A 46768-nucleotide genomic window follows, 5' to 3' on the forward strand; every position below is an offset into this window, starting at 1 on the left:
ACGCCCTGGACGCCTACACCCAGACCAAGAACGTCTTCATCTCCACGGAGGAGTGAGCAGCATGACCAAGCGACTCGACGGCCGGGTGGCCGGGCCCTCCCCGCGGGGAGGGCGACACCGCCGGCACGTCCGGAGCGCCCGGGCGCCTTCACACCGGCCCCCGTCACCCCCGACCGCCGTCACCCCCGGCTCGGGGCGGCGCAGGCCAGCGCGGCGCGCAGCTCGGCGGCCGGATCCCCCCCGTGGTACGGGCGTTCGCTCGCCTCGATGTGGTCCAGGAACTCCTGGTACCGCACCGCGTAGGACAGGTGGTAGAGCGGCTCGACCAGCTCCAGCGCCCGCTCCGGCCGCACCCCCGGGACGTGCTCCCGCCAGGCCCGCCCCCACACCCCGGCGAACTGCTCCCAACGCTCCGGCACCAGGTAGGCGCGCGGGCGCAGGCCGTCCAGGGCGGGGTGGCCGAGGCAGGAGTCGGCGAAGTCGACCACGACCGCGTGCTCGCCGTCCGAGCGCCAGTTGCCGGGGTGGAAGTCCCCGTGCACCAAGGTCTCGGGGAATCCGCAGTGCGCCAACTCGTCCAGCCGTCCGGGCAGTTCCTCGACGAGCCGGCGCACGGCGGCCAGCTCCCCGGGCGTCAGGTCGGTGACGCCGGGGAGGCGTTCCAGCAGCGCCCCGGCCTGGTCGAGGAGGGTGTGCGGGGTTCGGTCGCGCAGCCCGGCCGAGGCGACCCGGCCGTCGGCGGCCAGCGCCGCCTGGGCGGCGACCAGCCGGGGCACCACGTCGGCGACGGTGTCGGCGGACGGGCCCCAGCAGTCCTCGCCCGGCACGTGGTCCAGCAGCAGCCGGCCCGCCGCCGCGTCGGCGGCCAGCACCGGCGGGACGAGCGACGGGTCGACGCCGCCGAGCAGCGCGATCACCTCGCCCTCGTGGGCGTTGAAGGCGGGCGTCGTGGTCTTCAGCCAGGCGTCGCCGCGGGTGGTCGGGATCCGGAACAGGGCTGACAGGTTCCAGGTGCGGATCTGCCGGGCGGGCCCGGTCGCCGGGCGCCCTGCCAGGGCGAGCCGGTCCCGCGCCCAGTCCAGGGCGTCCCGCAGCCCGGCCGGGGTCGCCCAGGCCGCCCGCCGCTCGGCGGGGCCCAGCAGGGCGGCGGTGCGCTCCTCCGGGGGCCGGGCGGCGAGCCCGGCCGGCCGTGCCAGCGCCTCGGCGTGGTAGTCCACCCGGCCGCCGTGCCCGCCGTTCGCGCTCCGCCCCTCGACCAGCCGGGTCACCAGCACCGGCACCCCCGCCAGTTCCGACGCCCGCTCCACCACCGGGGCCACGGACGACCACCACCCGCCCTCGGCCTCGAACGGGCCGAGCGGCCCGAAGTACTCGCCCTCGTGGGTGAGGTGGACGGTGACGGTGCGTTCGGCGGCTCGCTGCATCCGGGCAGCCTCGCCCACCTGACGTGCCCTTCGCGAGCGAATTTCCCGCCGGAGCGTCAGTGCCCGCCGGGTACGGAGTAGCGCAGCCGGGCCGCGTCCCCGTCGATGAGCAGGCAGGTGCCGCCGCGCCCCGTCCCGGGCCCTACGGGATGGGCACCGCCGCGCCGGACACCCGGATCCGCCGGTCCTCCGCCCGCAGTTCGACCCGCAGCACGCCCGGGCGGCCCAGGTCCTCGCCCTGGTGGAGGGTGAGCACCGCCGGGGCCGTCACCGCACCCTGCTCGCGCAGGTAGGCACCGAAGGCGGCCGCGGCGGCGCCGGTCGCCGGGTCCTCGACGACACCGCCGACCGGGAAGGGGTCGCGGACGTGGAACACCTCGGCGGCCTCCCGCCAGACGAGCTGGAGGGTGGTCAGGTCGCGGGCGCGCATGTGGTCGGCGAGCCCGTCGAAGTCGTAGTCGAGGCGGGCCAGCCGGTCCCGGCTGGCCGCGGCCAGGACGAGGTGGCGGGCGCCGGCGTAGGCGACGCGGGGCGGCAGCTGCGGGTCGAGGTCGGTACGGGCCCAGCCGAGCAGCGCGAGCGCCTCGTCGACGTCGGCCTCGGACACCTCCTCCACCCGGGGCTCGACGCTGGTCAGGGTCGCGCGCAGCACGCCGTCCGCGCCCCGGTCGACCTCGACGGGCACCTCGCCCGCCGCCGTGCCGAACACGAACCGCCCGGGGCCGGTGCGCTCGGCGAGGGCGACGGCCGCGGCGACCGTGGCGTGGCCGCAGAACGGCACCTCGGCGAGCGGGCTGAAGTACCGGACGCGGTAGGCGCCCCCGGCCGCGCCGGCGGTCAGGAAGGCCGTCTCGGAGTAGCCGAGCCCGGCGGCGACGGCGAGCATCCGGTGGTCGGTCAGCCCCTCGGCGTCGAGGACCACCCCCGCCGGGTTGCCGCCCTCGGGGCGGGTGGTGAAGGCGGCGTAGCGCAGGATGGCGGGCGTGGCGTCGTCGGTCATGCCCGGACGAACGTGTTGCGCCGCGCCGCTGTTCCCGCCGCCCCCACGGCGGCCCACCCCCGGCGGGCCGAGTGCCGCCGCCTGCACCACCCGCCCCCGGCGGGCCCGGTGCCATCGCCCGCACCACCCGCCCCCGGCGGGCCGGGTGCCACCGCCCGCACCGCTCGCCGCCGCGGGCCCGGTCACCGCAGCACCGCCTCCAGGAAGTCGGAGCCGAGCCGGGCGCTGCCGGAGAGGTCGAGCTGGTAGAGCATGTACCGCCCGCGCCGCTGGGTGGTGAGCAGGCCGGCCTTGCGCAGCACGGCCAGGTGGCGGGAGACCTCGGGGGCGCTGAGCTGCCAGGCCGCGGCGAGTTCGCCGGTGGTGTGCGGGCCGCGGGCCATGGTGCGGGCGAGGCGCAGCCGGACGGGGTGGGCGAGGGCCTCCAGCCGCTGCTGGACGAGGGCGAGCGAGACGGGCTCGGGGACGCCGGCCTCGGCGACGGGGTACTGCAGGACGGGCCGCCAGCCGGGGGCGTGCACGACGAGCAGGTGGGGGCGCCCGAAGGCGGTGGGGATGAAGGTGACCCCGCTGCTGTCGGTGCCGCTGGTGGCGTTGTCCTGGAGCTTGTCGATGACGATCCGCCGCCGCCCGTCCCCGCCCTGTTCGAGGGTGACGGAGGGTGAGACGTCGGCCAGGGCCTCGGCGGCGCCGCGGCGGGCGAGCAGGTCGATCTTGCGGCGGGCGTCGGCGGCGAGGTCGGGCAGGACGCGCCGCCAGGCGTCGGCGAAGAAGGCGGCCTCGCAGTCCTCCAGCATCCGCCGGACGAGCGCCCGCACGGCGGGCGGGTCGGCGAGCAGCCGGTCGGCGAAGGCGGCCTGCCGGGGGCCGCGGGCGAGGGCGAGCTCGCGGGCGCGCTCGTTGGCGGCCGGGTCGGTGAGCGGGGAGGCCATCCGGTGGGTGAGCCGGGAGGAGCCGCAGGTGGTGATCAGCGCCGCGGCGACGTACTGCTCGTCCTCGATCCGGTCGACGGCGTCGAGTTCGGCGGCGAGGGTGGCGCCGGGCAGGCCGGGGACGAGGAAGTCGGCGCGGGAGGAGCGCCAGAGGAAGTCGGCCTCCAGCAGCCGTTCGGACAGCTCGGGCGGGACGGTCGCGGCGGTGGAGGCGGCCCAGCCGTGCAGTTCGGGGTGGTGCGCGGGCTCGGCGAGGACGTGCAGCATGGCGTTCAGCTCGCCCAGCGGCGACGGGGTGAAGAGCAGCCGCTCCTCGGGCAGGCCGGTGATGTCGATGGTCACGCTCATGCGCCGGCCCCGCCCCGCCCGACCCGGCCACCGACCCTGGCATCGACCCGGCCACCGGCCCGCGCCGGCCCTCCGCCGTTCCGTCCGGTGCGGTCGGCCTCCGGTGTGCGCGTTCCGCCGGTCCGTTCGCTTCGCTCTGTCACGGTCGAGATCCTGCCACCCGCCGGGACCGGCCTCCGCGTCGATTGACGGGAACCGTCAATCCGCGTGCCCGCACGGCCCGGCGGGGCGGACGGTACCGGTCATGAGCCTGATCCAGGAGAAGTCCGTCCATGACCACGCCGCCGTCCGCACCGCGGAGCCGCCCGCCCCGCCGGTGGGTGCCGGCCGCCGGGGCCCGTCCGCGCTGCTGGGCCTGCTGACCGCCGCGGGCGGCCCCCGGTACGCGGCCGCCCTGCTGGTGGACGCGGTGGGCACCGGCCTGCTGCGCCCGTTCCTGCTGCTGTACGGGATCGGGGTGCTGCGGCTGGGCGCGGGCGCGGCGGGGCTGGCGATGTCGGCCGGGATGGTCGCGGGCCTGCTGGTGGTGCCGCTGACCGGCCGGTGGATCGACCGCGGCGCCCGCACCCTGCCGGCCGCGGCGACGCTCGCGGTGCGGGCGGTCGGTGCGCTGACCCTGCTGGTCGCGGACGGCCTGCCGGGGTTCACGGCGGCGGCGGTGCTGATCGGGGTGGGCAGCCAGTCCTGGCCGACCACGCACGCGGCGGTGGTGAGCACGCTGACCGCGGGGCGGCTGCGGGACGCCGCGCTGGCCGCGGGGCGGTCGCTGCGCAACGCGGGCCTGGGCACGGGGGCGCTGCTGGCCACGCTGGTGGTGACGGGCGGGGCCGGGGCGATCCGGGCGCTGGCCGGGGTGACGGGCGCGGCCTGCCTGGGTGCGGCCGTCCTGGTGCTGTCGCTGCGGGTGCGGGCGCCGCAGGCGGTGGCGGCCGGTGCGGCGGAGCCGCGGGCGGACGCCGGGTCGCTGCGGCGGATCACCGTGCTGAGCGTGGCCAACCTGCCGTTCGCGTTCTGCTTCGACGTGCTGGAGGTGGCGCTGCCGGCGCTGCTGGTGCTGCACCTGCAGGCCTCGCCGGCCTGGTCCTCGGGGGTGTTCGTGGGCAACACGGTGCTGGTGATCACCCTGCAGCTGGCGCTGGTCCTGCGGCTGGCGGACCGCTCGCGCAGGGCCGTGCTGGCCGCCTCGGGGGTGGCGCTGGCGCTGTCCTACCTGGGCTACTGGGCGGTCGGCTCGCTGGGCGGCACGGCGGGGGCGGCGGGCATCGCGGCGGTCTCGGTGCTGTTCACGCTCGGCGAGATCCTCTACACCGGCTCGGGCACCGCGCTGGTGACGGCGACGGCCCCGCCGCACCTGCTGGGGCGGGCGCTGGCGCGCTGGGAGCTGTCCACGGGGGTGGGCCGGGCGGCGGCGCCGGCGGTGCTGACGGCGCTGCTGGCGGCCGGTCCGGGGGTGCTGTGGCCGGTGCTGGCGGTGGCCACCCTGCTGGGGGTGGCGGGGGTGCTGCGGCTCGCCCCCGCGGAGTGAGCGGGCCGGCCGCCGCCACTCCCGCCCGGCCGGCCGGGGGCGTGCACGGCGAGCAGGTGGGGGCGTCCGACTCCGGATGCGGACGGCGCGCCCAGCACCGATGCTGGCCGCGAGGCGTGCCCGGCCCGAGGAAGGATGCCCCCCGCATGAGCGCACTCGACTTCGAGATCATCGACAGCCCCGACAGCTCGCTCAACAAGACCTCCGTGCTGGTCACCGGGCCGCGGGACGCCCTGCTGGTGGACGCCGGGTTCACGCGCTCCGACGGCCGGCGCCTGGTCGAGCGGATCCGCGCCACCGGCAGGCGGCTGACCACCGTCTTCGTCAGCCACGGCGACCCGGACTTCTACTTCGGCGCCCAGGAGGTCCAGGACGCCTTCCCGCAGGCCGCCTTCCTCGCCACCGCCACGACCGTCGAGCACATCCAGGAGACCTACGAGGACAAGCTGAGGGCCTGGGCCCACCTCGGCCCCGAGCTGGCGACCCGGCTGGTCCGGCCCGAGGTGCTGCACGGGGACGAACTCGTCTTCGAGGGGCACCGGTTCGAACTGCGCGGCGCCGACTTCCACCTGCCCGACCGGCACTACCTCTGGCAGCACCACCACCAGGCGGTGCTCGGCGGCGTGCTGCTCTTCGAGGGCCTGCACGTGTGGACCGCCGACACCCCGACGTCCTCCCAACGGGCCGCCTGGATCGACCTGTTGGACGGCATGGAGGCGCTGCAGCCGCAGTTCGTGGCGGCCGGCCACCGGACCGCGGGCGCGCCCGCCGACCAGAGCGCGATCCGGCACACCCGGGACTACCTGCGGGCCTTCGAGACCGAGATCGGCCGCTCCCCCGACGCGGCCGCCGCGCGGAGCGCGCTGGAGGGCCGCTTCCCCGGGCTGGGGCTGCGGATCGCGGTCGACCTCGGGACGAAGGTCGCCAAGGGCGAGCTGGCCTGGGGCTGATCGACGATGATCGAGATCCCGCGGGACACCGCCTCCTTCGCCGAGTCCGGCGCCCCGGCCGACGTGGTCCGCCGGCAGTACCTGGCCTCGGCCCGCGGCGACCTGGCCGCGCTGCGCGCCACCCTCGCCGACGACGTGGAGTGGACCGAGATGGCCGGCTTCCCGCTGGCCGGCACCTACCGGACGCCGAAGGGCGTCACCGCCAACGTCATGGAGCGCCTGGCCGCCGAGTGGGAGAACTGGACGGCGCACGACGACGCCTACGTGGTCGACGGCGAGGACGTGGTGGTGCTGGGCCGCTACACGGCCGTGCACAGGGCCACCGGAAGGCCGCTCGCGGTGCGGACCGCCCACCGCTTCACCGTCCGCGGCGGCCGGATCGTCCGCTTCGAGCAGTTCACCGACACCGCGCTGGTCAGGGACGCCATGACGCCGTGACCGGGCGCTCCCGCGGCCCGTCCCCCCGCCCGGCCCCGTTCACCCGAACGGGGGAGCACGGCGCGGCGCGCCCGCCGCGCCCTCGACAGGCCACCCGGACGGCGGCAGGCTGGCGGCTGATTTCCGGCGGAGAGCGAGGAGTTCAGCATGGGCACGGGAACCGCGGGGACGGCCGGGGGCGGCGGGCGCGAGCTGCCGATCGTGATCGTCGGGGCGTCCCTCGGCGGCGCGAAGGCCGCCGAGGCGCTGCGCGAGGCCGGCTACGACGGCGGCATCGTCCTGATCGGCGAGGAGCACGAGCGCCCGTACGAGCGGCCGCCGCTGTCGAAGGGCTACCTGCTCGGCAAGACGCCCCGGGAGAAGATCCACGTCCACCCGCCGCAGTGGTACGCCGAGCACGACGTCACGCTGCGGCTGGGCACGGCCGTCGCGGCGATCGACCCGGCCGCGCACACCGTGACGCTCGCCGACGACGGCCGGATCGGCTACCACAAGCTGCTGCTCACCACCGGCTCGGTGCCGCGCCGGCTGCCGGTCCCGGGCGCGGACCAGGACGGCGTGCTCTACCTGCGCCGGGTCGAGGACAGCGACCGGATCAGGGCGGCGCTGCGGCCGGGCGCCCGGCTGGTGGTGATCGGCGCGGGCTGGATCGGTCTGGAGGTGGCGGCCGCGGGCCGGGCGGCGGGCGCCGAGGTGACGGTGCTGGAGGCGGCCGAACTGCCGCTGCTGCGGGTGCTCGGCCGGGAGGTCGCCCAGGTCTTCGCCGACCTGCACCGCGACCACGGCGTGGACCTGCGGTTCGGCGCGCAGGTCACCGAACTGACCGGCAGCGGCGGCACGGTGGACGGCGTCCGGCTCGGCGACGGCAGTACGGTGGCGGCCGACGCGGTGGTCGTCGGCATCGGCATCAGCCCGGCGACCGGCCTGGCCGAGGCGGCCGGCCTGGAGGTCGACAACGGCGTCAAGACCGACCAGCACCTGCGCACCTCGGCTCCGGACGTCCACGCGGCCGGCGACGTCGCCAACGCCTTCCACCCCCTGTTCAACCGGCACATCCGCGTCGAGCACTGGGCGAACGCCGTCAACCAGCCGCAGACCGCCGCCCGCGCGATGCTCGGGCAGCCGGACGCGGTGTACGACCGGGTGCCGTACTTCTTCACCGACCAGTACGACCTGGGCATGGAGTACGTCGGCTACGTCGAGCCCGGCGGCTACGACCGGGTGGTCTTCCGCGGCGACCCGGCCACCCGGGAGTTCCTCGCCTTCTGGCTCAAGGACGGCCGCGTCCTCGCCGGCATGAACGTCAACGTCTGGGACGTCACCGACCCGGTCCGCGAACTCGTCCGCTCCGGGCGCACGGTGGACCCGAAGGCCCTGGCCGACCCGGGCGCCCCGCTCGGGGAGCTCTGAGGCGGCGGCCGCCTGCGCGGGTCAGCCGACCGGGACGCCGGGGTTCACCAGGCCCCGGCCCCCGGTGACGGTGTTGCCGGGGCCGATGGTCACCGGGCAGGCGGCGGAGTAGTCGGTGACGTCGATCGCGTAGCGGTCCGGGCCGGTGGCGCCCGTGAGGTCGGAGCGGTTCCCCCGGAACACCGTGCCGCAGCCCCAGCCGGGCTGGACGCTGTGGGTCTGGTAGCCGTCGTCGGTGGTGCGCACGCCGGTGTTGTTCTCGACGACGTAGCCGTTGCCCTTCACGTCGACCCAGGAGTCGTCGTAGTTGCGCCCGGTGAGGCCGTCGCCGTCGAAGGTGTTGCCGGAGACCAGGCCTCCGGTGGTGCCCTCCTTGAGGTCGACGTTCTCGGCGCCGATGTTCGGGCCGAAGGTGTTGCCGGTGATCCGCACCCGGTCGCTGTGGTCGGAGAGCGTGTTGGCGGTGCCGACGTAGACGCCCTCGCCCAGGCCGTCCCGGTCGAGGCCGGTGTCGTGGATCCGCGAGTCGCGCAGCGTGCCGTCGCTGCTGGAGTTGCGGAAGTGCACGCCCTCCATCGTGGTGTGGTGCACCGTCACGCCGTCGAGGACGACGTGGGTCGCGGCGTCGACCATGATGCCCTTCTGGGCGCCGGTGACGGTCAGGCCCTGGACGGTCCAGTAGCTCGCGCCGTCCAGGTGGAGGCCGTAGCCGCCGCCGGTCGGGGTGGTGAGGACGGCCGCGGCCGAGCCGGTGAGGGTGATCCGGGCCGCCGCGGTGCCCGGGGCGGCGGCCCGGAAGGTGCCGCGGTAGGTGCCGTCGGCGAGCCGGATGGTCCGGCCCGGCACCGCGGCCGCGAGCGCGGCCTGGAGTTGCTTGGCGGTGCTCACCGTGACGACGGTGCCGCCCGGCGCGGCGGTGTCCACGGCCCACCCGGGCCCCGCGGCGGTGGCCGGGGGCACGCAGGCCAGGGTGAGGGCGGTCAGCACGGCGAGGGCGGGGAGGCGGGAGGTCACGGGCGGCGCTCCTTGCGGTGGGGGCGAACTGGCCGCCGCTCACCATGGACTGGACCAATCCGGAGCGTCAAGAGGGCCCTGCGCCCGTCCGCCGAGCCGAGCCGCCCGCCGGGCCCGCCGTGCGGAGGGCGGGCCCGGCGGCACCGCCCGTCAGGTGACGACGGTGGTGGCGGCCGTGGCCGCGGTCACCACGGCGATGGCCGCGACGGCCGCCTGCATGTTGCGGATCGCCTGGCCGACGGAGTCCCCCGCCCAGTCGCCCGCGGCGATCTCCGCGAAGCGCGGCTCGACCCGCTTGCGGGGCAGGTCCGGGAAGGCCAGGCCGTGCAGCCGGGCCGAGTGCAGCAGGGCTATCAGGGTCGCGGTGCGCACGTCCGGCGTCACGTGGTGGCGGATCACGTCGGCCAGTCGCGCCCGCAGTTCGCGCTCGACGGAGCCGTCCGCCTCCGGGTAGCGGCGGACCGGGAAGAGGCCGAGGACGCGGTGGCGCTCCTCGACGACCAGGCCGCGCTCGCACAGCCGCTGCACGGTGGCCCGGACCGCCGTCAGGTGGTCCTTGGTCAGCCAGTCCGTCGCCTTCGCCTTGCCGGGGGCCTTGCGCCCGACCCATTCGGCGAGCCGCTCCAGGCGCTCGTCGAGCAGCGGTTCGCCGGTCGGGGTGGGGTCGGTGACGGTGATCCGGCCCTCCTCCACGGCGATCCTCCCGGCCAGTGCGAGATCGGCCAGGAGGCCGCCCGCCACCGCCCATCCGGCGCTCGAACCGTCCTTCGCCACACCGGACTCGTCGTCCAGCGAGAGCAGCATCAGCTCCTCGGCGAGGGTGACGTGCATGTGCTATTCCTTTCCCTGTACGGACCGGCCACCCCCCAGCGCCTCGACCAGTCGCCGCGCCCGGGTGTCCTCGGCCAGCAACGCCCGTACCAGCGCATTCGTTCCCCGGCCGCGCCCGGCCTCGGAGAGGTACGCCTCGACGGACCTCGGGTCGGCCGCGAGCGGCACCTGTCCGGCCGTCAGGGCGGCGTGCACCCGGGCGTAGTCGACGCCGAGCCCGGCCACCGCCGCGCCGTCGTCGGCGGGCTGCGGGGCCGCCAGTTCCGGTTGCCGGCGGGTGACCTCATGGACCGCCAGGAGCGCGAGCAGGACGTGCTCGGTGCCCGGTGCGCGGCGCCCGAGGCGCTCGGCCTGTGCGTCGGCCTCCGCCCGGAGGAGCCCGGCCGGAGCCGCCGCGCCCGGCGCACCGGGCGTCAGCAGCCGCCGCCAGCGCGGGACGGGGTGCGCCGCGCGGGCGAGGAGGGCGTCCCGGGTCGGGCGCAGCAGGGGGTCGAGGCCGGTGGCGGGGCCGGGCGCGGCGCCCGGGCCCGGCGGCACGGCGCGCGGCTCGGCGGCGTCCAGGCGTTCCAGCACCGCCCGCGGCGCGGCGCCGACCGCGTGCAGCAGTTCGGTGGCGCGGGTGGCCCGGCCGTCGGCGAGCAGGGCGCGCAGCAAGTGTTCCGCGGTGAACTTGCGGGCACCGTCCAGTCTGGCCCGTTCCATGGCGCCGGCCAGGGCGCGGGCGGCGGCGCCGCTGAGCAGGTCCCCGCGTTCGCCGGTGGCGCCGAGGACCTCCCGGGCGGGCACGCTGGCCCCCGCGTCGTCGCCCTCGGCCCAGCCGGCCGCGCCCCGGCGCGCGCGCAGGGCCGCGAGCAGCACCGGGGTGTCCGCTCCGGCGGCGGCCAGGGCCTCGCCGGCCGGGCCCTTCGCCGCGGCGACGGCGGCCAGCAGGTGTTCCGTCCCCAGCCGCGTCCCCTGCGCGCCGCGCGCGTCCCGGGCCGCGCCCAGGACGCCGAGCGTGCGCCAGTCCGGTTCCAGCGTCGTCTCCATCGCCCCTCCCACCACAATCCTTTGCCGGAACCATACTTCCACTTTGCGATGGCTTTACACGTGGTTCCCGGATCCGGGCTGCGGTGGTACGGCGGCACCATGGTGGGACGGTCGGCAGAACGGCCGGCGGTACCGGCGGACGCGCCGTCAGGACGGCGGCGCGGTCTCCCGGTCCGCGACGCCGACCGGGACGTCCGGGCGGCGGAACCAGGACCCCTGGACGGCCCACTGCACCAGCATCAGCACCGCGCCCAGCAGCAGCGCGCCCAGCCCGATCACGGTGACCCCGCCGACCCTCCCGATGACCGGCAGGTCGATCGAGGTCGCGCCGTAGTCCGGGTCGGCGTACACGTCGAAGGCGCCGTAGGCGAAGAAGTACAGCAGCATCAGGCCGCCCGCGAACGGCAGGACGCCCTTGAACACGAAGTCCCGGACGCTGCGGGTGAGCACCCGGCGGTAGTACCAGACGCAGGCGAAGCCGGTCAGCCCGTAGTAGAAGGCGATGCCGAGGCCGACCGAGGCGATCGAGTCGGCCAGCACGTTGTCGCTGATCACGGTGAGCAGCACGTAGAAGGCGATCGAGACCAGGCCCATCGCGACCGTCGACCAGGTCGGGGTCAGGTGCCGCGGGTGCACCTTGGCGAAGCCGGTCGGGATGGCCTTGTGACTGGCCATCGAGAAGGTGGTGCGGGCGGTGGGCAGGATCGTGGTCTGGGTGGAGGCGGCGGCCGAGGTCAGCACCATCAGGATGAGCAGCCGGCTGAGCACCGCTCCGAAGCCGGTGGTGCCGAACACGGCGTCGCCCAGGCCGGAGAGCACGTCCCCCGAGTGGTCCGGGTTGCCGAGCCCGATGCCGTCCGTCCCGACCCCGGCGAAGGACTGCGCGGCCGTGGACACCAGGGCGTAGATGAGCAGCAGCAGCACGGTGGAGATGACCGCCGCCCGGCCCGGCGTCCGCTTCGAGTCCGCGGTCTCCTCGTTGACGGAGACGGCGGTGTCCCAGCCCCAGTAGATGAAGACCGCGGCCAGCATGCCCGCGGTGAACGCCGAGGTCGACGGGATGTTGAACGGGTTGAACCAGGAGGCGGCCACCGGGATGGCCGTCGCGGGCGCGCCCGAGCCGTACGACTTGACGAGCGCCGTCACCGAGAAGACCACCAGCATGACCACCTCGACGGCCAGCAGCCAGCGCTGCAGGGCGGCCGACAGTTCGATGCCGATGTAGCAGATCGCCGTCATCACCACGATCCACAGCACCCCGGCCGCGGTCGTCCACACCTTGCTGTCCGCGAACGAGTCGAGGCCGATCAGCCGGAAGCCGTACACCCCGGCGATCTGGGCCAGGTTGGCCATCACGATGATGTCGGCGACGACGATCCCCCAGCCGCCCATCCACCCGGTGCGCGGGCCGAAGGCGCGGGCGGCCCAGGTGAAGGTGGTGCCGCAGTCCGGGTCGGTCGCGTTGAGTTCCTTGTAGGCGTACGCGATCAGCAGCATCGGGACGAACGCCAGGATGGTGATGATCGGCGCCTGGAGCCCCACACCGACCACGATGATGCCCAGCGTGGCGGCCAGGCTGTAGGCGGGAGCGGTCGAGGCGAGACCGATGCACACCGAGGACAACAGGCCCAGGGCGCCGGTCTTCAGCCCCTTCTCGCCCGCACCGGAGCCGGTGGGAACGCCGGTTGGGGGGCTGGTCGGGGAGACCGACACGGATCCCACCCCCTTGTGTACGCAGCGGGGGCCACGAGGGCCGATCTGGCCGTCTCAGCGTAACCCCGGTGCCGCGCGACGGCCGGGCGAGTACGCCGACCGGGCGGGAGCCCCGGCCGGGCGCGGCCGGGCGGGCGCCGTGACCGGCGGCGGACCGCCCGGGCCGGGCGTCGGCGCGCTCAGCCCCTCGGGCCGAGGAGCCCGGGCACCGGGCCGACCGGCAGGTGCCACCGGGTGCGCCGGTGCAGGGCCTCCAGGTCGTGCAGCAGCCCGGGCACCGGGGCGGCCAGCACCGGGCAGCCGGCCCGGCCCGCGCAGTACGCGGCGACCGGACGCCGGAAGCCCCGCCGCAGCAACCCCCCGCTGCGGCCGAGGACCAGCAGGTCGGCCGGCCGGTCGGCAGCCGCGACCAGGGCGGGCCCGGGCTCGCCGCGGAACACCGTCGGGTGCAGCGGCACGCCCGGGTCGGCCCCGCCGAACGCGGCGTCCAGGGCGTCCCGCAGCCGCTGCCCGGCGGCCTCGCGCGCCGCCGAGAGCAGCGGCGGGCACGGCGAGCGCCGGTAGCCGTACTCGCCGCCCGGCGGCTCCCAGGCCAGCACCGGCACCAGCACGGCGCCCCGGCGGCGGGCCTCGGCCACGCCGAGGTGCAGGGCGGCCAGGCTGCCCGGCGAGCCGCTCACCCCGACCACCACCCTGCCCGTGCCGCCGTCCTGGTGCCGCCCGTCGCCGTCCATGGTCCCGTCCTCGCTCGTCGCGTCCCGGTGCCGCCCTGCCGGGCCCGGTGTGCCGGCCTCCAGCCAACCGCGCCCGGGCCCGCCGCCGGCCGGCCCTGACGGACTCCTGACGCCCGGGGGCCCGTTCCGAACGCGTTCCGTACGCCGGCCGTCCACCGGCGGCCGGGCCGCTCCGCGCGCGGCCCGCCCCACACCGTCCGACCTGCGGCCTTGTGGAAAACGACAAGCGGGCTCCGGATTCCGGACGTGACAGTTCGTCCGGATCGCCCTTGTTCCGCCCGGCCCGCGCGGCGAAGGATTGCCAGGCCGTCCGGAGGGACCGACTCCGGGCGGATCCCTGCACCAGAAGGCCTCCCTCATGCCGAACACCGTGCCGCAGACCGCCCACGATCAGGGCGCCCGGGCCGGGCACTCCGGACTCGTCGAGCAGCACGGGGTGGACACCATCCCCCACGCCGAGCGGACCAGCACCCCCCGCGACGTGGCCAGCATCCTCATCGGCTCCAACCTCGCGTTCGGCGTCGTCGTCTTCGGCTGGCTGCCGGTCTCCTTCGGGCTGTCCTTCTGGAGCAGCATCGCCGCCCTGCTGGTCGGCACCGTCGCCGGGATCGCCCTGACCGCACCGCTGGCCCTGGTCTCGCTGCGCACCGCGACCAACCTGTCCACCAGCTCCGGCGCGTTCTTCGGCGTGCGGGGCCGGCTGATCGGCTCGGTGGTCGGGCTGCTGCTGTCCCTCGGCTACACGGCGCTGTCGCTCTGGGTGGGCGGCGACGTGGTGGTGGGCGCGCTCAACCGGATGCTCGGTCTGCCCGCGGACGGCGTGGCGTACGTGGCGACGTACACCGTGCTGGCCGTGCTGAGCGCCACCGCCGCCGTCTTCGGCTACCGGCTGCTGCTGAAGCTGGAGCGGGTGCTGATGTGGGCCATGGGCGCACTGCTGCTGGCCGGGCTGTTCGCCTTCGCCCCGCACTTCGACGGCTCCGCGCACGGCGCCTACCTGCTCGGCGGGTTCTGGCCGACCTGGCTGCTGGCGGTGGTCGCGGCCGGGCTGAGCGGCCCGATCGCCTTCATCACCCTGCTCGGCGACTACACCCGGTACGTCTCCCCCGCCCGGCACTCCGGGCGCAAGGTGCTCCGGTCGACCTGCCTGGGGCTGTTCCTGGGCCTGCTGATCCCCCAGGTGTTCGGCACCTTCACCGCGGTGGCCACCGGCGCCGGCAACGACTACGTGCACGGCCTGATCGCCGGCGCACCGGCCTGGTTCCTGCTGCCGCTGCTGCTCAACGGCCTGCTGGGCAGTGCCGGCAACACCGGCCTGATGCTCTACAGCATGGGCCTGGACCTGGACGCCATCCTGCCGCGCGCCACCCGGCTGCAGGCCACCTACGTGGTGGCGGCCCTGGCGGCGGTGCTGGTCTTCCTCGGCCACTTCGTCTGGAACGCCCAGGACGCCGTCACCTCGTTCGTGCTGGTGCTGACGGCGATCGGCACCCCGTGGGCGGTGATCACCCTGATCGGTCACCGGCGGTTCCGCGGGGACTACGACCGGCACTCGCTGCAGGTGCTCAACCAGCGCACCCGGGGCGGCGTCTACTGGTACCGCGCGGGCTGGAACGTCCCGGCGACGACCGCCTGGGCGGCCGGCAGCGTGCTGGGGCTGGCCGCCGTGGACACCCCGGCCTACCGGGGGCCGCTGCTGTCGCTGACCGGCGGGATCGACCTCAGCTTCCTGTTCTCGGGGGCGCTGGCCGCCGCGCTGTACCTGCTGCTCTCCCGCGGGGCACGCGGCCGGGCGCCGAAGCGCTCCGCCGCGGAGCCGGTGCCGGTGCCGGGCGACCGGCGCGGCGCCGCGGTCCGGGACCCTGCGGTCTGAGGCTCCGCGGCGGGGCCCGCAGGACGGGCCCGGCGGAGGCGCCCGGCGGACGGGCCCGGCGGAGGGGCCCGACCCCGTCCGCGATGATCGACGACAATCGAATGGTGCTATCGTCATTGGCACCATGTTGCTGAAGCTCGACACCGGCGACGCCCGCCCCCTGCACGAGCAGGTGGCGGGCGCCATCCGTCGAGCCGTCGCCGAGGGCGAGTGCGCCCCCGGGGACAGGCTGCCACCCGCCCGGGACCTGTCCCGGGCGCTCGGGGTGAACACCAACACCGTCCTGCGCGGGCTGCGCACGCTGCGGGACGAGGGCGTGCTGGAGTTCCGGCGGGGCCGCGGCATCACCGTCGCGGCGGACGCCGACACCCGCTCCGAACTGGTCGAGCGGGTCCGCCGGCTGGTCGCCGACGCGGCCCGGGCGGGCTACAGCGGCAACGATCTCGTGGACATGATCAGGGGGATGTCGTGACGGACGGGGAACCGATACCCGAGGAGCGCGGGGCACCGCACCGGGGCGCGGTCTGGGGAGCGGCGGCCTGGTCGGCCGGCGTGCTGGTGCTGCTGGTCGCCCTGCCGTGGGCGGCCCGGCACCGGCTGCCCGACCCGCTCGCCACCCACTGGGGCGGCCACGACCCGGACGGCTCGATGACGGCGACCGGGGCCGCACTGTTCCCGGCCGGGACATGGCTGGTGCTGGTGCTGGCCACCGCCGCCCTGCACCGCTTCGGGCGCCGGGCGGCCACCGGCCGGGCGCGCGGCGCCACCGGGGCCGCGCTGGCCGCCGGCGGCGTGCTGCTGACGGGGGCCCAGGCCTCCATCGTGCACGCCAACCTTGACCACGCCCGCTGGCAGGACGCCGATCCGGTCGGCACCGCGGTGGCGGCGGTCGTCGCGGCGAGCGCGCTCGCCGGCCTGCTCACCTGGCTGGCCGCCCGTCCGCGCGGCGCCACCCCGGCCGGGCCGCGCCCGACGCCCGGGGCCCCGGTGATGGCCGTCCCACCGGGCGAGCAGGTGGTCTGGCTCTCCCGGGTCGTCAACCCGTGGCTGCAGCTGACGGCCGCCGTGCTGGGCGTCTGCGCGATGGGCGGGCTGCTCGCGCCGGCCAGCGGGCTGATCGCGCTCAACTGGTCGCTGGTCGTCCCCTTCGCCTCCACCTCGGTGATCGTCCTCGCCTGCTCCTCGGTCCGGGCCCGGGTGACCGCCCGCGGGCTGCACCTCGGCTTCGGCCCGTTCGGCTGGCCCGCCCGGCGCTGGTCCCCCGCCGACCTCGAGTCGGCCCGCGCCGAGCAGCGCGGCCCCGCCCAGGCCGGCGGCTGGGGCTACCGGATCAACGGCCTGGGCACCACCGTGATGCTGCGGCGCGGGACGTGCCTGGTCGTCCGCAACCGGCGCGGCGCCGAGTTCGCGGTCAGCCTCGACGACGCCGAACGCGGCGCGGCCCTGCTCAACTCCCTGATCGCCCGGTCCGACCGGACGGCCGTGACGCACGGAGACGATCACCGATGACCGATTCCCACGCCGACCTCGGCGCCCTCGCCGCCCTCACCGAGCTCACCGTCGCCGTGGACTACGGCCGCGCCCACACCACCTTCCTGGTGCACGCGGACGGCTCCCGCGCGCCGGTGGCCCGGATGCACAAGGACGCGGCCTACGACCACAGCGCCGCCTACCGGGTGTTCGGCGGGCCCCGGCTCGACCAGCTGCTCGGCCACGTCGACAACTTCTCCGCGGCCGCCGCCGACCGTTCCCCGATCGGCCGGGTCGACCACCGCTCCCGGTCCTGGCGGCCCGACCTGTGGACCTTCGAACAGCACGGCCTGGCCGCCCTGGAGGGCGAGCCGGTCGGCCTCGCCAACCGGGCCCGCCGCAGCCTGCCGCTGCTCGACCGCGGCGTGGTCGACACCGCCCTGGCCTTCCGGATGCACTACCGCTCCGCGGAGTCGGCGGGCTTCGAACTCACCCGCCACGCGGGCGTCCGGGCCACCTACGGCGTCCGGATCCACGACCCGCGGATCTCCCGCCTCCTCGTGCTGGCCTGCGTCGCCCACTTCAACACCTACAGCACCGCCGACCCCCGCAAGGCCGTGGTGGACCTCACCGCCAACCCGCTCAAGGCCTGACGGAGCGCCACACCGCGGGGCCGGGCGGCCGGAAACCGCCCGGCCCCGCGGTGTGGCGCGGGGTAGTTGAGCGGGTACACCAGGTGACAGCGGCTCTCGGAAGCAAGGAGGCGGCCGTGACCCATGACTGGCGTGCGGAGAGAACCCTTCGACAGGACTCGCTCGACACCCGGAACGGCAGGGGCACCCAGGACGAACGGACGGTCGGCTCGCTGCGCCTCGGCGTCGGCCTGATCGGCGTGCTGCTGCCACCGGCCCTGCCCGCGGGCAACTGGCTGTTCGCCGAACTGACGGGGCGCAGCACGGCCGGCTTCTGGCCGGTGTCGATGAGCGGCTCGTACTACACCAGCACCCGCAACCTCTTCGTCGGCGGCCTGTGCGCACTCGGAGTGTTCCTGATCTGCTACCGCTTCGACCGGCGGGACGACCGCTGGAGCACCGCGGCCGGCGTGTTCGCCCTCGGGGTCGCGCTGTGCCCCACCACCCCGGACCACCCGACCGCCTTCCAGACCACGGTCGGCGTGCTGCACCTCGTCTTCGCGGGGCTGCTGTTCGCCATGTTGGCGATGTTCTGCCTCTTCTCCTTCCGCAACCCCCGCTCCAGCCAGGCGTCCTGGGTCGGTGCGGGCTACCTGGCGGCCGGGGTGGTGATCCCGGTCGCGCTGCTGTGCTCCGTCGTCGCGGCGGTGACGGGCTTCGGCGACGACTGGTCCGTCCGGCCGGTCTACCTGTGCGAGTGGCTCGCAACCTGGGCCTTCGGTGCCGCCTGGATCGGCGCGGCGCTCGAACTCGCCTCGGCCGGCGGCGCGTTCACCCGCGCGACGGCGCTGCCCCGGCAGTCCTCCGCCGCCGCGGACGGCGCGGAGCCCCAACCCCGGTAGGCCGGTGGGCCGGTGGGCCGGTGGGCCGGCGGCCCGGGGGCGTCACGAGCCGGCCCCGTGCCCCCGGCCGTCGGGCGTCCCCTGAGCCGACGGCCGAGGGATCGTCATCTCGTCGTACCGGAGCACCGTTACCATGCGCACCATGGTCCGCCACCGCGGCGGCCGGTGACGGAGCACCAGTCAACGGGAGGACGAGCATGTCGAACGAGGTCCGGGCGCAGCGCGGCGCGCAGCAGGAATACCCGTCGGTGGACCTGCGGATGGACGTCCCGCACTCGGCCCGGGTCTACGACTACCTCATCGGCGGCAAGACCAACTTCGAGGCGGACCGGGTGGCCGCGCACGCCTCGGTGGAGGCCTGGCCGGCCCTGCCGGTCTCCATGCGCACCACCCGCGACTTCATGCAGCGGGCGGTGCGCCGGCTCGCCGAGGAGCACGGCATCCGCCAGTTCCTCGACATCGGCACCGGCATCCCCACCTCCCCCAACGTGCACGAGATCGCCCAGGCCGTCGCCCCGGACGCGCGGGTCGCGTACGTCGACAACGACCCGATCGTGCTCACCCACGCGAGGGCCCTGATGTCCAGCACCGCGGAGGGCCGCACCTGCTACGTGGACGCCGACTTCCGCGACCCGGCGTCGATCCTCGACGACCCGCGGCTGCGCGAGGTCCTCGACCTGTCCCGGCCGGTGGCGCTCTCGCTGGTCGCCATCGTGCACTTCGTGCTGGACGCCGACGACCCGCAGGGCATCGTGCGCCGCTTCATGGACGCCCTGGCCCCCGGCAGCATGCTGGTGCTGACCGTCTTCACCGGCGACACCGACCCGGTCGGCGTGGGCGGCGTCGGCCGGGAGTACAACGCGCGCGGCATTCCGCTGCAGATCCGCGACAAGGCCGAGACGGAGGCCTTCTTCGACGGCTACGAGCTGCTCGAACCCGGGGTCGCCCTGGTCCACCGCTGGCACCCGGACCCGGACGCCGAGCCCGTCCGCGACCAGGACATCGCGATGTACGCGGGCGTGGCGGTCAAGCGCTGAGCCCCCGGGCCGCCGTCACCCCGGGACGGACACCAGGCCCGCCTCGTAGGCGAGGATGACCAGCTGCACCCGGTCGCGGGCGTCCAGCTTGGCCAGCAGCCGGCTCATGTAGGTCTTCACCGTGGCCGTGCTGAGGACCAGTTCGGCGGCGATCTCCGGGTTGGACAGGCCCCGGCCGACCAGGGTGAGGATCTCCCGCTCCCGGCCGGTGATCGCCTCCAGCCGCCGGGCCGCCACGGCCGACACGCCCGCCACGCCCGCCGCAGCCGGACCGGAGGCGCCGGCTGCCGCGGCGGGATCCGGGGCCCGGCTCGCGAAGGAGGAGATCAGCCGGCGGGTGACGCTCGGCGCGATCAGGGCGTCCCCGGCGGCCACCACCCGGACGGCGGCGAGGATGTCGTCCAGCGCCATGTCCTTCACCAGGAAGCCGGACGCCCCGGCGCGCAGCGCCCCGTACACGTGGTCGTCGTCGTCGAAGGTGGTCAGCACCAGCACCCGGCCGGGCCCGCCGCCGGCCGTCACCCGGCGGGTGGCCTCGATGCCGTCCATGCCGGGCATCCGCAGGTCCATCACCACCACGTCCGGGCGCAGTTCGGCGGCCAGCCGGACGGCCTCCGCGCCGGTGCCGGCCTCGCCGACCACCTCGACGTCGGCGGTCTCCGCGATGACCATCTCCAGCGCGGCCCGCACCAGCGGCTGGTCGTCGACCAGCAGGACCCGGATCATCCGTCCACCCCCACCGGGATCGGCAGCCGCGCGGCGACCCGGAAGCCGCCCCCGGAGAGCGGGCCGGCGGTGAACTCGCCGTGCAGCAGGGCGACCCGCTCACGCAGCCCGGCCAGACCGAAGCCGGCACCCCGGTCGGCGCCGCCGCCCCGGCCCCGGCCCCGGTCGGTGATCTCCACGGACACCTCGCCCGCCGTCCTGCGGTCGACGGAGACCACGCAGTCGCGGACGTCCGCGTGCCGCAGCACGTTGGTCACCGACTCCTGGATGATCCGGTAGGCCGAGAGGTCGATCTCCGGCGGCAGCGGCCCCTGCTCACCCCGGCGCCGGACCTCCACCCGGACACCGGCCGCGGTGGTCGCCCCGGCCAGCCGGTCGAGGTCGGCCAGGCCCTGCGGCAGCACGTCCGGGGCTCCGCCGTCCGCCTGCCGCAGGGCGACGAGCATCCGGCGCAGCCCCGCCAGGGTCTCCCGGCCGGCGGCCTCGATCTCGCCCAGCGCCTGCCGGGCCCGCTCCGGCCGGCTGTCGATGACCCGGCGGGCGGCGCCCGCCTGCAGGGCGACGATGCCGATGGTGTGCGCGACGGTGTCGTGCATCTCGCGGGCGATCCGCAGCCGCTCGGCGGTGACCGCCTCGGCGGCCGCCCGGGCGCTCAACGCCCGGGCGTGTTCCCGGCCCTGCCGCAGCGAGCGGCCGACGAGCCAGGCCAGTAGGGCGAGCAGGGCGGCGCCGTCCGCGGAGCCGAGGTGGGTCCCGGTGAAGATGCCCACGGTGGCGCCGTTCACCAGGCCGATGTGCAGCACCAGGAAGGCCGCCACCAGCGCGAACGCGGCGCGGGAGCTGCGGCGCGGCCGGGTCGCGGTGATCACGCCGAGCGCCGTGTAGACGGCCAGCAGTGCGGCCGGGGGCACCTGGGTGTTCGCGGCCCAGCCGTCGGTCTCGGTGTAGGCGGCGACGAGCAGCAGCGCGACCGAGAGCACCGGCAGCCGGCGCACCAGCGCGGCGCCGGTGAAGGCCACCGCGGTGTCGGCCAGGGTGAAGGCCAGCCCGCCGTGCGCGGCGGCGCCGCCGTGGTAGCGGGCGGAGCCGCCGAGCAGGACGGCCGGGTAGGCCGCGGCCACGCACCAGGCGAGCCCGACCCAGGCCTCGGGCGGGATGCGCCGGAGCAGCGGCGGAGCGGGTGAAGGGAGCATCCGAAGATCGTATCGACGAGCTGAGGAGCCGTCATCGGACCGTGGTCGTAAGGCCTGGGAGGACACCCGCCGCCGCCCGGTGTCCTCCCAGGACGGATGCGGCGGCCCGGCCCGCCCGGGCACCGTGGACCCCATGATCGAAGTCACCGGGTTGACCAAGCGCTACGGCGCCACCACCGCCGTCGACCGCCTCTCCTTCACCGTCCGCCCCGGCCGCGTCACCGGCTTCCTCGGCCCGAACGGAGCCGGCAAGTCCACCACCCTGCGGATGGTGCTCGGCCTCCAGGAACCCACCGGCGGCACCGCCACCGTCGGGGGGCGCCCCTTCCGCTCCCGGCCGCGCGGACTGCGCCACGTAGGCGCGCTGCTCGACGCGGGCGACGTCCACGGCGGGCGCACCGGCCGCTCCCACCTGCGGGCGCTGGCCCGCGGCAACGCCGTCCCGTTCGACCGGGTCGAGCGGGTGCTCGCCGAGGTCGGGCTCGGCACGGCCGCCGGGCGCCGGATCGGCGGGTACTCGCTCGGCATGCGACAACGGCTCGGCATCGCCGCCGCCCTGCTCGGCGACCCGCCGGTGCTGCTCTTCGACGAACCGCTCAACGGCCTGGACCCGGAGGGCGTGCGCTGGGTCCGCGGCCTGTTCCGGCGGCTGGCCGCCGAGGGGCGGACGGTCTTCGTCTCCAGCCACATGATGGCCGAGATGGAGCACACCGCCGACCACCTGGTGGTGATCGGCCGCGGCCGGCTGATCGCCGACGAGGGCCTCGGCGAGTTCGCGGCCCGGGCCGGCCGGGCCGGCGTCACCGTCCGGACGGCCGAACCCGGCCGGCTGGCCGCCGTGTTGCGGGCCGCGGGCGCCACCGCCCTCCCGGGCCAGGGCGGTTCGCTCGCCGTGACCGGCCTGGACGCCGGCCGGATCGGCGAACTCGCGCTGGCCGCGGGCCTCCCGCTGCAGGGCCTGACCGCCCGGACCGCCTCCCTGGAGGAGGCGTTCATGGAACTGACCGCCGACAGCCTCGACCACCCCTCCGGAGGGACCCGATGACCGCCCCCGCCCGCGCCGCGTCCGTCCCGGGTGACGCCGCCGAGCCGCGCGCCCGCTTCCGCGACCTGCTCGCCGCGGAGTGGATCACCTTCTGGTCGCTGCGCTCGACACCGGCGGTGCTGCTCCTCGGCGCCGCGGTGATCGTCGCCACCGCCGTCCGGAACGCCCGCGACACCCTCGACCACTACGTCCCCGGCACCGGCCGGCCGGACACCATGCGACAGGTCGCGCTCGACAGCTCGTTCAGCATGGTCGGCGCCGACGTGGTGCTGCTCGTGGCGGGCGGCCTCGGCGCCCTCGTCCTGGCCGGCGAGTACGCCAGCGGACGGATCCGCACCAGTCTGGCCGCCGTCCCCGACCGGTGCGCCCTGCTGCTCGCCAAGGCCCTGGTGCTCACCGGCGTCCTGTTCGCCTGGGCCGCCGCCGCCGTCGGCACCGCCTTCGGCGTCGACCAGGCGTTGCTGTCCGACCGGGGCATCGGCCTGTCGGTCGCCGACCCGGGCGCCCTGCGCTTCCTCGCCGCGGCGGTGCTGCTCGCAATGGTCTGCGCCCTCGTCGGGCTGGCCGTCGGCGTGCTCGTCCGGCACAGCGCCGCGAGCGTGGTCGGCACGATCCTGGTGCTCTTCTTCCTGCCCTCCCTCTTCACCGACACCTACCGGTGGACGGCCGACGTCTCGCACGCCCTGCCGTTCACCGCCTGGCGCCGGCTGGCCACCCTCAGCCTGGCCCACGCGAGGCCCTCCGACCACCCGGCCACCGTGGCCGGCTCCTGGACCGCCCTCGCGCTCTGGGCGCTCGCCTCGCTGCTGCTCGCCGTCCTCGTCATCCGGCGCCGCGACCACTGAGCGGGACCCGCCCTACGGGGTGTCACCGGCCGCGACGTCCGCCACCGCCACCACCAGGGCCACCAGCACCAGGCCCGCCGCCACCGCCACGCCCAGTTGGAAGGCCAGCGCCCAGTCCGGGTGCCGGCCGCGGGCGTGGGCGAAGAACACCGAACCGACGATCGCGATGCCGACCGCCGAACCCACCCGCTGGGCGGTCTGCAGCACCCCGCCCGCGCTGCCCGCCCGGGCCACCGGCACCCGTTGGAGGGTCAGCGTCTGGTTCGGCGCGATCACCAGCCCGCTGCCCGCCCCCGCCACCAGCAGCGGCAGCGCCGTCGCCCAGCCCGTCGCCGCCCCCGACCAGAGCCGCACCGCCCCCGCCGAGGCCACCAGACCGCACAGCACCAGCAGCAGCCCGGCCACCACCAGCCGCCGCCCCAGCCGGGCGACCAGCCGCCCGCCCACCGCCGCCGCACCGGCCGAGCCGAGTGCGAACGGGGTGATCGCCAGACCGGCCGACAGCGCCGAGTAGTGCAGGCCCGCCTGCAGGTACAGCGTGAAGATGAAGAAGATGGCGGTGAACCCGGCGAAGTACACCAGCGACAGCGCCACGCCCGCCGCGTACGGGCGCACCGCGAACAGCGCCATGTTGACCAGCGGCTCCCGCCGCCGCGCGTAGTACCGCTCCCAGCCGACGAAGGCGCCGAGCAGCGCGGCCGCCAGCGGCAGCAGCAGCCAGCGCGCCGCGCTGTGCCACTGCTGCTCCTGGACGAACGGCAGCAGCAGCGCCACCGTGCCGGCACCGAGCAGCAGCACCCCGACCGGGTCGAAGTCGCGGTGCCCGGCCCGCTCGGCGGCCGGCGCGGGCGGCGGGAGCAGCCGGCGGGCGAGCGGCAGGGCCGCCACCCCGATCGGCAGGTTCACCAGGAACACCCAGCGCCAGCCGTCCTGAGGCCCGAACAGGTGGATCAGCAGGCCGCCCAGCAGCGGGCCGACGGCGGTGGACAGGCCGATGGTCGCGCCGAGCGCGCCGAAGGCCCGGCCGCGCTCGGCCCCCTGGAACAGCGTCTGGATGAAGCCGGAGACCTGCGGGACGAGCACCCCGCCGGCCGCGCCCTGGAACAACCTGGCCAGCACCAGCCACTCCTGGCTCCGGGCCGCCCCCGCCAGGGCACTGGCCAGGGTGAACAGGGCCAGCCCGGTGAGGAAGACGGCCCGTCTGCTGCGCGCGTCCCCGAGCCGCCCGGCCGGGACCAGCACCAGGCCGAAGGCCAGCGCGTAGCCGCTCAGCACCCACTGCAGCCCGCTCTCCGACATGTGCAGCCCGGCCCGGACGGTCGGCAGCGCGACGTTGACGATGCTGACGTCCAGCAGCGTCATGAACCCGGCGACCAGGCAGACCGCGAGCGCCCGCCAGCGCCGCGCGGCGGCCGGCCCGCCGACGCCGGACGCGCCGGGCGGCGGGGGGTCCACCGCGCTGCGGGAGGGGTGGGCGGTCATGGGAGCCTCTTCCCGGTGTCCGGGGCGTCCTCGTACGGGCCCCGGTCGGCTCCGGTCGACGGACGGGCGCTGCCCGGCCATCGTCGCCCGGACCACCCCACCGCGCCACGCGGCCCGTCCCCGCTCACCCGGACGGGCGAGCCGGATCGCGGCGGCCCGCGGCCGGGCCCGAGGCTGAGGGCATGAACGCCGCGACCGAAACCCCGCCCGCCGCCCCACCGGTGCTGGACGTCCGGCAGCGGAACGTCGTCTTCGGCACCATCGTGCTGGGCATGCTGCTGGCCGCCCTCGACCAGACCATCGTCGGCACCGCGCTGCCCACCATCGTGGCCGACCTCGGCGGTGCCGCCCACATGTCCTGGGTGGTGACCTCCTACCTGATGGCGGAGACGGTGGCGACCGTCCTGGCCGGGAAGTTCGGCGACCTGTACGGGCGCAAGCTGCTGTTCCAGGTGTCCGCGATCGTCTTCATCACCGGCTCGTTCCTGTGCGGCCTGGCGACCGACATGACGCTGCTGATCGCCTGGCGGGCGCTCCAGGGCGTCGGCGCGGGCGGCCTGATGGTCACCGCCATGGCGCTGATCGCCGACGTCATCCCGCTGCGCGAGCGCGGCAAGTACCAGGGCGCGATCGGCGCGGTGTTCGGCGTGGCCACGGTGATCGGCCCGCTGCTGGGCGGGCTGTTCACCGACCACCTGTCCTGGCGCTGGGCGTTCTACGTCAACGTGCCGATCGCCGTCGTCGTGGTGATCGCGGCTGCCCGGACCATTCCGGCGGTCCGCTCGGCGGTGCGGCCGGTCATCGACTACCTGGGCATCGCCCTGGTCTCGGTCGGCGCCAGCGCCCTGATCCTGGCGACCAGTTGGGGCGGCAACCAGTACGCCTGGGGCTCGCCGGTGATCATCGCCCTGTTCGCCGGCGGCGTCCTGGCACTCGGCCTGTTCTGCCGGGCGGAGACCCGGGCCGTCCAACCGATGCTGCCGATGCGGCTGTTCCGCAACCCGGTGTTCGCGGTCTGCTCGGTGCTCAGCTTCATCGTCGGCTTCGCCATGCTCGGCGCACTGACCTTCCTGCCGACGTTCCTGCAGTACGTCGACGGCGACTCGGCGACCGTCTCCGGCGTGCGGATGCTGCCGATGGTGATCGGCCTGCTGATCGCCTCGGTCGCCAGCGGCAACGTCGTCAGCAAGACCGGCAGGTACCGGATGTTCCCGATCGCCGGCACCCTGGTGATGGCCGTCGGCCTCTACCTGCTCTCCCGCCTGGAACCGGGCACGGGCACCGCGCTGGCCTCCTTCTACATGTTCGTCCTCGGCGTCGGCATCGGGCTGAGCATGCAGGTGCTCACCATCGCCGTGCAGAACACCGTCGACTACGCGGACCTCGGCACCGCCACCTCCGGGGTCACCTTCTTCCGCACCATCGGCAGTTCCTTCGGCACCGCCGTGTTCGGCACCATCTACGCCAACAGCCTCAGCACCGAACTGGCCAGGGGCGTGGCCGTGTCCGCTCGGCTCACCGGCGCCGACCCGGCGCTGCTGGCCCGCGCCGCGGAGAGCCCGCAGGGGCTGCACCGGCTGCCGCCCGCGCAGGCGGCGCCGATCGTCCAGGCGTACGCGGACGCCCTGCACACCGTCTTCCTGTGGACGGTGCCGGTCGCGCTGATCGGCTTCGTGGTGGCGCTGTTCCTCAAGCAGGTGCCGCTGCGCGACACCGCCCGGGCCGGCTCGACCGACCTCGGCGAGGGCTTCGCCCAGCCGAACAGCAGCGACCCCGACCCGCACCTGGAACTGGCGGTCTGCAAGATCGTCCGCGGCGTCGACCTGGACACCGTCCGCTCGATCGTCACCGACGCCGACACCCCGGTCGACCTCGCCGGCGCCTGGGCGCTGATGGAGGTCGCCGGGCACGACAAGGCGCTCGGCGAGGCCTCGCTGGGCCTGATCGCCGCCCGCAAGCGCGTGCCGCCCGAGGTACTGGAGCCGGTCTTCGACCGGATGACCGTCGAGGGCTACCTGACGCGCGACGGCGACCGCTTCACCCACACGGAGGCCGGCACCCGCGAGGTCCGCGCCCTCGCCCGCGCCTGGTCGGACTGGCTCAACGCCCGGCTGGACGCCGACGCCGGCCGCCCCCGCAGCCCGCAGCTGCGCACCGCCGCGGACGCCGTCGCCTGGCGCCTGCTGGTCGAGGACCTCGCCAACGGGCTCCCGGCCCACGCCAAGGCCAAGGCGCGGGCGAGGGCCGGGGTGGAGTGACCGCGGGGCCCGTCCGGACGTGACCCGCCGGGTGGGCCGCGCCGGGTGGGCCGCGCCGGGCAGGAGCTACGCCGGGTGGGCCCCGCCAGGCGGGAGCTACGCCTCCTCGAGCCGCTTCGCCAGCACCAGCTCGCGGCGCAGCCCGTCGTCGAGGAGGTCGCCGGGTTCGTCGGTGTCGGCGAAGCCGTGCCGGCGGTAGAGGGCGATCGCGGCGTCGTTGTCGGGCATCACGGCCAGCTTCAGGGTGGTGCGGCCCTGCTCGGCGGCCCAGCGGGCGATCCCGTCGATCAGCTCGCCGGCCACCCCGCGGCCACGGGCGGCCGGGCCGACCCACATCGAGATCAGCTCGGCGGCCGCGGCGTCCCCGTCGGCGGGCACGCCGCTGGCCATCGCGACCGGGGTGCCGTCCAGGACGGCCACCAGGTCGAGGGCGCCGGGGATCTCCAGCCGGGATCGCCAGCGGGCCTCGCGGTCCCCGTCGCCCTGCCAGTCGGCGAGCACGGACCCGAAGGCGTACGGCGCCTCGGTGAGGGCGGCCAGGCGCAGCTCGCGCCAGAGCGGCCAGTCGTCGGAGGAGAGTACTCGCAGTTCAAGCATGGTGCGGACCTTGCCGCACCCCGGTCGGCGGGGCAACCGTATTACCGGGCGGCCGACTGGTCCGTCGGGGTGGCACGCCGGGAGCCGCGGAGCCCTCCACCGTTCCCGGCGCTCCCCGACACCTTGCCCCGCCTATCGAGATTCGATAGATTCCCATCGTCATTCGATGGAGGGATGACCGTGGGAAATCTGACCGTGCGCGCGCTGCGCGCCGTACTCCTGGTGGTGCTCGCCGGCACCGTGCTCGTACAGGCCGGGCTGCTGTGGGCGCTGGCCACCGACCCGGAGGACGGGACGCTGCCGCTGACCGCGATGCGCCTGCTGACGATCCTGGGGCTGGCGTCGGCCCAGGTCGCCCTGGTCTGCGTGTGGCGGCTCGTGGCGATGGTCCGGCGCGGGACGGTGTTCTCCCCGGCCGCCTTCCGGTACGTGGACGGCGTGATCGGCGCCATCGTGGCGGCCTCCCTCGTCTGGTTCTCGGTCACCGCCGTCAACGCGCCCGGCCAGCGCGAGGACCCGGGGGTCACCGTCATCATGGGCGGCATCGGCCTGGCCATCCTGGGCGTCGCGCTCATCGTGCTGGTGCTGCGGATGCTGCTCGCCCAGGCCGTCGCGCGCGACGTCGAGGCCACCCAGCTGCAGGCCGAGCTGGACGAGGTGATCTGATGCCAATCGCCGTCGACATCGACGTGATGCTGGCCAGGCGCAAGATGTCCGTGGGCGAGCTCGCGGACCGCGTGGGCATCACCCCCGCCAACCTCGCGGTCCTCAAGAACGGCCGGGCCAAGGCGGTGCGGTTCGCCACCCTCGCCGCGCTCTGCGAGGTGCTCGAGTGCCAGCCGGGCGACCTGCTGCGCTGGGAGGGCGAGGACGACACGGGCGACGCCACGGGCGGCACCGGCGGCGTTGCTGAAGGAACGCTGAAGACCTGAAGGCACCTTCAGCCGCCCGGCCCGGCGACCTGCCACCCTGGGGGCATGCGCGTACTGGTGGAGAACGACGGGCGGCCGGCAGGGCCCCGGGGCGGGGCCGGCTTCCGCGGGGTGGCCGCAGGTGGCTGACCGGACCCGCCCTTCCGCTCCCCGGGCGGGCCGCCGCCGCGCCACGGCCGCACTGCACCGGCTCGCCGGGCACCCCCGCGTCGCTCCCCTGGTCGCTCGCCTCGCACCGCGGTCCGTCCGCACCCGCACCACCCTCGCCGCCTGCGCCAGCGTGGCCGTCGTCATGCTCGCCGCGTCCGCCGCCGTCCTCCTGCTGCTGCGCGCCAACCTGGAGCGCACCGTCGAGACGGGCGCCCGCGAACAGGCCCAGGCCGTCGCCCGGCTCGCCGCCGACGGCCACCTCGCCACACCGCTCCCCCTCGACCACGGCACCGACTTCATCCAGGTCACCGACGCGGCGGGGAAGGTCGTCGCCGCGAGCCAGAACCTCACCGGACACCCCGCCCTCACCCCCACCACGACCGAGGACGGCCACACCAGCTACGACCTGCGCGCCCTCGGCGACGAGCACCACCAGCGCGTCACCACCCTCACCGCCGACACCCCCGCCGGCCCCGTCACCATCCGCGTCGGCGCCTCCCTGCGCACCGCCGACACCGCGGAGGACCTCACCACCGCCGCACTGGCCGGCCTCAGCGCCGTCCTGCTGGTCACCGTCGCCACCCTCACCTGGCGCGCGACCGGCCGTGCGCTGCGCCCGGTGGAGGCGATCCGCGCCGAGGTCGCCGCCATCGGCGACCGCGACCTCGACCGGCGGGTGCCCGAACCCCGCAGCGACGACGAGATCGCCCGCCTCGCCGGCACGATGAACGCCATGCTCGACCGCCTGGAGACCGCCGGCACCCGCCAGCGCCGGTTCATCGCCGACGCCTCCCACGAACTGCGCAGCCCCCTCACCGGCCTGCGCGCCCAGCTGGAGATCGCCCTCACCCACCCCGACCCCCAGGTGCGCACCGGTCTCGTCGCCGGAGCCCTGGAGGACACCGAACGCCTCCAGTCCCTCGCCACCGACCTGCTGCTCCTCGCCCGCCTCGACGCCACCGGCAGCGACCGCCCGCACGAACAGGTCGACCTCACCGAACTCGTCCGCGCCACCGTGGCGGGCCGCGGCCCGCAGCCCCACCCCGTCGACCTGCACGCCCAGGAGGGGATCACCGTCACCGGCAACCCGCTGTGGCTCGGACGGCTGCTGACCAACCTCCTCGACAACGCCCAGCGCCACGCCCGCCGGCACGTCACCGTCCGGCTGTCCGGGGACGACACCGGCGGGCAGGCCGTCCTCGACGTGGCCAACGACGGCACCCCGATCGATCCGGCCGACCGGGAGCGGATCTTCGAACGGTTCACCCGCCTCGACGAGGCCCGCAGCCGCGACGACGGCGGCAGCGGTCTGGGCCTGTCCATCGCCCGTGACATCGCCACCATCCACGGCGGCACCCTCACCGTCCAGGACGCGCCGGACGGCACCACCTTCCGCGCCCGTCTGCCGGTCACCCGGGGCTGAGCCCCGCTCCCCCGGCCCGGCACGGCCCCGAGCCGGTCAGCCGCCGTCAGCCGGTCAGCCGCCGTCGGACGCCAGGCGGTAGCCGGCGCCGCGGACGGTCTGCACCGCGGCCCGGCCGAAGGGCGCGTCGATCTTGCGGCGGAGGGCGCTGACGTGGACCTCGACGGTGTTGGGGTCACTGTCGAGGGCGGTGTCCCACACCGCGTCCAGGATCTCCCGCTTCGACACGACCTCACCGGCCCGGCGGGCGAGGTGGTCCAGCACGGCGAACTCGCGCGGCGTCAGCGCGACGGCGGCACCGCCCCGGGAGCAGGTGCGGGCGGCGGAGTCGACGACGAGGTCGCCCAGGACGGTGCGCCGGGGCGCCCGGCTGCCGATCCGGCGGGCGAGCGCCCGGAGCCGTGCGGTGAGGACGACGAAGGAGAAGGGCTTGGACAGGTAGTCGTCGGCACCGGTGTCGAGCGCCTCGGCCTCGTCCCACTCGCCGTCCTTGGCGGTGAGCATCAGGATGCCGACGTCGCTGCCGGCGGCCCGCAGCCGTGAGCAGACCCGGTAGCCGTTGAGGCCGGGCAGCATGATGTCGAGGACGATCACGTCGTAGGCGTGGTCCATGGCCCTGGCCAGGCCGGACAGCCCGTCGTGGGCCACGTCCACGGTGAACCCCTCCGCGGTCAGTCCGAGCTGGACCGTCTGGGCCAGCCGGCGTTCGTCCTCCACCACCAGTACGCGCATACCCACCAGGGTGGCAGGTCCCCCGACCGGAAGCTGAAGGCGTCTTCAGGTCTTCAGCCGATCTTCAGCAACACCCGGACATGCTGGCGGTACCGCCCGGGAAAGGCCCCGGGCCCGTCGAGGATCGGCGGCCGACCCCCTCGTCTCGTCGGCGCGGCCCGCGCCGCGCATCATGGAAGGAGCGCCGTCCTCGTGGGCGCCACGACTACCCCCCAGCGGACCCACCGACGCCAGGACCTCTCCGCAGGGCCCGCCTGGAGCAAGGTCCCGCAGGTCACCGCCGTGTTCTGGGCCGTCAAGATCCTCACCACCGGCATGGGCGAGACCACCTCCGACTACCTGGCCCGCGTCCTGGGCCCGGTGCCGGCGGTCGGCTCGGCGGCGCTGCTGCTGGCCGCCGCGCTGTTCGCACAGGCCCGCACCCGCCGCTACGTCCCCGTCGTGTACTGGGCCGCGGTCGTCATGGTGAGCGTCTTCGGGACCATGGCCGCCGACGTCGCGCACGTCGCCCTGGGCGTGCCGTACGCCGTCTCCACGGTGGCGTTCGCCGGCGCCCTCGCCCTGGTGTTCGCCCTGTGGCGCCGCACCGAGGGCACGCTCGCGGTGGAGACCGTCGCCGGCGGCCGGCGCGAGGTCTTCTACTGGTGCGCGGTGATGGCCACGTTCGCGCTCGGCACCGCCGTCGGTGACCTGACCGCCGCCACCCTGGGCTGGGGCTACCTGCCCTCCGGGCTGCTGTTCGCCGCACTGATCGCCGTGCCGGCGCTCGCGCACCGGCTGTCCGGCCTCTCGCCGGTGCTCACGTTCTGGTGGGCCTACGTGCTCACCCGCCCGCTGGGCGCCTGCTTCGCCGACTGGGCCGGGGTCAGCCGGGAGCGCGGCGGCCTGGACCTGGGCACCGGGCCGGTGAGCCTGGCCCTCGCCGCCGTCATCGTGGTGGCCGTGGCGTGGCTGGCGACCACCGAGCGGCGCACCCCCCGGGCCCTGGCCTGACGCGACCACGGCCCTCCGGCCGTAGCCGACCGAACCCGCTCCCCGAGGAGGGAAGCAGATCATGGTGAACCTGTCGTCGGGCCTGCTGGCCGTCAACCCGCTGGCCGTCAACCCGCTGGACGCCGGATCGCTGCTCGGCGCGTTCGGCGCGCTGGGGATCGCCGTGGTGCTGTTCGCGGAGACCGGCCTGCTGGTCGGCTTCTTCCTGCCGGGCGACTCGCTGCTCTTCACGGCGGGCCTGCTCTGCACCACGAGCGCCCACGGCGGACCGCACCTGGACCTCGCCCAGGTGCTCGCCGCCGCCGCGGTCGGTGCCCTGACCGGGGCCCAGGTCGGCTACCTGCTGGGGCGCCGCGGCGGCCGGACGCTGCTCACCCGCTCCCGCAACAAGCGCCTGCACGACGGGGCGGCGCGGGCCGAGGAGATCCTGCAGCGCTACGGGCACGCCAAAGCCGTCGTCCTGGCCCGCTTCGTCCCGGTGGTGCGCACCGTCCTCAACCCGCTGGCGGGCGCGCTCGGCGTCGACGCCCGGACCTTCACCCTCTGGCAGGTCGTCGGCGGCCTGGTCTGGACGTTCGGCCTGGTCCTCGCCGGCTACGCGCTCGGCTCCTCCGTGCCGAACGTCGACCACTACCTGCTGCCGGTGGTCGCCGCGGTGGTCGTGGTGTCGCTGCTGCCGCTCGGGCTGGAGCTGATGCGCTCGCGCCGGAAGGCGGGCACCCGGTGACGGCCCGCCCCGGCGTGCGGGGGCCGCTGCGCCAGGAGGCCGCCTCATGAGCCGGCCGAGCCCGCGCCGCGCCCGCACCACCGCCGCGGTGGCGGCCGGTCTGTTCGTCGTGCTCGCCGTCGGGCTGGCGACCCGTGGGTGGGCCCCGTTCGGGTTCGAGACCTGGGCGCTCGCCCGCAGCGCCGCCCACCGACCGGCCGCGACCCGGGAGGCGGCCGTCGCGGTGACGTGGTTCGGCACCGGCGTCGCCCCGTACGTCATGGCGCTCGCGGCCGGTGCCGTGCTCCTCGGCGCGGTGCCCCGGCCGAGGGAGCGGCGGCGCGCCGTCGCGCTGGCACTGGCGCCGCTGCTGTGGCTGGCCCTCGGGCAGCTGGTGCGCCAGGGCCTGATGCACGGCTTCGGCCGCCCCCGCCCGCCCGCCGGCTACCGGGCGGTCTCCGCGTCGGGCTTCTCCTTCCCCTCGGGGCACACGTTCACCTCGGCGGTGTGCGCCGGGCTGCTCGCGCTGGCGGTCGCCCGGGCCCGGCCCGGCCTGGCGCGGTGGGCGGTGGCCTGCGCGGCGGTGTTCGCGGCCGCGATCGGCCTCAGCCGCGTCTACCTGGGCGTCCACTGGCCCCTCGACGTGCTCGGCGGCTGGCTCCTCGCCGCGGCCTGGCTGGCCGGCGGCGCCCTCCTCCTCGACCGCGTCCTGCGGTGGACCCGCGCTCCGCGCCCGCCGTCCGGCGGTGACCGGGCGCCCGGGAGTACCGCCCCGTAGGGTCAGCTGAGGCACACCTGAGTCACACAGGCGGTCCCCATGACCGTCACACCGGCGGCGGGCGGGCTCCGGTCGCCGGCCGCGGCCGGCCCCGGCGGACCTCGTCCCCGGCGAACGAGGACGTCGAGGCCACCGGGACTGACGGGGCGGACGGCTGACGCGACCGGCCGGGCGGACCAGTCCACCGCGGTCGCACGCACTCGCAGGCCCCCGATCAGCCGCACCGACAACACATCGGGTCAGCCCGCCAGCGGCGGGTTCAGCCGGGCGAAGGCCTCCTGACGGTGGTACGGGAAGTACGGGTAGGGCGCGGTGCGGTCGCTCGCGGCGTCCAGTCGGGCGGCCTGCTCCTCGGTCAGCGCCCAGCCGACCGCGCCGAGGTTCTGCCGCAGCTGCTCCTCGTTGCGGGCACCGATGATGACGGAGGAGACGGTCGGACGGCGCAGCAGCCAGTTGATCGCGACCTGCGGGATGCTGCGGCCGGTCTCCTGGGCGACCTCGTCGAGCGCGTCGACCACCCGGTACAGCAGCTCGTCCTCGACCGGCGGGCCGTAGTCGGCGGTGTCGTGCAGGCGGCTGCCGGCCGGCAGGGGCCGGCCGCGCCGGATCCGGCCGGTGAGGCGGCCCCAGCCCAGCGGGCTCCAGACCAGGGCGCCGACGCCCTCCTCGCGGGCCAGCGGCATCAGTTCCCACTCGTAGTCGCGGCCGACCAGGGAGTAGTAGACCTGGTGGGCCGCGTAGCGGGGGCGGCCGTGGCGGTCGGCGGCGGCCAGGGACTTCATCAGCTGCCAGCCGGAGAAGTTGGAGACGCCGGTGTAGCGGATCTTGCCGGCCCGGACCAGGTCCTCCAGGGTGGCCAGCACCTCCTCGACCGGGGTGCCGGCGTCGTAGGCGTGCAGCTGGAAGAGGTCCAGGTAGTCGGTGTCGAGGCGGCGCAGCGCGGCGTCGACGGCCCTGGTGAGGCGGACCCTGGAGGTGCCGGCGTCGTTCGGCCCGTCGCCCAGCGGCAGGCCGGCCTTGGTGGAGATGAGCACCTGGTCGCGGCGGCCGCGGACGGCGCGGCCGAGGACCTCCTCGGAGGCGCCGTCGGAGTAGACGTCGGCGGTGTCGAAGAGGGTGACGCCGGCGTCGACGGCGATGTCGAGCAGGCGCCGGGCCTCCTGGACGTCGGTGGTGCCCCAGGCGCCGAACAGCGGCCCGCGGCCGCCGAAGGTGCCGGTGCCGAGGCTGAGCGCGGGGACCTTGAGGCCGGAGTTGCCGAGCCTGCGGTACTCCATCGCGGTGCCGGTGGCGGAGGTCATGACGGTTCTCCCCTCGAAAGCCCTTAACGGGACTCCCATGCCGTTAGGATGGTTCGACCCTAGCAGGCCGACCCGAACTAATGGAACAGGAATCCCGTTAATGGCCGTCGAGAACCACGACTCCCCCACCCCCGGGACGGTCCGCCCCGGCGGCCGCACCGCCCGGGTCCGCGCCGCCGTCCTGCGGGCCGCCGAGGACGCCCTGGTCGAACGCGGCTTCGGCGGCCTCGACCTCGGCGACGTCGCCCAGCGGGCCGAGGTCGGCCGCACCACCGTCTACCGCCGCTGGGGCACCACCAGCGCCCTGGTCGCCGACCTGCTGGCCGACATGGCCGAGCAGTCGCTGCCGCGCTCCCGCAGCGGCTCCCTCGCCGAGGACCTCCGGGCCAACGCCCGGCTCGTCCAGCGCACCCTGGCCGACCCCCGGCAGGGCGCCCTGTTCCGGGCGGTGATCGTCGCCGCGGCCTGCGACGCGGAGGCCGCCGAGGCGCTCCGGCTGTTCTACCGACGCCGGGTCGAGGAGTGGGCGCCGTGCGTCACCGAGGCCGTCGAACGCGGCGAACTCCCCACGGACACCGACGAGTCCGAGGTGATCCGGGCCGTCTCCGCACCGCTCTACTACCGGATGCTGACCACCGCCGACGCGCTCGACGAGCGCGCCGCCGACCGCGCCGCGGCCGCCGCCGAGGCCGCCGCCCGGGCCGGCGCCCACCGGCGCCAGGACGCCTGAGCACCAGCGCCGGAGCAGCGCCGTCGGAGAAGGCTCCCCCCGGGACGCCGACGGCCGCACGGCGCGGGTGCGCCGTGCGGCCGTCGGGAGTGGGCCCCGGACCGGACCGGGCCGGTCTAGAAGAACCCCTCGTCATCCTCGTAGTAGTTGTTCACGACCACCTCCGGGCCGTCGTCGCTCAACGCCTCGTTGAGGAGCACGCCGCCGACCAGGCCCGCCGCGCCCGCACCGATCATCGCGCCCGTCCCGAACCGCCGCCCGCCCTGGGCCGGTTGCCCCTGGGCCTGAGCGGGCACCTGCGGGTAGCCCTGCTGGACCGGCTGCGGGTAGCCGGCCTGCGGCGGGGTGTAGAACGGCGGCACGGTGGTCTGCACCCGCTGGGCGCAGGCAGCGCAGGCCTCGACCGGGCGCGGCACGCCCCACTGCGGCGACCACGACACCACCGCGGAACCGGGGCCGTGCGAGGGATCGAAGAAACAGGTCACGGGGAGACTCCCTGCGGTCGACTGGGTCACGGGGGCGAGCGGCGCGGCGGCGGGCAGCGCGGGCGGCGCCGGCGGTGGCGGGGGGACGGCCGGCACGGAGGCCGCCGGAGCGGGGGCGGCCGGCGCTGCGGGAGCGGGCTGCAGGACGTCCACGCCGAAGTCCGCGGCGATGCCGGCGAGGCCCGCCGCGTACCCCTGCCCGACGGCCCGGAACTTCCAGTCCGCACCGTTGCGGTAGAGCTCCCCGAACACCATCGCGGTCTCGCTGCCGGCCTCGGGCGCGACCTCGTACCTGGCCAGCTCGGCGCCGCCGTCCGGGTCGGCGATCCGCACGTACGCGCCGCGGACCTGACCGAAGCTCTGCCGCCGCTGCGCCGCGTCGTAGATCGCGACGGCGACGACGATCCGCTCGACCCCGGCGTCGACGTCCGCGAGCCGGACCTCGATCCGCTCCCGGTCGCCACCCGTGCCGTCGCCGGTGCCGCCCTGGTGGCGGACCGCGCCGTCCGGGCTCTGCAGGTTGTTGAAGAAGACGAAGTGCCGGTCGGAGACGACCTTCCCGGAGGGGCCGCAGAGCAGGGCGCTGGCGTCCAGGTCGTACCCGGCGCCGGCCGTCCAGCCGAGGCCGATCCGTACGGTCCGCAGCCCGGGGGCCTGCTTCCCCAGGGAGACGTTGCCGCCCTTCGTCAGGGCCACACTCATGGGACTTCCTCCACAACCGTCCGATCTACCGCTGTTCTTCCGTTCGACTACGACAACGCTGTAGAACTCGCGGCGGTTCCCGCCCGTCCGCGGCGGTTCCCACCCGTCCGCGGCCCTTCGCGGACCCCTCCGGCGGCGCCCGGAACCCCGCCGGAGGCGCCCTGGCGGGCCGTCGACCCCCCACCTATTGTCGGTGGCATGACATCTCTCCGTCGCGCCACCACCCTGGCCGCCACCCTCGTCGGCACGCTCGCCGCCCTGCTGGCCCCCGCCACCGCCCGGGCCGACCAGGCCGGCTGCCCGACCGTCACCACGGCCCCCGTGGACACCGAACAGGCCCGACTGCGGGACCCGCGGACCGCGGCCTTCACCGAGCGCTCCGGCCTGGACTCCTTCGTCCACCGCTTCCCCGCCGCACTGTGCACCGCCGGGGACGCCGAGCAGGCCGAACAGCTGGTCGACGCCTGGGGCCAGGCCCTGTGGCAGGCCGGGGTGGACCGCTCCCAGGGCCGGCGGGCGCACGGCGAACTGCCCGCCCGCGACGACCGCCCGCTGTACTGGACCAGGCTCGCCATGACCGTCCAACTCGCCCAGTGGCAGCCCGGGTTCGAGATCGACCGGGCCGGACTCCGGGCCCGCTTCGAGGACGCCTCCCGGGGCCTCGACGACGGCTTCAGCGGTCGGCCCGGCGTCCGGCGGATCTTCGTCAGCGGCTTCGACCCGTTCGGCCTGGACACCGAGCCGCGCCGCGCCAACCCCTCCGGCGCGGCCGTCCTGGAACTGCACGGCCGGCGGATCACCCTCGCCGACGGCAGCACCGCCGAGATCCGCGCCGTCGTCCTCCCGGTCCGCTACGGCGACTTCGACGAAGGCATCGTCGAGCGCGCCTTCGGCCCCCACCTGACACCCGGCCGACAGGCCGCCGACCTGATCACCAGCATCAGCCAGGGCTACCCGGGCCTCTTCACCCTGGAGGCCTGGGCCGGGCGCGCCCGCTCCGCCGACCCCGCCACCGACAACACCGGCACCCTGTCCGGCGGCACCCGCGAACACCCGGCCACCGCCCCGGGGCTCGGCGACGGGCCCGAGTTCATCCGCACCACCCTGCCGACCGACACCATGACGGCCGCCCAGCAGCCCTACCCCGTCCTCCTCAACACCTCCGTCACCGAGATCCCCGAGGGCGGTGCCTCACCCGTCGACCGCGAGGACGGACCGACCCCCGGCTCCCGCGCGGTCGCCGGAGGCGGCGGCGGGTACCTCTCCAACGAGGTCGCCTACCGCTCCAACCGGCTGCGTCTGGACCTCGCCCCCGACCTGCCCGGCGGCCACCTCCACACCCCCGTGCTCACCGGCCTGCCCGCCGACCGGGACCGCCTCACCAGCCCGGAGTTCGAGCGCAACGAAGCCGCCATCTCCGGCCAGGTCCGCGCCATCCTGCACGCCGCCCACCTCTGACCCACCCCACCCGGCCTGCCCGCCCCCACCGGGTCCGGGTCAGGCCGGGTGGGCCCAGCGGGTGCCGGCGGCGCGGGCGCGGGACTCGGCGATCTCGGCGTACGCGGCGGAGCGGTCCGCCCAGTGCGAGCCCTCCACCGACTTGCCGCGCTCCAGGTCCTTGTAGACCTGGAAGAAGTGGGTGATCTCCAGCAGGTCGAACTCCCGCAGGTCCCCGATGTCGCGCAGCTCCGCGTAGCGCGGGTCGCGGGCCGGGACGCAGAGCACCTTCTGGTCCGGCCCCCGCTCGTCGCGCATCACCCACATGCCGACGGCCCGGCAGGTCAGGACGCATCCCGGCACGGCCGGTTCGCCGCCCAGCACCAGGGCGTCCAGCGGCTCGCCGTCGCCGCCGAGGGTGCCCTCGACGTAGCCGTAGTCGGCGGGGTATCGGGTGGCGGTGAACAGGGTGCGGTCGAGGCGGATCCGGCCCGCGACGAAGTCCATCACGTACTTGTTCCGGGACCCCTGCGGGATCTCGATCATCACCTCGAACTCCACCACGGCCTCCTCCTGGCTCCTGGGGAGATTCTCCGCCGACGCCACCCGCCGGGCACCCGGTCGGCGCGCCGGATCCCGCGGATCGGCGGCCCGGCGCGCAGGTGCGGCGCCCGCTCAGCCCGCCCCGCTCAGCCGGCGGTCGGCTCCCAGGGGCCGTCCTCGGGCCGCGCCTCGTCGTCCGTCCCGGGCCACGGCGGCATGGTGACGGCGACGATCCGCAGCGGCCCGGGCGCGTCCTCGTCGGCCCGGAACTGGAACGCGGTGCCCAGCGGTATCGAGACCGCCGTGCCGGGTGCGAGCCGCACGGTCTCCTCCCGCCCGTCCTGGCGCCGCCAGAGCCGTCCGGCGCCGGCGGTGACCTGCCACAGCTCCTGCACCGTCGCGTGCGAGACCGCGCGGGTGACCTGCCCGGGGGTGAGCTCGAACTCCGCGAGGCTGCCGCCCCCGTCGAGCACCAGCAGCGGCCGGACCACGGCCCCGTCCGGGGCGGTCACCAGCGGGACGTCTCCGACGTCCGCCGTCCCGAACGGCTCACGCACCGGCTGACCGCTCATCGGCCCGGCCCCTCTCGCCTGGTGGAGCACCTCGCCCCGCACCCACCACCGATGAGACCACGGCCCCCGGAACGGGCACCACCCCGCGGCGGCCGGCGGCCGAGGCCGCGAAGGACCGTCCGATCGGGCCGGTCTCAGCCGCCCGCGGGCGTGCCGAACTCGCGCAGGGCGTCGCCGACGATCGCGTCCAGCCGGGCGTGGTGGGCGCCGCGCCAGTAGGCCTGTCCGCAGTCGACGCACTGGGCGAAGGCGTCGTAGGAGCGCTCGGTGCCGTCCCGGAGCTGCTCCAGCACAGAGGTCTTGTCGGCGTCGCGCAGCGTGCCGTTGCAGGTGGTGCAGCGGGTCCACGGGGCGAGCGGCGGCGCGAAGCGGGAGAGCACGTCGCGCAGCTGCTCGGCCGGGCGGTGGCTGTAGACGTAGGCGCCGGCCCACAGTTCGCGGCGGCGCAGCAGGCCGCGGTCGCGCGAGAGCAGGATGCGCTGCTCGGCGGCGGAGCGGGCGGCGAGCGCGGCGTCGCCGATGTCCGGGTTCTCGTAGGCGGCGTCGACACCGAGCAGCCGCAGGCGCCGGGTGAGGGTGCCGAGGTGGACGTCGAGCAGGAAGCGCGGCGGGACGGCGGAGGGCTGCGGCCTGGCGACGGCCTCCACCGTCACCTGTTCGCCGTCGGCCGGGACGTGCGCGTCCGGCACCGGGCGGCCGTCCACCAGCAGCGCGCCGACCTCGGTGAGCGGGACCCCGAGGGACTCCACGAGGTGGCCGAGCGTCGAGGTGCCGTCGGTGCGCAGCGAGGAGCGGCCGGCCCGGCGGGGCGCGGAGACGAAGAGGTGCAGCTCCGGGGCGAAGTCGAGCCAGATCTGGGGTCGGTCCACGCGGTCAGCATGCCAGCGGGCGGCGGCCGGTGGCCACCGTTTTCCGGGCCCCGCCCGGAGCGGCGTGCGGAGTAGCATCGGGCGTATCCGGAACAGCGGCGGTTGGAGCATGCGATGACCGGGGAGAAGCGGACGCGCCCGGCGGTCGACCCGTTGGCCGACCTGGCCGAGACCGCGCCCGACGACCTGTTCGCCGGGCGGGCCCACCGGGCGCGGCCGGCGCCACCGGGGGACGAGGACCGCTACGGCGGTGACGACGACCTCTACGGCTTCTCGGCGGCCGTGGCCCCGACGGCGGAGGACGGTCGGGAGGGCCCGGCGGGCGACGGGTAGTCGCGGTCGCGGTCGGCCCAGCGCACGACCGGCCCCATCGCGTGGCCGGCCGCCAGGAAGAGGACGCCCAGGACGAGCCAGCCGACCAGGCCGCCGTCCAGCAGCAGGGCGGTGAGCAGCAGCGGGCCGAGGGTGCGGGCGACGGCCACGCCGGTGCCGAAGAAGCCCTGGTACTGCCCGATCCGGTCCGGCGGGGCCAGGTCGAAGCTGATCTGCCAGGAGCCGGCCGACTGCCGCATCTCGCCGACCAGCAGCAGCACCGAGGCGGCCACCAGCAGCGCGGCGAGGCCCCACAGCGGCACGTCCAGGGCGGAGAGGCCGAAGACGGCGCAGCAGGCGAGCAGCAGCAGCCCGGAGGAGCGGACCGCGCGGGTGGCCGAGGCCAGTCCGGTGACGTCGCGCGCCGCCCGCACCTGGAAGGCCAGTACGCCCAGGGTGTTGAGGACGAACAGGGCCGAGCTGAGCCAGCCGATCCCGGGTGCGCGGTCGGCGATCCAGAGCGGCAGGATCAGGCTGAGCAGGGGCATCCGCAGCAGCAGAACGGTGTTGACCAGGGCGACGGCCGCGTAGCGGCGGTCCCGCAGGACGGCCAGGCGCGGTCCGGCGTCCGGCCGGGCGGGCGCGGGCGGGACTTCGGGCAGCCGCAGCAGGACCAGTGCGCCGGCCAGGAACCCGAGCGCGGTGACGACGAAGGCGCCGAGGAACGCCGCCCGGGTGCCGATGGTCAGCGCGACGCCGCCGATGGCCGCGCCGACGGCCAGCCCGCCGTTGAGGGTCGACTGCAGGTGGGCGAGCAGTCCGGTGCGCTCGGCGGGCGGCACCAGGCCGGCGACCAGCGCCTGCCGGGCGGCGGTGAGCCCGGACTGCGTGGTCGCGTAGACGCAGACCGCGACCAGGAACGGCCCGTAGTCGCGGATCACCAGGAAGGCGGCGACCACGACCGCGGTGGCGAGGGCGAGCGCCACCGCGGTGCGGCGCGGCCCGCGGCGGTCGGCGAGGGCGCCGAGCGGCACCCCGGCCAGGGAGCCGAGCGCCCAGGCGACGGCGAGGCCGGCGCCGAGCGCGGTCGCCGACATGCCGACGACGTGGGTGAAGTAGAGCGCGGAGCAGGTGAAGTAGGCGCCGTCGCCGACGGCGCTCGCCAACTGGGCGGCGGCGAGGGTGCGCTGGGGTCCGGCCGGCGGCAGGAGTCTGGTGGCTGGGGCGCTGCTGGTCGGCACTTCTCTCCTGGCGTGGGGCGGCGCGCGGGCCGGCGGTTCGCAACGGTTCGCCGCTCAGCCTAGGAAGGAACCGGTCCGCCCGGAAGGTCCAGTGATCAAGGAATTCCCTGGGCCACTTGGCCGGGGCGCCGCCGCACCGGCGGGCGATCGCTGAACCCCCGTGCGAGGGTGGCCGGTTGCCCGTTCCCCGCACCCCCGGGGGCGCCCCGCCCGCGTGGTCACGACGCCGTCCGTACCCGCCCCGAATCCGCCCGGCCGGCCCGCCGCCGGAGCCCGACGAGCCCACCCGGGGGCCAATGTTGGCCGTGTTGACCCGTCAGTAACGCCCTCCTATGCTCAACGGCGTTCGCGATCCGGCACCGGGGCCGGGGCCGCCGTGCCCGCCCGTTCCCGGCGCCGTCACGGCTCGAAGGACTCCTCCCATCACCACCTCCCTCGCCCCCTCGGGCGACACCGACCACCCGGACGGCGAACCGGCCGCCACCGGCACCGGCCACTCCGGCGACGCCCCGTCCACCACCGACACCGGCCACCCCGGCGACGAACCGGCCGCCAGCGGAACCGGCCGCCGCCGCTTCCTCACCTACCTGCTGGCCGCGCCGACCCTCACCGTCGGCGCCCGGCTCGGCCTCGACGCCGCCGCGCCCGCCACCGCGCGGGCCGCCGTCCGCGCCGCCGCGGCCACCCAGGAGGCCGCCGCCCCCTCGCAGTTGATCGGCCTGCCCGGCATCCCGGACATCCTCGACCTCGGCGACGCACTGATCCTCGCCGGCCTGCCGACCTCGCACCTGCTGGTGCTCGAACTCACCGCCGCCGGGCGCGCGGTGCTGCACCTGCCCCGGCTGGAGGTCGGCCAGGGCCTCACCACCGCCATCGCGATGCTGGTCGCCGAGGAACTCGACGCCCGGCTCGCCGACGTGGACGTCCCGCTCTCCGACGGCCGCCCCGAACTGCTCTTCAACCAGCTGACCGGGGCCTCCAACTCGGTGCGCTCGCTGTACGACCCGGTGCGCGCCGCGGCCGCCGCCGCCCGCGCCCGGCTGGTGACCGCCGCCGCCCGGCGCTGGAACGTTCCGGCGGACACCCTGACCACCGCCGACTCCGCCGTCCTCGCCCCCGACGGCCGCCGGGCCGGCTACGGCGAACTCGCCGCCGAGGCCGCCTCCGTCGCCGCCCCGGCCGTCTCCGCCGCCCCCAAGCCGCCCGAGCGGCAGCGCCTGGTCGGCACGCCCACCGGCCGGATCGACGCCCGCGACATCGTCACCGGCCGCGCCGTGTACGCCGGCGACCTCGCCGTCCCCGGCGCCGTGCCGACGGTGGTCGCCCGCCCCACCACGATCAACGGCACCCTGCGGTCCCTGGACGCCTCCGCCGCCCGCGCGATGCCCGGCGTGCTCGGCGTGGTGCAGATCCCCAGCGGAGTCGCCGTCCTCGCCGAGACCTTCGACCAGGCCCTCAAGGCCCGCGACGCCCTGCGCACCGCGTGGAACCCGGGGCCGCTGGCCGGGCTCTCCGACCCCGACATCCGTACCCGGCTGCGCGCCGCCCACGCGCCGTTCCTCGTCCCGCCACTGCTCACCCGGTACGTGGACGGCGAGTTCGACTTCGCCTTCGTCAACCACGCCCCGATGGAGGTGCTGACGGCCGTCGCCGACGTACGGCCCAACCGCGCCGAACTCTGGTTCGCCGCACAGACGCCGATCGTCGCCCAGCAGACCATCGCCGCCGAACTCGGCCTCCCCCAGGACGCCGTCACCGTCCACGTGGTGCGCGGCGGCGGCTCGTTCGGGCGCCGGCTGTTCTTCGACGCCGCGCTGGAGGCCGCGCAGATCTCCCGGGCCGCCGGCCGCCCGGTCAAGCTGATGTGGACCCGCAACGACGACATGCGCCACGGCCGGATGCGCCCCGCCAGCCACCACCGGATCCGGGCGACGTACGCACTCGGCCAGGTCCTCAGCTACGAACACCGTGCCGCGACCGTCAAGACCGACTTCCGGCACGGGCTCGGCGAGAGCCTCACCGCCGCCGGCTTCAACCTCTCGCTGGCCGGACTCAGCCTCGCCCAGGCCTTCTTCCTGCTCAGCGAGAAGAACCCGTACGACGTCGGGCTGCCCACCCAGCTCCTCGCCGAGGTGCCGCTGGACATGCACACCGGCAGCTGGCGCTCGGTCTACTCCGGCACCGTCCGGGTCGCCGACGAGATCATGATGGACGAACTCGCCCGCCGGATGGGCCAGGACGCCGTCGCCTTCCGCCGGGCCCGACTGCGCAGTGCCGCGGGGCGCGCCGTCCTCGACACCGTCGCCCGGGAGGGGTCCTGGGGCCGGCCGATGCCTCCGGGGCAGGCCCAGGGCATCGGCTACCACGACGAGAACGGCGGGTGCACCGCCTACCTGGTCGAACTCGACGCCACCGACGCGGCCGGCCCCCGGGTCACCAGGGCCGTCATCGCCGCCGACCTCGGCCGGGTGATCAACCCCCGTGGCCTGGAAGCCCAGTTGACCGGCGCGCTGATCGACGGCATCTCGGTGATCCTGCAGGCCGGCAACCACATCGACAACGGCGCCGTCCGGGAGGGCAGTTACGCCGACTTCCGGTACGCGCGGCAGCGGAACAGCCCGCCGGTGGTCGAGATCCACCTCATGCCGCCGAGCGGATCCCCGGGTGGTGCGGGCGAGTTGGGCGTTCCGGCGGCCTCCGCCGCGGTCGCCAACGCCTACGCGCGCGCCACCGGCACCAGCCCCCGCTCCTTCCCCGTCACCTTCTGACCCACCGCTTGACCCGCCGCCCGACTCCCCCAGCCAAGGAACCCCACCACGCCATGCCCACCCACACCTTCGTCCTCAACGGGCAGCCCGTCACCGTCGAGGCCCCGGACGACATGCCGCTGCTCTGGGTGCTGCGCGACAAGCTCGGCGTCACCGGCCCCAAGTACGGCTGCGGGGTGGGCGTCTGCCGCGCCTGCACCAGCCACCTGGACGGCCAGGAGTTCCAGCCCTGCACCCGATCGGTCCGGGACTGCGAGGGCCACAGCGTCACCACCATCGAGGGCCTGGCCGACGGCGACACGCTGCACCCCGTCCAGGAGGCCTGGCTCGACTGCGACGTCGCCCAGTGCGGCTTCTGCCAGCCCGGTCAGATCATGACCGCCGTCGCCCTGCTGCGCCGGACCCCGGCCCCGACGGACGCGGACATCGACCAGATCCAGAACATCTGCCGCTGCGGCAGCTACCCGCGCATCCGCGAGGCGATCAAGCGGGCGGCCGCGCAGCAGGCGCACAGCTGATCCCGCCCCCGCCCGGCGGACGGGCGGGGGCGGGGTCGGGCACTGTCAGCAACCGCCGATCGAGCCGTTCTGCCAGGCGAAGTGGAAGTACCAGTTGCTGTCCGCGTAAGCCCCGTAGACGTACGCGGTGTCCCAGTACTCCGCGCCGTTGGCGCCCAGGTGAGCGGCGTGGATCCGGTACCAGACATTGCCCTGGTTGTTGATGTCCTCGCCCCTCGTCCAGCAGTCGGGGGCGATCTTGTCCCCGGTGTGGCCGACACCGGAGAGGTCGTAGACCCACGGCTTGTAGGACGGCCAGTACGACTGGGGCATGGAGTACAGGCCCACGCCGTGTCCGCTGGAGACGTGGCTGGTGAGGTAGTACCACCCGTCGGCGTTCGCGTTGCCGGCGGACAGACCGACCCCGCCGGCCGCCAGCGCGACCACGGCCGCCGCGGTCGCGCCGCGTCGCCCGATCCTCTTGAGAATGCCCTTGCCCATGTCAACTCCCCTGTTCGGTGTGAACCGTTGACGTGCCGCCCGGACAACCCCGGCGGCGGGACACAGCTGACCGGACGACACGGGCTGTTCGGTAGCACCTGACGGAAACTGACAACACCTGACACCACGCGCCGAACAGGCCGAACACGCCTTCCCCCCAAGGGGTTTCGACGGAGGACTGAACACCGCCGTCACACAGGGCTATGATCCGTACCCGACAATCGAGCAACGGCACCGAGGGATCCGACATCTGACAACGGGGGTCGTCGTGGCGGAGCAGAAGTCCAAACCGGGGCAGGAGGCGCCGGCGCCGGCGCCCACCCCCGCCGAGAGTCTGGCGGCCGACCTGTGCCGCCTGCGCCTGGACGCCGGGAAGCCGTCCTTCCGCACGATGGCAAAGACGGCCGGGTCGATCTCGCACACCACGCTCTACGAAGCGGCGTCCGGCGCCCGGGTCCCGTCCTGGCCCACCACCAGGGCGTTCGTCCGGGCCTGCGGCGGCGACGAGGCGCAGTGGCACGCCCGGTGGACCGCCGCCGTCGGCGCCGAGCAGCCCGGCGCCACCCCACCGGCCCCGGCCGCAACCCCGGCCCCGACGGCCCCACCGGCCTCCGCACCGGCCGCGGCCGCCGGTCCGGCGCCGGGCGGACAGCCGGGCGGGCAGTCGGGCGGGCAGCCTGGCGGGCAGTCGGCCACGCCGCGCCCACGCCGCCGCCGGATCTGGACCCATGCGATCAGTCTGCTGGTCGGCATCGCGCTCGGCAGCGGCGGCACACTCGCCGTGACCGGGCACGACACCCCGGCCGCCGCACCGCCCGACGCGCACGGCTGCCCCGCCGGGGCCTCCGGACCGGCCGCCTCCGACCGGCCGTCCGCGACGGAACGCCCGGGCGAGGGTCCGACCGGGGCTCCGACCGGGGCTCCGGCGGAGGATCCGGCCGGGGCCGCGGGCACCACCGGCCCGGCCTGGGTCGCCCGCACCGCCGCCGACCAGGAGGCCGTGTCCAGCACCGGGGCCGACCTCCCGGTGCGCTCCCCCGTCGGCCGGGGGGACGCCCTAGTCGTCACGATGATGCTGACCAGCACCTGCCCCGGCGCCGTCTCGGTCACCGACACCGGGCAGGACCGCTTCCAGGTCCTCGGGGACGTGACCGACTCGCTGCGCCACCGCGTACTCGTGCTCGCCGCCTTCCGGGCCGCCGGCCTGACCACCGCCGACACGGTCCGCGCCGACTACCCGCGGGCGAGCAAGTTCCACATCGCCGTCGACGAGTTCCGCGGCGTCACCACCGCCCGGTCCGCCGCCCGCGCCTCCGGGGACGCCGGCGGGACGACCTTCACCACCGACTCCGGCTCCGTCGCCTGCCGGCCGGGCGACCTCCTGGTGGGCGCGGTCGGCAGCAACACCGGGACGGCGCCGGCCTTCGGCAGCGGCTGGACGGCCCTGCCCGCGCTCGCCCTCTCCTCCTACCGCCTCACCACCGCCCACAAGATCGCCACCGACCCGGACCACTGCGCCGCGGCCGGACGCACCACCTCCCAGTGGGGGGCCGTCCTCGCCGTCCTGCGGTAGGCCCGCTGTTTCGGATCTTGCCGGGCGCACGACGGCGGACCGGTCCGCCGTCGTGCGCCCCGCGCGGTACCCCCGGCCAAACCCCGCCCCCCCCCCCGGAACCCGCGACGCGGGG

The 46768-nt window shown here is 75.7% G+C and carries 45 protein-coding genes; 25 read left to right on the plus strand and 20 right to left on the minus strand.

Translation table 11 applies throughout. The features are described 5' to 3' along the window. Nucleotides 1-179 precede the first annotated feature (179 nt). From AB0N04_RS17240 to AB0N04_RS17250, 3 genes are all read right to left on the minus strand, one after another. On the minus strand, nt 180-1424 hold the full coding sequence (locus AB0N04_RS17240; RefSeq protein ID WP_360209772.1) for an aminoglycoside phosphotransferase family protein: 1245 nt from the start codon (nt 1422-1424) through the stop codon (nt 180-182). Nucleotides 1425-1566: 142 nt separating this feature from the next. After that, nucleotides 1567-2424 (minus strand): PhzF family phenazine biosynthesis isomerase, encoded by an 858-nt coding sequence (locus AB0N04_RS17245; protein WP_360209770.1) that lies wholly within the window; start codon nt 2422-2424, stop codon nt 1567-1569. A gap of 182 nt (nt 2425-2606) precedes the next feature. Next, a complete protein-coding gene (locus AB0N04_RS17250) occupies nt 2607-3704 on the minus strand; it encodes a DUF5937 family protein (RefSeq protein ID WP_360209768.1) in 1098 nt (365 codons plus the stop codon). A gap of 244 nt (nt 3705-3948) precedes the next feature. On the opposite strand from AB0N04_RS17250, the gene AB0N04_RS17255 reads away from it, so the two are divergent. From AB0N04_RS17255 to AB0N04_RS17270, 4 genes are all read left to right on the plus strand, one after another. Continuing rightward, nucleotides 3949-5229, plus strand: coding sequence for an MFS transporter (locus AB0N04_RS17255; protein WP_360209766.1), 1281 nt, complete (start codon nt 3949-3951; stop codon nt 5227-5229). A gap of 146 nt (nt 5230-5375) precedes the next feature. Continuing rightward, nucleotides 5376-6179, plus strand: coding sequence for an MBL fold metallo-hydrolase (locus tag AB0N04_RS17260; RefSeq protein WP_360209764.1), 804 nt, complete (start codon nt 5376-5378; stop codon nt 6177-6179). A gap of 6 nt (nt 6180-6185) precedes the next feature. Continuing rightward, nucleotides 6186-6617 carry a nuclear transport factor 2 family protein gene (locus tag AB0N04_RS17265; protein ID WP_360209762.1) on the plus strand — a complete coding sequence of 144 codons (432 nt, stop codon included), beginning with the start codon at nt 6186-6188 and terminating at the stop codon, nt 6615-6617. Between the two features lie 147 nt (nt 6618-6764). Beyond that, nucleotides 6765-8027 carry an FAD-dependent oxidoreductase gene (locus AB0N04_RS17270; protein ID WP_360209760.1) on the plus strand — a complete coding sequence of 421 codons (1263 nt, stop codon included), beginning with the start codon at nt 6765-6767 and terminating at the stop codon, nt 8025-8027. A 21-nt stretch (nt 8028-8048) separates the two neighbouring features. Here AB0N04_RS17270 and AB0N04_RS17275 read toward each other — a convergent pair whose 3' ends face one another. The 5 genes from AB0N04_RS17275 to AB0N04_RS17295 form a co-directional block, all read right to left on the minus strand. Next, the gene (locus AB0N04_RS17275; protein WP_360209786.1) at nt 8049-8987 is read right to left on the minus strand and encodes a right-handed parallel beta-helix repeat-containing protein; all 939 of its coding nucleotides are present in this window, start codon (nt 8985-8987) and stop codon (nt 8049-8051) included. Nucleotides 8988-9191: 204 nt separating this feature from the next. Beyond that, nucleotides 9192-9872: a GPP34 family phosphoprotein gene (locus tag AB0N04_RS17280; protein ID WP_360209758.1), complete on the minus strand. Its 681-nt coding sequence runs from the start codon at nt 9870-9872 to the stop codon at nt 9192-9194. A 3-nt stretch (nt 9873-9875) separates the two neighbouring features. Then, nucleotides 9876-10901 carry a Clp protease N-terminal domain-containing protein gene (locus tag AB0N04_RS17285; RefSeq protein WP_360209756.1) on the minus strand — a complete coding sequence of 342 codons (1026 nt, stop codon included), beginning with the start codon at nt 10899-10901 and terminating at the stop codon, nt 9876-9878. A gap of 147 nt (nt 10902-11048) precedes the next feature. After that, nucleotides 11049-12614, minus strand: coding sequence for an APC family permease (locus AB0N04_RS17290; RefSeq protein ID WP_360209754.1), 1566 nt, complete (start codon nt 12612-12614; stop codon nt 11049-11051). 179 nt (nt 12615-12793) lie between these two features. Further along, entirely contained in the window at nt 12794-13348 is a 555-nt protein-coding gene (locus tag AB0N04_RS17295; RefSeq protein ID WP_360209752.1) for a universal stress protein, read from the minus strand. A 358-nt stretch (nt 13349-13706) separates the two neighbouring features. Between AB0N04_RS17295 and AB0N04_RS17300 the strand changes: the two genes are divergently transcribed. From AB0N04_RS17300 to AB0N04_RS17325, 6 genes are all read left to right on the plus strand, one after another. Further along, complete coding sequence (locus tag AB0N04_RS17300) at nt 13707-15221, plus strand: cytosine permease (RefSeq protein ID WP_360209750.1); 1515 nt, start codon at nt 13707-13709, stop codon at nt 15219-15221. Nucleotides 15222-15345: 124 nt separating this feature from the next. Beyond that, entirely contained in the window at nt 15346-15693 is a 348-nt protein-coding gene (locus AB0N04_RS17305) for a GntR family transcriptional regulator (protein ID WP_360209748.1), read from the plus strand. After that, a complete protein-coding gene (locus AB0N04_RS17310) occupies nt 15690-16730 on the plus strand; it encodes a DUF1648 domain-containing protein (RefSeq protein ID WP_360209746.1) in 1041 nt (346 codons plus the stop codon). The genes AB0N04_RS17305 and AB0N04_RS17310 overlap by 4 nt, the downstream gene beginning before the upstream one ends. After that, nucleotides 16727-17344 carry a hypothetical protein gene (locus AB0N04_RS17315; protein ID WP_360209744.1) on the plus strand — a complete coding sequence of 206 codons (618 nt, stop codon included), beginning with the start codon at nt 16727-16729 and terminating at the stop codon, nt 17342-17344. The genes AB0N04_RS17310 and AB0N04_RS17315 overlap by 4 nt, the downstream gene beginning before the upstream one ends. Nucleotides 17345-17460: 116 nt before the next feature. Continuing rightward, complete coding sequence (locus AB0N04_RS17320) at nt 17461-18225, plus strand: hypothetical protein (protein WP_360209742.1); 765 nt, start codon at nt 17461-17463, stop codon at nt 18223-18225. 197 nt (nt 18226-18422) lie between these two features. Continuing rightward, complete coding sequence (locus tag AB0N04_RS17325) at nt 18423-19262, plus strand: SAM-dependent methyltransferase (RefSeq protein ID WP_360209740.1); 840 nt, start codon at nt 18423-18425, stop codon at nt 19260-19262. Between the two features lie 15 nt (nt 19263-19277). Here the strand turns inward: AB0N04_RS17325 and AB0N04_RS17330 are convergent, their stop codons facing one another. Continuing rightward, entirely contained in the window at nt 19278-19988 is a 711-nt protein-coding gene (locus AB0N04_RS17330) for a response regulator transcription factor (RefSeq protein WP_360209738.1), read from the minus strand. After that, on the minus strand, nt 19985-21181 hold the full coding sequence (locus AB0N04_RS17335; protein ID WP_360209736.1) for a histidine kinase: 1197 nt from the start codon (nt 21179-21181) through the stop codon (nt 19985-19987). The genes AB0N04_RS17330 and AB0N04_RS17335 overlap by 4 nt, the downstream gene beginning before the upstream one ends. Nucleotides 21182-21314: 133 nt before the next feature. Between AB0N04_RS17335 and AB0N04_RS17340 the strand changes: the two genes are divergently transcribed. Further along, nucleotides 21315-22226 (plus strand): ATP-binding cassette domain-containing protein, encoded by a 912-nt coding sequence (locus AB0N04_RS17340; RefSeq protein WP_360209734.1) that lies wholly within the window; start codon nt 21315-21317, stop codon nt 22224-22226. After that, nucleotides 22223-23071: an ABC transporter permease gene (locus tag AB0N04_RS17345; protein WP_360209732.1), complete on the plus strand. Its 849-nt coding sequence runs from the start codon at nt 22223-22225 to the stop codon at nt 23069-23071. The genes AB0N04_RS17340 and AB0N04_RS17345 overlap by 4 nt, the downstream gene beginning before the upstream one ends. Nucleotides 23072-23083: 12 nt before the next feature. On the opposite strand, the gene AB0N04_RS17350 is transcribed toward AB0N04_RS17345, so the two are convergent. Further along, the gene (locus AB0N04_RS17350) at nt 23084-24553 is read right to left on the minus strand and encodes an MFS transporter (RefSeq protein ID WP_360209730.1); all 1470 of its coding nucleotides are present in this window, start codon (nt 24551-24553) and stop codon (nt 23084-23086) included. 182 nt (nt 24554-24735) lie between these two features. Between AB0N04_RS17350 and AB0N04_RS17355 the strand changes: the two genes are divergently transcribed. Further along, the gene (locus AB0N04_RS17355; protein WP_360209728.1) at nt 24736-26811 is read left to right on the plus strand and encodes an MDR family MFS transporter; all 2076 of its coding nucleotides are present in this window, start codon (nt 24736-24738) and stop codon (nt 26809-26811) included. A 96-nt stretch (nt 26812-26907) separates the two neighbouring features. On the opposite strand, the gene AB0N04_RS17360 is transcribed toward AB0N04_RS17355, so the two are convergent. Further along, nucleotides 26908-27408: a GNAT family N-acetyltransferase gene (locus AB0N04_RS17360; protein ID WP_360209726.1), complete on the minus strand. Its 501-nt coding sequence runs from the start codon at nt 27406-27408 to the stop codon at nt 26908-26910. Nucleotides 27409-27588: 180 nt separating this feature from the next. Here AB0N04_RS17360 and AB0N04_RS17365 point away from each other — a divergent pair, with 180 nt between their 5' ends. From AB0N04_RS17365 to AB0N04_RS17375, 3 genes are all read left to right on the plus strand, one after another. Beyond that, complete coding sequence (locus tag AB0N04_RS17365; protein WP_360209724.1) at nt 27589-28074, plus strand: DUF2975 domain-containing protein; 486 nt, start codon at nt 27589-27591, stop codon at nt 28072-28074. Continuing rightward, nucleotides 28074-28340 carry a helix-turn-helix transcriptional regulator gene (locus AB0N04_RS17370; protein WP_360209722.1) on the plus strand — a complete coding sequence of 89 codons (267 nt, stop codon included), beginning with the start codon at nt 28074-28076 and terminating at the stop codon, nt 28338-28340. Before AB0N04_RS17365 ends, AB0N04_RS17370 begins: the two co-directional genes overlap by 1 nt. A 121-nt stretch (nt 28341-28461) precedes the next feature. After that, the gene (locus AB0N04_RS17375) at nt 28462-29913 is read left to right on the plus strand and encodes an ATP-binding protein (RefSeq protein WP_360209720.1); all 1452 of its coding nucleotides are present in this window, start codon (nt 28462-28464) and stop codon (nt 29911-29913) included. Between the two features lie 54 nt (nt 29914-29967). Here the strand turns inward: AB0N04_RS17375 and AB0N04_RS17380 are convergent, their stop codons facing one another. Then, nucleotides 29968-30645 (minus strand): response regulator transcription factor, encoded by a 678-nt coding sequence (locus tag AB0N04_RS17380; protein ID WP_360209718.1) that lies wholly within the window; start codon nt 30643-30645, stop codon nt 29968-29970. Nucleotides 30646-30837: 192 nt separating this feature from the next. Here AB0N04_RS17380 and AB0N04_RS17385 point away from each other — a divergent pair, with 192 nt between their 5' ends. From AB0N04_RS17385 to AB0N04_RS17395, 3 genes are all read left to right on the plus strand, one after another. Further along, the gene (locus AB0N04_RS17385) at nt 30838-31638 is read left to right on the plus strand and encodes a hypothetical protein (protein ID WP_360209716.1); all 801 of its coding nucleotides are present in this window, start codon (nt 30838-30840) and stop codon (nt 31636-31638) included. Between the two features lie 61 nt (nt 31639-31699). Then, nucleotides 31700-32365, plus strand: a complete 666-nt coding sequence (locus AB0N04_RS17390) for a DedA family protein (RefSeq protein ID WP_360209714.1) — start codon at nt 31700-31702, stop codon at nt 32363-32365. Nucleotides 32366-32411: 46 nt separating this feature from the next. Further along, complete coding sequence (locus AB0N04_RS17395; protein WP_360209712.1) at nt 32412-33122, plus strand: phosphatase PAP2 family protein; 711 nt, start codon at nt 32412-32414, stop codon at nt 33120-33122. A gap of 239 nt (nt 33123-33361) precedes the next feature. Here AB0N04_RS17395 and AB0N04_RS17400 read toward each other — a convergent pair whose 3' ends face one another. Then, nucleotides 33362-34399 carry an aldo/keto reductase gene (locus AB0N04_RS17400; protein ID WP_360209784.1) on the minus strand — a complete coding sequence of 346 codons (1038 nt, stop codon included), beginning with the start codon at nt 34397-34399 and terminating at the stop codon, nt 33362-33364. Between the two features lie 124 nt (nt 34400-34523). On the opposite strand from AB0N04_RS17400, the gene AB0N04_RS17405 reads away from it, so the two are divergent. Beyond that, nucleotides 34524-35153 carry a TetR/AcrR family transcriptional regulator gene (locus tag AB0N04_RS17405; protein WP_360209710.1) on the plus strand — a complete coding sequence of 210 codons (630 nt, stop codon included), beginning with the start codon at nt 34524-34526 and terminating at the stop codon, nt 35151-35153. A 116-nt stretch (nt 35154-35269) separates the two neighbouring features. Here the strand turns inward: AB0N04_RS17405 and AB0N04_RS17410 are convergent, their stop codons facing one another. Next, nucleotides 35270-36340: a TerD family protein gene (locus AB0N04_RS17410; RefSeq protein WP_360209708.1), complete on the minus strand. Its 1071-nt coding sequence runs from the start codon at nt 36338-36340 to the stop codon at nt 35270-35272. Nucleotides 36341-36538: 198 nt separating this feature from the next. Between AB0N04_RS17410 and AB0N04_RS17415 the strand changes: the two genes are divergently transcribed. Then, on the plus strand, nt 36539-37798 hold the full coding sequence (locus AB0N04_RS17415) for a pyroglutamyl peptidase (protein ID WP_360209706.1): 1260 nt from the start codon (nt 36539-36541) through the stop codon (nt 37796-37798). A gap of 39 nt (nt 37799-37837) precedes the next feature. On the opposite strand, the gene AB0N04_RS17420 is transcribed toward AB0N04_RS17415, so the two are convergent. The 3 genes from AB0N04_RS17420 to AB0N04_RS17430 form a co-directional block, all read right to left on the minus strand. Then, nucleotides 37838-38338, minus strand: coding sequence for an inorganic diphosphatase (locus AB0N04_RS17420; RefSeq protein ID WP_360209782.1), 501 nt, complete (start codon nt 38336-38338; stop codon nt 37838-37840). Nucleotides 38339-38466: 128 nt separating this feature from the next. Next, a complete protein-coding gene (locus tag AB0N04_RS17425) occupies nt 38467-38892 on the minus strand; it encodes a hypothetical protein (protein WP_360209704.1) in 426 nt (141 codons plus the stop codon). A 134-nt stretch (nt 38893-39026) separates the two neighbouring features. Further along, nucleotides 39027-39761, minus strand: coding sequence for a Mut7-C RNAse domain-containing protein (locus AB0N04_RS17430; protein WP_360209702.1), 735 nt, complete (start codon nt 39759-39761; stop codon nt 39027-39029). 114 nt (nt 39762-39875) lie between these two features. Between AB0N04_RS17430 and AB0N04_RS17435 the strand changes: the two genes are divergently transcribed. Then, nucleotides 39876-40094, plus strand: coding sequence for a hypothetical protein (locus AB0N04_RS17435; protein ID WP_360209700.1), 219 nt, complete (start codon nt 39876-39878; stop codon nt 40092-40094). Here the strand turns inward: AB0N04_RS17435 and AB0N04_RS17440 are convergent. Continuing rightward, nucleotides 40025-41314 (minus strand): MFS transporter, encoded by a 1290-nt coding sequence (locus AB0N04_RS17440; protein ID WP_360209695.1) that lies wholly within the window; start codon nt 41312-41314, stop codon nt 40025-40027. The two genes, AB0N04_RS17435 and AB0N04_RS17440, sit on opposite strands and share 70 nt — an antisense overlap. Before the next feature lie 332 nt (nt 41315-41646). On the opposite strand from AB0N04_RS17440, the gene AB0N04_RS17445 reads away from it, so the two are divergent. After that, nucleotides 41647-44082 carry a molybdopterin cofactor-binding domain-containing protein gene (locus AB0N04_RS17445; protein ID WP_360209693.1) on the plus strand — a complete coding sequence of 812 codons (2436 nt, stop codon included), beginning with the start codon at nt 41647-41649 and terminating at the stop codon, nt 44080-44082. A gap of 53 nt (nt 44083-44135) precedes the next feature. After that, nucleotides 44136-44600, plus strand: a complete 465-nt coding sequence (locus tag AB0N04_RS17450) for a (2Fe-2S)-binding protein (RefSeq protein ID WP_360209691.1) — start codon at nt 44136-44138, stop codon at nt 44598-44600. 45 nt (nt 44601-44645) lie between these two features. On the opposite strand, the gene AB0N04_RS17455 is transcribed toward AB0N04_RS17450, so the two are convergent. After that, complete coding sequence (locus AB0N04_RS17455) at nt 44646-45080, minus strand: hypothetical protein (RefSeq protein WP_360209689.1); 435 nt, start codon at nt 45078-45080, stop codon at nt 44646-44648. A gap of 268 nt (nt 45081-45348) precedes the next feature. Between AB0N04_RS17455 and AB0N04_RS17460 the strand changes: the two genes are divergently transcribed. Continuing rightward, on the plus strand, nt 45349-46653 hold the full coding sequence (locus AB0N04_RS17460; RefSeq protein WP_360209687.1) for a hypothetical protein: 1305 nt from the start codon (nt 45349-45351) through the stop codon (nt 46651-46653). The last annotated feature ends 115 nt before the right edge of the window (nt 46654-46768 follow it).

This window comes from Kitasatospora sp. NPDC051702 (genome assembly GCF_040681575.1).
Classification (GTDB): domain Bacteria; phylum Actinomycetota; class Actinomycetes; order Streptomycetales; family Streptomycetaceae; genus Kitasatospora.

Coding starts and splice junctions, on each gene's coding strand:
- AB0N04_RS17240 (WP_360209772.1), bottom strand. CDS start 1,424: ATGCAGCGAGCCGCCGAACGCACCGTCACCGTCCACCTCACCCACGAG.
- AB0N04_RS17245 (WP_360209770.1), bottom strand. CDS start 2,424: ATGACCGACGACGCCACGCCCGCCATCCTGCGCTACGCCGCCTTCACC.
- AB0N04_RS17250 (WP_360209768.1), bottom strand. CDS start 3,704: ATGAGCGTGACCATCGACATCACCGGCCTGCCCGAGGAGCGGCTGCTC.
- AB0N04_RS17255 (WP_360209766.1), top strand. CDS start 3,949: ATGAGCCTGATCCAGGAGAAGTCCGTCCATGACCACGCCGCCGTCCGC.
- AB0N04_RS17260 (WP_360209764.1), top strand. CDS start 5,376: ATGAGCGCACTCGACTTCGAGATCATCGACAGCCCCGACAGCTCGCTC.
- AB0N04_RS17265 (WP_360209762.1), top strand. CDS start 6,186: ATGATCGAGATCCCGCGGGACACCGCCTCCTTCGCCGAGTCCGGCGCC.
- AB0N04_RS17270 (WP_360209760.1), top strand. CDS start 6,765: ATGGGCACGGGAACCGCGGGGACGGCCGGGGGCGGCGGGCGCGAGCTG.
- AB0N04_RS17280 (WP_360209758.1), bottom strand. CDS start 9,872: ATGCACGTCACCCTCGCCGAGGAGCTGATGCTGCTCTCGCTGGACGAC.
- AB0N04_RS17285 (WP_360209756.1), bottom strand. CDS start 10,901: ATGGAGACGACGCTGGAACCGGACTGGCGCACGCTCGGCGTCCTGGGC.
- AB0N04_RS17295 (WP_360209752.1), bottom strand. CDS start 13,348: ATGGACGGCGACGGGCGGCACCAGGACGGCGGCACGGGCAGGGTGGTG.
- AB0N04_RS17300 (WP_360209750.1), top strand. CDS start 13,707: ATGCCGAACACCGTGCCGCAGACCGCCCACGATCAGGGCGCCCGGGCC.
- AB0N04_RS17305 (WP_360209748.1), top strand. CDS start 15,346: ATGTTGCTGAAGCTCGACACCGGCGACGCCCGCCCCCTGCACGAGCAG.
- AB0N04_RS17315 (WP_360209744.1), top strand. CDS start 16,727: ATGACCGATTCCCACGCCGACCTCGGCGCCCTCGCCGCCCTCACCGAG.
- AB0N04_RS17325 (WP_360209740.1), top strand. CDS start 18,423: ATGTCGAACGAGGTCCGGGCGCAGCGCGGCGCGCAGCAGGAATACCCG.
- AB0N04_RS17330 (WP_360209738.1), bottom strand. CDS start 19,988: ATGATCCGGGTCCTGCTGGTCGACGACCAGCCGCTGGTGCGGGCCGCG.
- AB0N04_RS17335 (WP_360209736.1), bottom strand. CDS start 21,181: ATGCTCCCTTCACCCGCTCCGCCGCTGCTCCGGCGCATCCCGCCCGAG.
- AB0N04_RS17340 (WP_360209734.1), top strand. CDS start 21,315: ATGATCGAAGTCACCGGGTTGACCAAGCGCTACGGCGCCACCACCGCC.
- AB0N04_RS17345 (WP_360209732.1), top strand. CDS start 22,223: ATGACCGCCCCCGCCCGCGCCGCGTCCGTCCCGGGTGACGCCGCCGAG.
- AB0N04_RS17350 (WP_360209730.1), bottom strand. CDS start 24,553: ATGACCGCCCACCCCTCCCGCAGCGCGGTGGACCCCCCGCCGCCCGGC.
- AB0N04_RS17355 (WP_360209728.1), top strand. CDS start 24,736: ATGAACGCCGCGACCGAAACCCCGCCCGCCGCCCCACCGGTGCTGGAC.
- AB0N04_RS17360 (WP_360209726.1), bottom strand. CDS start 27,408: ATGCTTGAACTGCGAGTACTCTCCTCCGACGACTGGCCGCTCTGGCGC.
- AB0N04_RS17370 (WP_360209722.1), top strand. CDS start 28,074: ATGCCAATCGCCGTCGACATCGACGTGATGCTGGCCAGGCGCAAGATG.
- AB0N04_RS17380 (WP_360209718.1), bottom strand. CDS start 30,645: ATGCGCGTACTGGTGGTGGAGGACGAACGCCGGCTGGCCCAGACGGTC.
- AB0N04_RS17390 (WP_360209714.1), top strand. CDS start 31,700: ATGGTGAACCTGTCGTCGGGCCTGCTGGCCGTCAACCCGCTGGCCGTC.
- AB0N04_RS17395 (WP_360209712.1), top strand. CDS start 32,412: ATGAGCCGGCCGAGCCCGCGCCGCGCCCGCACCACCGCCGCGGTGGCG.
- AB0N04_RS17400 (WP_360209784.1), bottom strand. CDS start 34,399: ATGGAGTACCGCAGGCTCGGCAACTCCGGCCTCAAGGTCCCCGCGCTC.
- AB0N04_RS17405 (WP_360209710.1), top strand. CDS start 34,524: ATGGCCGTCGAGAACCACGACTCCCCCACCCCCGGGACGGTCCGCCCC.
- AB0N04_RS17410 (WP_360209708.1), bottom strand. CDS start 36,340: ATGAGTGTGGCCCTGACGAAGGGCGGCAACGTCTCCCTGGGGAAGCAG.
- AB0N04_RS17415 (WP_360209706.1), top strand. CDS start 36,539: ATGACATCTCTCCGTCGCGCCACCACCCTGGCCGCCACCCTCGTCGGC.
- AB0N04_RS17425 (WP_360209704.1), bottom strand. CDS start 38,892: ATGAGCGGTCAGCCGGTGCGTGAGCCGTTCGGGACGGCGGACGTCGGA.
- AB0N04_RS17435 (WP_360209700.1), top strand. CDS start 39,876: ATGACCGGGGAGAAGCGGACGCGCCCGGCGGTCGACCCGTTGGCCGAC.
- AB0N04_RS17445 (WP_360209693.1), top strand. CDS start 41,647: ATGCTCAACGGCGTTCGCGATCCGGCACCGGGGCCGGGGCCGCCGTGC.
- AB0N04_RS17450 (WP_360209691.1), top strand. CDS start 44,136: ATGCCCACCCACACCTTCGTCCTCAACGGGCAGCCCGTCACCGTCGAG.
- AB0N04_RS17455 (WP_360209689.1), bottom strand. CDS start 45,080: ATGGGCAAGGGCATTCTCAAGAGGATCGGGCGACGCGGCGCGACCGCG.